The organism is Bacillus sp. JJ722, from assembly GCF_036963345.1.
GTDB lineage: Bacteria > Bacillota > Bacilli > Bacillales > DSM-1321 > Bacillus_AD.
The window spans coordinates 251-40,626 of record NZ_JBALMO010000106.1 but is presented as its reverse complement, the minus strand read 5'-3'; the positions used below and the strand labels follow the sequence as shown (position 1 = coordinate 40,626).

Genomic DNA, 40,376 nt, shown 5'->3' with positions numbered 1-40,376 from the left:
ACCACAGACAGCATGATAAATAGGGACAACACCTTTTTTAAAGCTGTACGTAATTTCTTCGCTGCACTCATACCAAATTATCCTTCCAAGCACTAAAACTATCAAAAAATTCTTTTTTTGTTAAAATAATCCTAATGATAAGGGTCTTTTCCCTGAATACATAAACCTTATTTACTGGATGGAGATGAATAGTTTTGGCGTTATTGATGATAGTACTACCGGCTTTTATGATTTTCTTTGCTGGATTTTTAGGACAAAAGCTAATCGGTTTTGATATCCGATCGGTTTCGAAAGTCGCATTATATATTATGTCTCCTTTTCTAGCATTTCGGACATTTTATGTAAATGAATTAACAATGGAATATTTTTATATCATTTTATTTTGCTTAGCTCTTTGTTTCGTTCTTATGATCGTTGTCTGGATAACGGCATATTTTACAAAAGCAAGCAAGCAGCAAATGTCCGCAATGATGCTTGGAGGAGCATTCATGAATAGCGGTAACTACGGGGCACCTATCGTACTGTTTGCTCTTGGTAAGGTAGGCTTTGACTATGCCGTCATTATGATGGTATTTCAATCTTTCTTAATGAATACAATCGGATTGTTTTTCGCTTCACTAGGTGGTGAAGAAGAAGCATCAGTGAAAGAATCCTTTCGCCGAGTGATCCGTATGCCCGTTATTCATGGTGCTCTTGCGGGGATTCTATTACAATTATTATCTATTCAGATTCCGAAACCATTTATGGAGGCCATCTCTTTAATTGCAGATGCCTCGATTCCAACTGTCATGCTCGTTCTTGGTATGCAATTAGCTGTGATCGCAAATAAAAGAGTAGCCTATCGTTACGTTTCATGGGTAACGCTTATTCGTATGATTGCGTCACCTATAATAGCTATTTTGATTGTATCTTTTATGCCAATCTCAACATTGTTAAAAAATGTGTTAATTATACAAGCAGCCATGCCTGCCGCCGCAAACACCACAATGTTTGCGATTCAGTATGGAACAGAGCCTGATTTAGTTTCCTTTACAACACTGATTACAACACTTTTAAGTATAGTCACAATCCCAATTGTGCTTTTTTACTTAGGTGTATAAGCACTACCAAACTAGCAGTTTTACGTCACATAAGGAAGAGATGAATGATTTATCTCTTTTTATTTGTTGCTGGAATTTCACAAGGAACCAATGCGGGTACTTGGGGCACGACTTTTAAAATCCCGCAAAAAGGAAAGAGGGCTGTGTTCAAAAGATTTATTCAATCTGTTGAACACAGCCCCGGTAATAGATTTACCCACTTTTCTATACATACTTTAATTTGTCTGGATTCACTATATAATAAATCACATCAATTTGGCCCTTTTCTACTCCAAAGCTAATCACTGCTTGTATTCCACTCGAATTTAGTAACGCCAATCCCCTTTATCCATTTACATTTATTATTTGAAATGAATACTTTTCTTTACTGCTGTCAAATTTACTAATGAGTGTAGCCAATAAACGATATACTTTTTCTCGTCTATGTATAGGGCGTAATGCTGCAACAACCTTGCCCCCACCTATAATTACAATACTCTTCATCAAAGTCCCTCCTTCTCCCTTATAACGAAATTGCTCATTTACTTGTGACACTTTGTGAGTACCTATCGTAGCGATATTCTGCAATTCACTTGATCTTATAATTTCCTAAACAACAAAAAAACGAAGTGACATTCTCTCTTCGTTTCACATGGAACCAATTCATACCTTAATAAAACTGTCTAATGTATCGATTTTTATTCCCTAATGAAATCATTGCTGATGCAAATATAATCGACAATATCGGAACAATACTCGAGTAGAAGAAAGAATTTATATCGAAAGCAATACCAATCGTCAACAAGAATAATCCATGTGCTACATATATGATGAAACTGATTGATCTTAACGAACTATAGATCGGTCGATTTCTTAGCTTTACATCAATCAAAGCCGGACTAAAATCAGTCCGACTTACTGTAATCAGCTTGTAAAAACGGAAGCAATACTTTAAAGCTTGTTCTTTGTTCATTGCTTGTCACTTGAATAGAACCACGATGTGATTCAACAATGCCTTTGGCAATAGCCAACCCTAAACCCGTACCTCCCGTTTCAGTGGATCTAGATGTTTCCACTCGATAAAGTCTGTCAAATAGTAAAGGAATTGCAGCCTGAGGAATAGGCTCTCCAATATTAAGTATATCAACGGATGCGAACTCACCTTCACGATCCATGATAATTAAAACATCCGTACTTTCCCTTCCATACTTCAGAGCATTGGAAATGATATTTTCAAAAACCCTTACAACTTTATCAGGGTCAGCTTTCAGCATTAATTTCGTTTCTCTCTCCTCCAAATCAATACCTATGCCTCGCTTACCTGATTCAGGTAAAAATTGAGCGACTAATTGTTTCATTAGCTCATTAAGATTAAGTGTTGTTGTATAAAGTACTAAATCATCATTTTGTAATTTCGTATATTCAAACAGGTCATTAACCATCCGGTTTAACCTAATAGATTTTTCATAAGCTATATCTACATAATACATAAGCTCAACTTCATCTTTATAATGGTTTTTTTCAATTAATTGCAAATAACCAATCATAGACGTTAACGGCGTCCGTAAATCATGAGATACATTTGTAATTAAATCATTCTTCAAACTACTTGCTCGTTTTTCTTCCTTAATGAAATAATCCAGTTGCTTTTTCATTAACTCGAGATTCTCGAAAATTTTCAAAGGTATTTCGGCAGAATCATTTGGAAAATCTACTTCAAAGCGGCCTTCAGACAATTCCTTCGTCACATGCTCCACTTGGTACACATACAAAACAAATTTACGAATCAGCACCATGAAATAAACGAATAAGAAGAATATGAGAAGGATAAGAATAGCAGGATATAAACCATATTCATAATAAAAATTCCGCATGACGAAACCCACAGCTCCCGTAGCTGATGAATTCCTGTATATAGCATATAAAATTAACAGTAAAACACTACTTGTAGCAGCAGACAATAACAAGCTATTTACGAAAACTAGGAACAATCTTCCGTAAAGAGAACCGAGTAAATTATTTCTCAATTTTATACCCAACTCCCCAAATGGTCTTAATCACTTTATAGCCTAGTTCTTTTTCCAATTTGTCACGAAGATTGCTGATATGCACCATGATGGTGTTGTTAGCATTGATATAAGCTTCCTTCCATACTAACCGATATAATTCTTCTGCACTGTATACCCGCCCAGGGTTGGATGCAAGAATAGACAGAATGCTAAACTCTTTTGCCGTCAGTATGATTTCTTTACCTGCCGCTTTCACAGTATGCGACTGTTGATCAATTTCCAAATTATCTATTAAAATATGGTCATTTTTTTGCCTTTCGCTATATTGGTAAACTCTTCGTAGCAATGTCTTGACCCTTGCTACTACCTCCAACGGATTAAATGGCTTAGTCAAATAATCATCTGCTCCACTCATTAAACCACTAATTTTATCCATATCCTCTGATTTAGCTGTGAGCATCAAAATAGGCACAAGGCTATTCCTATCACGCAACCGTCTACACACTTCCATACCATCCATAACAGGCATCATCAAATCAAGGATGAGTAAATCAATTGTTTCTCGTTCCATCAAATCCAACGCTTCTTGCCCATTTGATGCGCTATGAATAAGGTATCCTTCATTTTTTAAATATATTGAAATTAAATTAACAATTTCATGATCATCGTCCACTACCAGAATCTGTTTCAAGGCTGTCAGTCCCTTCTCAGTTATCTAATATAATTACTGAACCTTCCTAAAAATTATATCATACAGCATTTAGCCTCCATAGGTGATTCCTGCACTCAATAAGGCCGTAGCATCCTCGAAAATAGCCTCATCGGTTGAATCGAAAACAAGAGCAACCAAATGTCTACCATCTACTTTAATAGAAGATATTAAACATCTCCCAGCCTCATCTGTAAATCCAGTCTTGATGCCATTTACACCCTCAAAATAGTGAGCAGTTTCCGGATCCAATAATTGATTCGTATTTTTAAAGGTTGCATGCTTACTTTGATAAGACTGTTTCGAAACAATTTCCATAAATCCTTCTTGTTTCATAGCCGCTTTTGTAATAATAGCCATATCATAGGCAGTCGTGTAATGATTATTATTATGAAGGCCGTTCGGGTTTACGAAGTGAGAATGTTTTGCCCCGAGCTCTTCCGCATACTCATTCATTTTATCCACAAATGCTGCCGTTGCTCTTTTATTATTCAGTTCTTCGTTTCCCTCAATCTTTTTACCAATATGAATGGCAATGGTTCTTGCAGCATCATTCCCTGAAGGTAGCATCAAGCCTGCTAGCAAATCTCTCAATGTATACGTACGCCCTCCGACTAAATACGCGGTACTTTCCCCTTTCACGCTCGTATTGACTTCATCACCAACTGTGATTTCTTCGTCTAAATCTCCATGTTCCAAAGCTAGTAGAGCTGTTAAAATCTTTGTAGTGCTAGCAGGATAAATACGTTCATTGGCATTTTTCTCATACAATATCGTTCCATCTTTATCATCAATAAGTAAAGCCACTCTTCCTGTTAAATCTAAATTCGATATTGCTATGTCCTTAGTTTTTTCAGCATGTCTAGGTGAATTTAGCGTTACATTTTGAATACTAATTCTTTCACCGTATTTTTCATAGCCCCAATAACAGGCAATAATCGTTATCAATATAAATAGTGCAATAAGATTTTTCTTCATTATAACGACCCCTAAATGTCAGTTTGTATACTGTCATTGTACAAATCAACTTTAAAGAGAAACGAAAGAAAATCTTAAGAAATGCTTAAATATATAACAAAAAAAGTTAGAAAGGCAATATGTCTTTCTAACTTTTCGGAAATTTTATTTTGCTGTAAATGATACACTACTTGTTTTAGCCCAGTTGTTTACTGGTACTACATTATATTTCACACCAGATTTCAATGTACCGTTTGTTACATCAAACACACCTACAACACCTTTACGTGAAGAGAAGCGGTATTGTGCTTGTAAATTACTTCCGTCATTACCTCGAAGTTGTACGCTTCGTCCTGCAAACAACTCCATTTTTGGGTCTTTATCTAATTTGATTTGAATTGATTTATTATCAATTGCTTCAGCTGATTGAATAGTAAGTGGCGCAACGTATTTCGCTACAAACGTTTTATGATCAATGTCCGCCCATGTTGATGAGATTTTATATGTTACACCTGGCTTTAATGTTTGTCCTGCCGGTAGACGGAATTTCGGAGCCTGTCTTCCATCAGCAGCTTGCGTGAAAGGCACATAATTCGCTACAAATTTATCTCCATTGCTACCTGTAACAGTTACACTGCGATCGCGTAATGAAGAAATGATGTCGTAACGTTTTCCATCCTTGTCTCTATTATGTTTATCTAACGCGAACGCTAAATCTCCACGACCATTTCGATAAGCTTCAATGACATTTGCATAGTCAACTACACCGTCTTCTAAAAATGATTCAAGTTCAAATGTATCATTGGTAACTTGTTGTGTGTTTCGAATTTGAAGTTTTTCATCCGTTCCTTCAAAGTATTTCACACGCTGTCCCTTGTAGTTTAATGTATACATGAAGTCATCTTCTTGAATTGTTACAGGCACAATATATGTGCTTTTTGCACCTGTCATTAATCGAGGAACATTAACAATCTCTAAATCCCCATTGAAATTAAAATCTTTTTTAATATTTTCCAAGTTGTTTGGATCTACATCTTTTGCAGCTAATGGTTGATTGAACGTGATTTGTAATGTCATTGTGTTCAATGCTTTTATGTTTGTAATTTTTGCTTCCTGCTGCTCTTGTTCTTTTTTAACAACATGGTTGCTTGAAGCCTCTACATTTAATGGTTGGTTATATGCCATAAAACCAGTTGATATTACAGATACAGCTAGTGCTACAGGTACAATTCGTTTTGTCAATGTCATCACTCGAAATCTCCTTTTATCATATAAGTTATTTATAAACTTATAGTACAACCAACATCTAAACTGCCTATAAAAATATTCTTAAAAAAATATAAAATAAGCAGAAAATTTTTTTAATTAAAACGATAAAAAAGAATCCTATATAAATAGGACTCCTCTATTCTATATTTATGAAGCACCAGCTTCTATAAGAATTTCCTCAATCTCTTTAAACCCATGCTTTTTGGCGTGTTGTAAAGGATTAACTCCATCTTTATCTGGAACATTTACATCCGCTCCATGATCAATTAGCAATTGAACTACTTGCTGCTGTGTTTTGTCTCCATCATTTAAGATGATTGCTTCCATTAAAGCTGTCCAGCCAAGGTTATTTACATGATTGACATCTATTTCAGTACGAGTCAAAAGTTCTTGAATGACATCTACATAACCATGTTCCGATGCTGGAATTAAGGCAGTACCTCCATAACGGTTCGTAATGGTAGGATCAGCGCCGGCATCAATCGTAAGCTTTAGTATCTCCAAATATCCTTCCGCACCTGCATATAGAAAAGGGGTATTTTTCATATTATCTTGGATATTTACATCGGCACCTGCATCAATTAAAACTTTTGCAGTTGTCTGATCATTGTTATACGTTGCAATCATAAGAGCAGTTCGCCCCTGATTATCTTTTGCATTAATATCAACGCCTTCTTTTAGCAACTTGCTTACTGCTTCTGCATCCTTTTTTTCCGTTTTTAGAAATAGTTGTTCCTGCATTTTGTCCATACCTTCTTTCATCATATTATTATTTTCACCTTCATCAGTTTGAACACAAGCCTGTAGAAAGAACATGCATCCTAAAATGATTGGTAAAGCGAACTTCCTCATAATTTCCTTCTCTCCTATTCGTTGAAAAATATTTAGACAGGAAAGTCAGCTAGTCTATTAAATACGGATATGAGAATGATTATTTAGACGTTAAAGCGATAACCGGCTCCCCAAACTGTTTCTAAGTAAATGGGGTTCGATGTATCATTTTCTATCTTCTCACGTAATTTTCTTATATGAACAATTACAGTCGAGACATCACTAGCAGAATCATATCCCCATATCCTCTCAAATAGTTGCTCCTTACTTAAGACTTGATTAGGGTGTTGTACGAGGAAGCTTAACAAATCAAATTCTTTTGTCGTAAATGGAATTTCCTTTTCATTTACAAAAACTTTACGGGCTGATTTATCGATAAATATCCCATGAACTAAAATAGTATTCTTATCTGTTTGACCACCAGACAGGCGTTCATAACGTGATAAATGAGCTTTTACTCTCGCAACCAATTCACTTGGACTAAACGGCTTCGTTATATAGTCGTCTGCCCCTAATCCTAGACCTCGAATTTTATCAATATCTTCTTTCTTTGAAGAAACGAGAAGAATTGGAATATCGCTGACAGCACGTATTTGTTTGCAAACCTCAAACCCATTTAATCCTGGAAGCATGATATCTAGAATAATTAAATCATACTTCCCGCTAAGTGCCTGCTGAAGACCAGTATCTCCTGCATGTTCAATAGCTACGATAAAATTGTTGATCTCTAAGTAATCTCTTTGAAGCTCAGCAATACTAATTTCATCCTCTATCAACAGTATTTTTTTCACTTTCCTTCACCTTTTTTCTCTACTTTTTTCAATGAAAAGAATATGCTTGTGCCTTTCCCAAATTCACTTGCTGCCCAAATACTTCCTTCATGTTCTAAAACAATTTGTTTCGCAATCGCAAGCCCTAAGCCACTACCTCCTGATTGAGAGTTTCGTGACAGTTCCGCACGATAAAAACGCTCAAATATATAAGGCAAGGCTGAAGGTTCAATACCCGATCCATTATCAGCTACTTGTATAATCACCTTATTAGGTTTCTCAAGAAGTGATATCGTAATTTCTTTATATTCTTTATCCATATATTTAACACAATTGCTGATGAGATTAGTCAATACACGTCTTAACTTCTCTCGATCTGCCTTTACGTAAAGAGGATGTACTGGAGAATGATATTTAAAATAAATACCGCTTTCAACTAGATCAAGATTCGTTTCTTCTATATAGTCGTTCATATATTGGTGCAGAGCAATCGTTTCAAAGTTAAAGGGAATTTTCTTCAAATCCAATTTAGAGAATAAAAAAAGCTCATCTATTAATGAATCCATGTCTTTTGCTTTTGTATATATGGTAGTTAAGTATTTATCCATTTTTTCTTCCGTATTGGCTACACCGTCTTTTATCCCTTCCACATAGCCTATAATAGACGTTATAGGTGTCTTCAAATCATGTGAAATATTTGAGAGAAGTTCCTTTCTATTCTCTTCGTATTGTAGCTGCACTTGTATGGACTCCTTTAACTTTATTCTCATTTCTTCAAACGTTCGATTTAACTGCCCGATTTCATCTTTCGAAGCAGAGCTGATTTGAAAGTCAAGATCTCCGGACTTAATACGCTCCGCACCCTCTTTAATAGTTGAAATAGGTTTGATAATACTTCTGGAAACCAAGTAGTTCAATAATCCAATAATCATGACGAACAGTAGAAGTAACAAACTAAATAGTATCGGGAATAACTCTCTAGTTAGCTCAGCATATGAACTTACCTTTCTAAGTACAAACACACTTCCTTCCGATTGATTAGAGAAATAAAAATCAAATTTAACATACGTGTAAAAAGCCTCTTCAATCCTAATGGTATCCCGTGTATTAATATTCGTCGCTTCAAATTTAGGAAGAGACTTTAGCAATTTATTTTCATTAAGTTCGGAGGAAGCGTACTCTATATGGCTATCTTTTCTAACTACAATCTCAATATCCTTAGAATCAATCTGTCTAATCTGCTCCTTATTTAAAAGCTGTTCTGGATCGTTTTTTGCTAATAGCTTAAGGTCGAGAAAAGCATTCTCTTCTACAGTTGTCAAAGGTTTCTGTACATATGATTTTTTATAAAAATGCTCGATTGATTTTATATCTCCCGTTATCGCCAAAATAAATAAAAATCCCGCAACTAACAATAGTATTATAGAGATAAGTATCACACCAATGTAAGATAGCAAAAACCTTGTTTTAATCGACATCATCATATACCTCAGGATTCATTTTTTCACATTGTAAATATCTAACAAACTCTCCCAAAAAGAAATAGTAAATTGGAATTAACAGAAACATATCACATAAACATTAAAACATTCTAAACTTTATATAAATTCTTTTTTAGAAAAAACAAAAAGCCTGTTGTTTAAAACAACAGACTACTTATTTTAATAAAACAAGTTCATCATCCATCCCATATACAGTGATGCGATAAAACCGATACTGAATAACAATCCTAAAAAAGCAGGTGCCTTTCTATAAAAGCTAACAATAATCATACAAATAAATAGAAGTGACATAAAGAGTAGTAAAACACCTTGAATAGAAGGAACAAATGATACAAGCTCATTTGAATTGAGCACCTCATACGGAGGCGGCAATGTACCCATGACTCCTGTAAATGAAAATACGATTAACAACAAGATACTTTCTACCTTAATCCACGGTTTAGGATCGAATGTATGTGAACTTGACGCTTTTTTGGCTAGAAAGCCATTAATAAAAGCATACGCAAGTACCGGTATTATACTGATATGTTTAAGTAACAGCATTTGACCGTATGGAATGGACCATGCATTTACATATTGTGCAGGCTCCACAACTTTAAACATGAGAATGAACCCACTGCCAATCACTAAAACTAAGCTACCTATCGCCATAGGAGAAAACCAGCGTAAAAACGCGGACCAATTGCGATAATCTTTAGCAAACCATCCTACCAGTAGTAATACTCCTACCCAAAAGGTAGAGACTAAGAAATGAATAGAATGTGAGATAAAGCCTGTCCAATAAGACAATGAGGCAACATGACCTGCCGACCCCACAGCCATAATCATTGCTAAAAGGAAAATAGCCTGAAGATACTTAGAACCCTCTTTGTAAAAAGTAATCCATAATAAAGTAGCTACAAAAGCAATAAACATCCATGCCTTGCCTACTTTAAAGTCCGTAAGTACCGATATAGTAGCTACTTTAACACCAACATCCCCTGAAAAGTACATAATAATTTTCAGAACTGGGCCGAAAGTGCAAATAATAATTCCTAACGTAGCAAGTAATAAAGCTGTTTTTCGAACGACGATCGTTGGTTTTTTGGATTCAGGAATAAATTGTAGGGCTACATAACCTACTAAAAAAGAAAAAAGAATGTAACTAATTATTTCTGTAATGATAACGAGAATATTCATCTTATTTCTTCTTTTTCAAAAGCATCATGAATCCAGCTACTAATAGTACTCCTAATATAACGATAACTACAATTGTCATCGTTGAAGTACTCTTTGTTTCTTCATTGTCTACTTTCGTTTGATCTTGAACCTCTTTGCTCTCTGTAGTTGATTCCTTTTGATCATCTTTCACTGATTCGTTGTTATTTGAAACATCTGCCTGCTCTGTTTCGACAGAGAAAGGAATCTCTCCTTCAATGGAATGTCCATCTTCCCCAACAATTTTCCATTCAATCATATAAGCTCCATTTTCTAAAGGCGCAGAAAGAGTACCTTTCATTTCTTTCTCATTTACTTCCACCTTAGCCAATGGTACTTCCTTATTATCTATGATTAATTTCATTGTGCTTAACTTTTCAATTTCAGAATCAAATTTTAGAGTAAGCTCTGTTAAATCTTCTTTGATTACTTGTCCCTCACTCGGATTTGACGAAACCAAGCCAGTGTGGGCTGAAGCCATTGTAGGTATTACTAATAGTAATAACAAAAAGGTAAATATGCTTTTTTTCATGTGAATCTCCTTTTCCATTATTTTAGTATTGTGATATAGAAATCCCCGCCATAATTGAATTAGATAAGCCTAAATCTAAAACAGGTTTCCACTATCACCATGAGGTTAACAAAATTGTGGACAAAAGTCCCCCAAAAAGACTCTATTTTTCTAAAATATTTATCAAAATTGTTATAATTCCGCTATTGTCATTTGAATATATTTATGAATGGCAGTAGGAAAAATCGAATCGATGCTTGCACTGGTAAATGAATGAAAGCAAAACGAAAAGGCCTGAGTCCGGAGCAATACCGAGTTCAAGCCTATTACCCACTTCATAGTTGGGATTAAATTAACGAAGAAATCCTTTCACGAAGGAATAAGAAGCTTCGGCGAGCCTGCTTGAACAACCTGACCGTCCTTCATAATAATCACTCGATCAGCAATCGCTCTAGCATCAGCCTGGTCATGGGTGACAAAAATGGAAGTGATAGCAGCCTGCTTTAAAATATCTCGTAGTTCGTCACGGATTTTAATTTGCAAATCAGCATCTAGATTACTGAAAGGTTCATCAAACATGATCAACGATGGATTTGGTGCTATCGCGCGGGCGAGCGCCACTCGTTGCTGCTGACCACCGCTGAGTTCATATGGATAACGCTTTTCAAATCCGGTAAGCCCGACAAGTTCAAGCACTTCCTGCAAACGTGCTTCTTTTTCTCTGCGGTTCAACTTATTTAAACCAAATTTGACGTTTGCTGCCACAGTCATGTGAGGGAATAGGGCATAATCTTGAAACACCATGCCAACACCTCTTTTTTCTGGTTGCACAAATTGGAAATCATCAGTCATGACTTGTCCATTAATGGAAATTGAACCATCATTCGGTACTTCTAGACCTGCAATTAAACGAAGGATTGTGCTTTTCCCACTTCCACTTTTCCCTAGAATTGTAACAATTTCTCCTTTTTCAATTGTAATTGTTACATTATGAATCGTTTTTTCTTTTGCATTTTTATAAGTAAATGACAGGTTATTTAATTCTACATACATTATCTAGACTCCTTTTCCAATACTTTGTGAAATACAATTATGGAGACTCCGCTAATGAGAATTATTAAAATGGAAGCAAGTGCTGCCTCATGGATCGCTTCATCATTAGCATATTGAAATGCTTTCGTTGCAAGTGTATAAAAATTAAACGGTTGTAGAAGCATCGTAAGGGGAAGTTCCTTCATTACTTCAATAAACGTTAAAATAAAACCACCAATAACTGCACCTTTAATCATAGGAAAATCAACTGTAAAAAACGTTCTTGTTAAAGGCTTTCCGAGCAATCTGGATGCTTCTGTAAACTTGAGGCCAATTTTCTCAAAGCCAGAATCAATCGAATTATAGCCGATTGCAAGAAAACGAGTAATGTATGCGAAAATTAGCATTATAATACTTAGGCTGAGCACAATCGGTGTAGGAATACCAATAAATCCATATACAGATTGCAATAAGCGATCAAGTGCTAAAAACAGCGTTAAAACTCCAATAGCAATGACCGCTCCTGGAATAGAATAGCCAAGCACAGTAATTTTTGCGATTACTTTCGCAAATGGTCCTTCTGATAACCTAACAAAATTACCTATCACTAGAGCAATGACGATAATAATAAAGGATGAGATAAAAGAAACATAGATAGAGTTAAAAATTAGCTCTAAAAATTCGGGACTCGCTACCTTTTCGAACGTTAACAACATCCATTGAAAAAGTTGAATAAACGGAATTAAAAACCCTAAAGAAAAAATGAATATCATATAAGCGAATAATCCCCATGCTTTCACACCTGAAAGAGGCATTGGCTCGAGAGGACGTACTTTGGCAGTCGAATAGCTATACTTTTTCCTGCCGCGTAGCAGCTTTTCAATCAATAGTATAACCAATACAATCGTCATTAGAATTCCAGCTAACTTGATAGCCGTGGCAACATCACTCATTCCAAACCATGCTTGAAAAATGGCCGTACTAAACACTTGAATTCCAAAATAGGAAACAACCCCATAGTCGTTCAGCACTTCCAAAATGACAAGACTCGCTCCTCCAACGATGGCAATACGGGAAATAGGTAAAACCACTCGAAAAAACAGTTTAAACGGTCCGCTTCCAAGCAGTCTTGCATTTTCAACGATGGCGGATGATTGATTTTCAAGAAAAGCTTTCGTAATGATATAGACATAAGGGTACAAAAAAATAGTGAAAATAAAAATCGCACCCGGAATATTCATAATATCGAAAAATGCAGGGTTTGCCTTCACATTAAACTGATTACGGAGCGTTGTCTGTATTACTCCAGTATAATTTAGTATGCCATGATAAGTATACGCGCCAATATATGGAGGAATAGCTAAAGGTAGAATAAGTCCCCATTTAAAAAAACCTCTCATAGGAAAGCGATAAGCCGTTACAAACCAAGCAAGGCTAACTCCAATCAAGATGGAAAAAAATCCAGTGAATACGACGATGATTAATGTGTTTTGAATATAGTCTGCTAACAAAAATTCTTTTATATGTTCCCAGTTTTCATTAGGTTTAGTAAACATTTGAGCAAAGATTGATAATGCTGGAAGAAGAATTATTAAAGAGAATACCAGACTCATAATCATCCAACTATTCAAATGAATTTTCATTGCCCGAATCAGTTTTCGTATAACTTTCATTATGCCCTCCCCAATAACTATGAACTCTCTTTCTTGTTTTAAATAATCTTTATTGAAATACAAGAAGGCATCCATGTGAAAAGAGAGAACAAACGATAGGAATAGTTTGTTCTCTCCGAGTATTCTTTACAAGTGGATTATTTCCATCCAACCTCATTCATTAATTTTAATGCATCAGCATTATATTTGCCAAGCTCTGACATGTTAATATCCTGCTCTTTGAATTCACCCCAAGAAGCAAGCAATTCAGAAGGCTTAACTGCTGGGTTAACTGGGTATTCAAAATTTGCTTCTGAAAACTGACCTTGTGCTTCTTCACTAGATAAGAATTCGATAAATTTAATCGCATTTTCTTTGTTCTTTGCATGTTTTGTTACACCAATACCACTAACATTTACATGTGTTCCATCTGTTTCTTGATTCGGGAAGAAAACACCGAGTTGTTCAGCTACTTTTACTTCTTCTGGATCTTCAGAGTTTAAAAGTTGTCCATAATAATACGAATTCATCACGGCAACATCACCTTCACCAGCTACTACCGCTTTTGCTTGATCACGGTCGCCACCTTGTGGATCACGCGCCATGTTTGTAACCATTCCTTGCGCCCATTTTTTCGCTTCATCTTTCCCGTACATAGAAATGAATGATGCAACAAGTGACTGGTTATATACATTCTCAGAAGAACGAATTAAAACTTTGTCTTTCCATTGAGGTTCTGTTAAGGCTTGATATGTCGAAAGATCTTCTGGTTTCACACGATCTTTAGCATAAACAATAATTCGAGCACGTTTTGTGATTCCAAACCATTGATTGTCAACATCACGATAATTTTCCGGAATATTCGCCGTAAGTGTTTCACTTTCTACACTTTGTAATAGACCTTTCTCTTTTGCCCAGTGAAGACGTCCTGCATCCGCTGTGTAAAATAAGTCAGCCTCAGTTGCTTGACCTTCACGTGTAAGACGTTCCATCAATTCATCTTCTTCACCTTTAACAACATTTACTTTAATTCCTGTTTCTTCTGTAAATTTTTCAAAAAGAGCATCATCTGTTTCGTAGTGGCGGCTTGTATATAAATTAACAGTGCCAGCTTCTTTCGACTCTTTCTTGTCGCTTGCTTTCTTGTCATCTGCCTCGTTGTTTCCTCCACATGCTGTAAGAAGGGTTAGCATCAATACTAGCATAATAGAGAAAATACCATTTTTACGATTAACCATCCTATAATCTCCCTTGTTCTGTTAAAAACGTGAATTATTACTAATCTAAATTATAGTGATAATCATTCTCAAGTCAATATTTTTATATTGTTGTTTTGATAATAGAGGCGATTTTAATCTAACTATGAAATTAGACTACTCCATATTAAATAAAGTTATAATGAACTCTTACTCGGTTACGCAATACTAACAAAGAAATTATGAAAGGAGTGTAAAATCACAACCGACCAAAAAGAGCCTGTCTTTTTATAGACGATCCCAAAGATTAAGCCTACTAAGAAAACATAGATATGGCTCCATAAATCGAAAAATACACCTTCATAAATCCAAATAGCGTAGTGTACTATTAGAAATAACAAAGCCGTGATTATATTTGCTTTCCAAAATGCTAGTCGCTTATTAATTTCTTGTAAGATTAAACCTCGAAACACAATTTCTTCGGTAATTCCAACCAAAAGAATACCATTAAGATAACTACTTAAGGATAAATTAAAATTAAATGATTGGTCATTTACAATATATACTTGGAAGGCAAAATATAAACCTAGAAGTAGAGATAGAAAGATTCCCCAGAACAAACCTTTCTTTATATTACTATTCATTTTCAAATACTTGATTGGATTAGCGTGCAAGAAATACTTTATGTATAACCAAACGGGAACTACCCAAACGAGAATCTTAATTAATGCATTTAAAAAAGCAGATGTAACCTCATTCAATGGATCAATATACTGTATTAACCACAATTCTTTAAAAACCCACACAGAATTGAAGATTAATAGGTATATTAATAATGTTTTCACATCATTAACTTTGACCTTACTTTCTAGTTGTAATCTCACTTTGATTATTTCCCTCCTGATTTAGTTATAATTTGGTTATTAAGTTGTTTTTGTCTGAAATACCTTTATTCCTAATCCGACAAAAATAATGCCATTTTAAATCAAATAAGAATTCATGCTGCCACTTCGTTTTGATACCTTCTAATCTTATGGAATGATACAAATAGTACTGTCCTTATCCAAAAAATTCATTTGCTATTTTATTCATTTCATCAGGCTTTTCCACTACCGTCCAATGACCACACTTGTCAATTTCAATTAATCTTGCGTGTGGAATATAATCCAATACATAACTTTTTATTAAATCAGGTGTTAAAATGTCATGAGTACCTTGTGCAATTAAAATAGGGATATTTTTTATTTCATCTAACATATTGGTCAAATCATAATTTTCGATAATATCTTTACTAATTGCATCGTTTACAAATGTATTAATTGACGTTTCTCTTTTTTGTTTTAATGATGCTTCTGAATAAACATAATATTTATCCAAAACTTCAAAGATTTCTTCTATAGTTGAATTTCCTTTTTTGAAATTCTCCTCTAAATTAGAAAGTAGTATTTTATCTTTTTCTGATAATCTTTTTTCTAATTCCTTTTCAAATCTATTGTAACCTTCGTATGTAACACCAATGGCCGCTGTTAAAATTATCTTGTTTACTCTTTCCGGGTAACAAGTTGCATATAGCAATGCAAGCATAGAACCCCACGATTCACCAAATAAGTTGATTTTATCAAGATTTAATTCTTTACGTATGATTTCTAATGACTCTATCTCATCTTTCATAGATTATTTATTATTTAGTAATGGTTGTGATTTTCCACATCCCCTTTGATCATAAAATATTAACTTAAATCTTTGTGATAATGGTAAATTATGAGGAAGAAAAAAACGATGTTCACTTCCAGGTCCACCATGTAAAAAAATAATAGCCTCTCCCTCACCAATACTACTAATATGTAATCCATGAATAAATTCACTATGTAAATCAGTTATTTTCCCTTTAATGTTAATTCCCCCTAACTAGCAGTAAAAAAAACGTCAAAATAACAGCCTTGATCTTCTGCTATTGAGAACTAATAAAGTTATTTAATACAATAGGCGAAAAAAATAATAGCCCCATTTATTTATTCATTGGCATCTCAAAATAAATTTCAAATAAATCATCCATTGTCTCTTTCACAAAATTTTCATCACAATTTCCATTTATCGCTGTATCTAATCTGCCATAAATGATTAGTAATAGACTTTTAGCTTCGGCCTCACTTAATTGCTGAATTTTGTCCTTAATTTTTTCAATCTCTAACATTTAATTTCCTCCTAAGCCCGCCCTTTTAAATTAACAAATATCGAAATATTCCTACATTTCATTATACATGAAATGGAAAAAATGGTACAAATACCTTTATTGTTACTCTAAATCAATTGCAGTTTTGGAATAAAGTTTGATTAAAAAAGGTGTCAAAAAACCATACTCACTAGCAACTACAAAACTCCATTTTGAATAAAGATTAATCAAAATGGAGTTTACTTTTTTAAATGAAGTATGAAATTTTTATCAAAACAGTTTGATCATTTCAGTCAGCCTTATTCAACGAGAATTGATGCAAAGTTTACTTCTCTCCGTCAAGCAATGTTTATTAAAGAACCACAATTACGCTTTCATACGAATAGCTTCACATCCAAAAAGAAAATCTCTGCTTCTTACATCATACATCTAGTCGAAGTTGATTTTGAATTTTTCAGCTAGTACAAAGAACCCACTTAGAACGCTTTTCGTTGATAAATAACAGTGGTAGCCCCCCAAGAAATAACATAGACTGCCAAGACAACAAGTGTCGCTCCTGTATATAAAACCGGGACAGATAAATTAACAATAAAATCAGTTATTGTTGTTAAATGTTCGGCTAAAAACAACACAATCTTCGGTCCTATAAATGCTAAAGTGAGGAAGCTAATCATTACAATCGTTGAAATATGGCCTGGTTTAAGTATATAAAATAATGGAAAGGTAAACGCAGCAAATAGTAAGAATAAGGCACTGCCAATCGCAATATCAGTCATCGTAAACGGTTTATTGAAAGCAAATAATGCTAGACTTGTCACTCCAATTGCTAAAACCATATAAACAATAGCACCAAGATAGCGTGATGCGATAATTTCTGTACGTGTGTAAGGTAAGGAATTTAATAACATGTTTGTCTCTACTTTTTCATCGTAAGCATATGTGTTAAAGGGAATAAAAATACTTGCAATGAGAAAAGTCAAAGCTGGATGTACCCCCATAAATATAAAAAATAAGATAAAAGGAATAAAGATTAATAGTTGTCTTTTCTGTAGTATGACATCACGTCTGATTAAATTAAACATGGTGTACGCCGCCTTTCAAGTAATACATGATATCTTCCAGAGAGGCGCGTTCAATGACAACTGCATCTCCGAAAGTATTATTCACTGCATTAATATTATCCGTTAATGCTTCAAATCCTGTTGATGCACGATGAATATGAACAAAAGCCTTTTCCGTGTCTCGATCCAGAAGATCCATTCCGCCTTTAACGAGCGCATAGTTTTCAGCTACGTCGTGAATGGATTTATGAAATACTAATTCCCCTCTTTGTATTAAAGCTATATAATCTGCGATACGATCTAAATCAGTTGTAATATGCGTAGAGAAGAAAATGGTGCGATTACCATCAACCATTAATTCTTGTAAGAGAACCAACAGCTCCCGTCTAAAAATGGGATCTAAGCCTGCTGTTGGCTCATCCATAATGATCAGCTCTGCATGATGTGATAGTGCTACCGCCAATGAAGCCTTCATTTGCATGCCTTTTGAGAAAGTTTTAATCGCTTTATTAAGCGGTAATTCGAATTGTTCAACATATTGATAAAATAATGTATCATCCCAGCGCTTGTAAGCTGGTCCAACTATACGTTTTATATCTTTTAAATTCAGCCCTTCAAAAAATACATTGCCATCGTATACAAACCCCATGCGCTCCTTGATCGCCTTCTCATGCGTCTTGTAGTCCAACCCGAAAAGCTTAACTTCTCCGGCATCCGGTTTTAATAGATTCATCATCATTTTTAACGTTGTTGACTTACCAGCTCCATTTGCTCCAATGAATCCTGTTACAAAGCCTTGTTTCACTTGTAAATCAATATTTTTAACGGAAAAACCTTTGAAATTCTTCGTTACATTTTTTAATTCAACCACATTTTCCATTCATTTCACTCCTCATATAAAATCTTCAATAATTGCTGCAGTTCATCAAGTGACAGGCCAATTTCTCTGCTATTTGTTATAACCGCACTCAACTGCTCCTCAATGACCTTCAGCTTCTTCTCTCTTATAACCTCTAAATTTTGCTCTGCGACAAAAGACCCTTTTCCGACAATGGAATAGATAAAGCCCGCTTTCTCCAATTCCTCATAGGCACGTTTCGTCGTAATTACACTAACTTGTAAATCCTTTGCGAGATTACGCATGGAGGGTATTGCTGTCCCCTCTTGTAGTTCACCTGATAAAATAGACGATTTAATTTGATTCGTAATTTGTTCATAAATCGGCTCCTTTGAACTGTTGGAAATAATTATTTTCATGCCAAACCCTCTTCTTTATTTTTTTGAAGACATACTTGAAATAATGTCATGTACTGCTTGAATCAGTATAGCAATAACATGAACTGTCATGACCATATTAAAAAATGGAAAGGAATAAGGGGTAATCCATTCAGTAAAGAGCTTCGAGTCCAAAATCCATCTTACTATCCTGGGAATTAAGTTATTACTATCGTTTATGTTTGGCTCTAGGAAAGTTCCATCAACCGCGATAAAAATCATTTGAACAATTAAAAATATTCCAATGATGATCATCCAGCGTTTTGTTAGATTAATATTCTGTGTATTTTCTGTGCCTGTCATTTGAACACTTCTCCTCTCATGCTTCATCATTTAATTTACTAAATTCAAGCCCTCCATAGAGGATAAGTGTAATGGTTGTTACCCTTTCATTAATTGTAATTGAAGACCGATTTACAAATAGTTACTCACAACTTTACATAATGTATATATACTATATTCACATTATATACACACTTAGAATACTGCGCAACCATTTTTTTCAAACGAAAGAAAATTTTATAAATGCTAGTCTAAATACAGTAGAACTGAAGCTTGATACAATCGCATTTACAATAAATTTCCATAATATATTGAAATTGAAAGACCAATTATTAATCCTGCTAAGTAAGGGGTTTGACCCGATTTTCATACAGTGAAAATACCCAAAATAGCTATGTAAAAGATGTTGTATTATTCACCTCTAACTATTTGATCAAATTATCACCATCAGCTTTGATAAATAAAAAACAGAAAGAGCATGTTTTGAAAAAAAGATGTATCAAAACATGCTCTTATTAGATCTGAAAAATTATCAAATATTTAAAATTCTAGTTGTACTAACTTGAGACTGTGTGAAAAGTGATTAATAATCACTTTAAATCCTTAATTTCACGACATAACAAAATCCATTGTTTTGAACAAAGATTGATCAAAACGATGGCTCTCTTTTAATACTACTATTAAACTATCTCACCTGTTACTTTAAGTACAATTCTTCACAATCTTTCTTTCAAAAAAAGGGCTACTGCAGCAATCCTTTGTTCTACAAAAGTACCGTTTGCATAACTACAAAATCCTACATCAGAAAACGCCATTTTCATTGGGGGAATTTTCCGGTATCGGCTGACCTACATCCCAGAATTCGACGATTTCTTATGAAAGTGGAAGATATGGACCACCGCTCCCCCAAGGTCATCTTGCTTTTGCTTTACATGAGAGTGAACCGCAACAATATCACCATCTCCGATAACACGTTTTACTTCAAGGACTTTGTGAGGATTCTTGGTGGTGTTCTCTTCCATTGCGAGCATAAGAGAGTCAGCATCTCCACGGAAATAGGGATTATGATGGCGAAAATCTGGTCCAGTGTACTTATGGTATGCTTCGCGTACTTCCCCTGATGCCACCAGTTGCAAAAACATCACAGACTTCTCTTTTTAGAGAATTCTTCATTGCAAATCATCCTTTCTTTAAAGTGTTACCCTTCTTATGTAATTTATCTATCTATCTTTTAGTTTAAATACATGTTTTCAATAACATGTTTCACTTTTTTTATGTCATGATACGGTTCACCGAAACAAATGTTAAATTGTATTTCTTATTTTCCCTCGTATGTCTATCTCTATTGTTAAATGATCAAACAAACAACTTCTTCAACTCACTCGTAAAATAAGAAATACCTCTTAAATACTCATGTATTCGCAGGATTTCATCCTTTTGCATAGGCCATCGTAGACCAGAATAAAAGATTAGTAGAGCTAAAGGTGAAAGAGGGCATACGTAAATCAAGGAAGCTATAAATCTCCTAATAAACACCATATGATGCACTTATACTCCACATCATCCTTGGTGGCTAAACCTCCCATGTCTCTACGGGTCAAGTGCCCTTTCATTCCTTCGTCATGCCTATCCAAAGGGTGGAGGCCAATTGTGCACCCCTTTAGTGCACTAATAAATCCTATTAATTTTTAAAGCTAATAGGAGTTATTATTGTAGCTTTAAAATAAAGTTTGATTTAAAAATCACGATTAAAGCTTAATTTTTTCACATATGAAAAGCTATCATTTTGAAAAAAGATTGATCAAAACGATAGCTCTCTTTTGTTTTTTAGCACTGATTTTTATAAAAAAGTTTGATTATTTTAATGCTCCTTATTCTACTAACGCACCCGTTAGTTCAACAAGGAGACATCCTTTATTTGAATATCTCGTCTATTTCATTTCTGTCGTAATCTAATATCCAATCGTTGTATTTGTCATAAACATCTCTTATTGTTTCGGGCTAAGTCGCCAATAAATCACAACCCCTGTCATCATAAACGTGAAATATAGTTTTCCTGTTGATGTTGATAAAATTAACCATCTGCATAATCGTTTACGTCAACTACGATATAAATATCATCGTTATGAGAATGCAAGATAGCCCTTTTATATACTCCTTGTAGGCTTAATGACAGGGTTCTTGCTCTAGACCGCAAAGTAAATGTGGAGAAATAAATCCTTATTAGTTTATTTCTCCTCGTTTTCTTCGATTTATTGCCCTATATAGAGAACCTTGAGATATTCAGGTTGCTGAGACTATGTCTTTCACAAAGGCACCAGTTTATTTAACCATTTGTGGTGCTTTCTCTCTTCTGTAAGTGCTTTAATTAATCGAAGATGATATTACCCAGCTTAATTTATTGCCATTACATCCTTGTTTTTAATTGGCGGATTATCGTTAACGAAATTTATCAATAACTGAAAGAGCTTTAGCTGCTCTTGGTAGACATCGGCCATCATTTCCGGATGCCATTGGACAGCAACGATAAAAGGATATTCTGTATGGACAATCCCCTCAATAATTCCGTCTTCCGACATTGCCGCAACTTCAATACCGGACCCAAGAGTATCTATAATTTGGTGGTGAAAGCTGTTGACTTCTATTTCCTCTTTCCCGAAACATTTATATAACACTTTATTTTTATCTAGCTTCACGTTATGAGCAATGCCCCACTTAGGGCCCATATAGCCGTCATGTTTTAGGTCTGTCTTAAAATTTTCATCGATATCCTGAATCAAAGTACCGCCAAAAAATACATTTAATAATTGAAGGCCTCGGCATACGCCTATTATTGGCATCTGCTTTTTGATGGCTTTTTCAACTAACTTCATTTCAAAGCTGTCCCTAATTGGGTTAATGCTCCCTAGCCCCTTTTTATATGGTTGTCCATAAAATTGTGGGCTTAAATCACTTCCCCCTGTAAGCACAAGGCCATCTATTCGATCTAGAATGGAATCCATGTATCCTTCATCATCTATAACAGAAATAGGTATTGGAATCCCGCCGGCATTGACGATACAACTCGGGTAATCCAAGTCAGAAATAACATGATCCTGTGAAGGTTTAAATCTAATTTCTCTTTCTTCAAAAGCGCTAACATAGTTCATAGTAAATCCAATCAAAGGCTTCATGTATTTTGATTCTCCTTTTGCTTTATTCTTTTATATTTCATTTTAGAAAAGAATATAGAAGAAAAATCAAATAAATATGTGAATTTTTACATAATTCATACATGATGTTACGCCTTTTTTTCTTTATCTTCATAAAATAAATGCATATCTGCATCTACCTTCCCAATTTTTAAATATCTCGCTTTATAATCCAAAACGAGTTTCCTAAACTGATTACTTAGGATGAGTATGGAAATAATGTTAATAAACGTTGGAAATGCAACTGTAATGTTCGTCAGTGACCAAACATATTTTTCGGATAAATGAAAAACAGTTATATATACAACAAACAGGAATTCAGGGAATGGGTAAAGAAATTTTAAACAATTTATTAATCTACCTTTTAGCAAGGAGCGATTTCTAAACAGATGTCTGAAGATAATTTCATTGTAAGTGAACCAGCCAATGGATGTTGTTAATGCAAAAAAGAAGATAATGATTGTAATAATATATCTCCCAAAAACCCCAAAAAACGATTCGAATGAATTCAGAGACAGCACTAGACCAGACTGGCCTGATGTCCATTCTCCAGACAGAATAATTACAAATGCAGTTATACTGCAGATAATGGTTGTAAAGAAAACTTCAAAACCACCCCATAGTCCCTGTTTAACGGGGTGGTTAATCTTTGCAACCGAATGAACAATTGGAGAGGTTCCCCAACCGAATTCACTGCTGTAAACGGCCTGTGTAACCCCCATTGTAATAACTTGGGACAGTGTTGCCCCTGTAAACCCACCTAAGGCGGATGTGCCATGAAACGCATCATTTATAATCAATCCAAAGGCAGAAGGAATATTACGGAAATCAGCTACCATGATGATCAAACCGATAATGATATAAGCACTCGTTATAACGGGAATAATAAAAATAAAAAGTCTCCCTATATTTTCTGCTTTACGCCTTATAAATAAAAACACAACAGCTGAATAGAGTATAGAAACAATAAATATATTAATTCCAAATGTTGAACTTATAGCTTTAGATGCAATATAATTTTGGCTTGAAATAAAGATTGTTGAAGTTATACCAATACTAAATATAGCAACCGGGACAAGCCAACTCCTGAAGTTCATTTCTATTCCGATTCCTTTTTCGATATAAGCTGTAGGTCCCCCATATATATTACCTTCTTTATCTTTACTTCGATAATACACCGCAAGTGTCACTTCCGCCGTTTTAATGATCATTCCAAAAAATGCAGCAATCCACATCCAAAATATAGCCCCGGGGCCGCCAATTGCTATAGCGGTAGCAACTCCACCAATACTCCCTATACCGACTGTACTACCGATTGATAAACTTGTGGCGCCAATGGAGGACTTGTTTTCCCTCAAATATTTTGCTGCCTTTATATAAAAATTAACGGTAAAAAGATTACGAAAGGCGTATATTAAATAGTTGATTTGGAAGAACCTATTTTCAATAGTAAAGTAAACCCCTGTAAGGATTATGGCGAAAGTTAAAGGGGTGTCCCACAAGATATTTACTAAGTAATCTATTATTCTTTCGCTCATGAAAAATTCGCCCTTTCATTTTAACAACTATCTAAAAGTTTGATTGAATGCACAATTAATATAATTAGTGAATTTTCACATAATATTTTGATATTTATTCTACATTATTTTTATAATATTTCCATAAATAAAAAAACATTTCTCTAAGGAGGGTAAATAATGAAAAGGCTTTCATTCGTTGTTGCATTGGCATTATTGGTATTTAGTTTGGTAGGTTGCGGAAATAGTAACACCACCTCATCTGGATCAGGGGATAGCAACTCCGACAAAAATGAAAATAAGAAAGATGTAGTAATATTTGCTACAACCCCCGACGGCGGCGCCTTCTCCGCAAAAGATAAGGATGGAAAGCTAGTGGGGTTTGATATTGAAATCGTGGAAACACTCGCAAAAAAAGAAAATTTACAAGTGGAATGGAAGGAAATGAAATTTAACGGTATTATTCCGGCACTTCAAGCAAAGCAAATAGATGGAGCTGCAGCAGCTATCACCATTCGGGATGATCGAAGAAAAGTAACAAACTTTACAGATTCCTATTTTGAATCCGGCCTTGTTCTTGTTACAAAGAAGGATAGTTCTATCAAATCATTTGAAGATTTAAAGGGAAAAACAATTGTTGCTAAACAAGGATCATCAGGCCTTCAAAAAGCACAGGAGCTTGCTAAGAAGTACGATTCCAATGTGAAAGTTTTAGAAGATGAACCTACCCTATATATGGATGTTGAAGCTGGTGGTTCTGACGCACTTGTTAATGATCTTCCATTTGTTTTGGACAAAATGAATTCCGGAACAGGGAATAAGTTAAAAATGATTGGCGATAAATTGACCGGTGAGGAATATGGAATTGCTATTTCAAAGGATAACGAGGATTTACTTAATAAATTTAATAAACATTTGGCGGAAATGAAAAGTAACGGCGAATACGACAAAATGTATAAAAAATACTTTGGTTCTAACTAAAAAAACACAATGTTTTATTTCTTTTAAAGGAGGAAGTAGCTATTGGAAACATTAAAATTGATTGGAGAATCGATGCCACTTCTGTTGCGAGGAGCAGTGATGACTATAGAATTGGCTTTGTTATCTCTCTTAATTGCAACCGTTTTGGGACTTGTATTCGGTATGTTAAGGGTTTCACCTAATAAATACTTACAATTTATTGCCAAAGCTTACGTTAGTATTATTCGTGGAACCCCTCTGTACGTGCAAATTATTTTCTTCTATTTTGGATTGTTCCCAATATTATTCGGCCGTGCCACTAGCCCCATTCAAGCCGGTATTTTTGTACTTAGCTTACATGCAGGTGCATATTTAGTCGAGATATTCCGTACAGGGATTGAGTCCATAGATAAGGGGCAAATGGAAGCGGGAAGGGCCCTTGGCTTCAATCTTGGACAAACAATGCGGCATATCATCTTACCACAAGCCGTAAGGCGGATGATACCCGCTTTCGTGAATCAATTCATTATTAGCATAAAAGATACCTCTCTTCTTGCAACAATCGGAATTATGGAGCTTACATATTCAGCCCAGAATATATATGCCGTGAATTTTAGAGCGTTCGAATTCTTGGCTGCTGTTGGTGTATTATATTGGCTTCTTATTAATGTACTTACCCAGATCTCTAACTGGATTGAGAGGAGGTTGGTGGAAATTTGATTCAAGTCAAAGGGTTAGTTAAATCATTTGGTAATTTAGAAGTATTGAAAAGTATTGATGCGGACATTCATCGGAAAGAAGTTGTCTGTGTTATAGGACCTTCCGGGTCGGGGAAATCTACCTTTTTACGCTGTTTAAATTTATTAGAGGAGCCGACTTCAGGTGAGATATGGATTAAAGGCACAAACATAGTGGACAAGAAAGTGGATATCGATAAGGTACGCCAAGAAGTAGGAATGGTGTTTCAGCAATTTAACTTATTTCCACATAAAACGGCACTTGAGAATATCACGTTATCCCTGCAAAAAATAAAGAAGTACTCGAAAACGGAAGCAGCGCAAAAGGGGATGGAACTTCTTACTAAGGTTGGTTTATACGAAAAAGCGAATGTATACCCACGCAATCTCTCTGGGGGACAGCAACAAAGGGTGGCCATTGCGAGAGCACTAGCGATGGAACCAGAAATTATGTTGTTTGATGAACCAACATCTGCCCTTGATCCCGAAATGGTTGGCGAAGTATTACAGGTAATGAAAGACCTAGCGAATGAAGGGATGACGATGGTTATCGTTACCCATGAAATGGGCTTTGCTAGGGAAGTTGCAGATCGAATTTTATTTATGGATGGTGGATATATTTTAGAAGAAGGAAAACCAATGGAATTGTTCTCAAATTCGAAACAAGAAAGAACAAAGGAATTCCTAAGAAAAGTACTTTAGAACTAACAAACCTCTAAATTCGACACGAATTTAGAGGTTTGTTTTATAATTAGGGAGCAAACAGAGATGTAAAGGGGAGGAGAAATATGTGTCTAACACAGTGTATTTAGTTGAGGATAACAAGGATCTGAACTTCATTTTAAAAAAATATTTGGAAAACGAGGGATACAAAGTAGAAGGGTTTCTGGACGGGCAATCCACTGAAGGCAAAATCCATATACCTCCTGATTTATGGATTTTGGATATTATGCTTCCTGATACGAATGGCTATACATTGTTTAATAAAATTAAAGGTATCCATCCGGAAGTTCCAATCATATTTATTTCGGCCAAAAATCAAGACATTGATAGGGTTGTAGGCTTGGAACTGGGTTGCGATGATTATATTTCTAAACCCTTCCTTCCAAGGGAATTAGTTATAAAGGTTAAAAAATTACTCGATTACACCTATGGTCATAAACAAAAACGTGGAAAACATATTAAAATCAACGATTACATTATTAATCGCGAAAGCCATACGATTTACCATAACAATACAGAATTGCCAATGTCGAGCAAGGAATTTCAATTAATGCTGTTTTTTATTGATAATGCGAATCACGTATTTTCGAGGGAGCAAATTCTTGACCGACTTTGGGGCAAAAATTACTACGGAACTGACCGTGTCGTCGATGATACGATTCGCCGTATCCGAAAGAAAACTCCAGGCATGCCAATAGAAACCGTTTATGGAGCCGGATACCGTTTGGTAGAAAGATGAAAAGTAAACCGTTTGCGTTCCAAATTTGGGTTACCATCACAGCATTCCTTGTTTTTATTATTTGTATTTTTACTTTAGTGCTTGTTCAATATTTTTCGGTAGACTTGTTTAAAGACTTAGCACGCATTTTCGCTGTTCTGTCTATCGTTAACATCTGTATTGCTAAGATTATTTCTATTAAAATTACAGAACCACTACGCTATTTGGAATATAGAGTGCGGAAAATTGCAAACAAACAATGGGGAGAGCCCATCCACTTAGACAGGGGAGACGAGTTCGGTCAATTGGCCTCTTCCGTCAATATGATGAGGGGATCTCTTAAAAAGATGGAAACGGAGGAAGAACTGTTTTTACAAAACGTTTCACACGACCTTAAAACACCTATCATGGTCATTAAAAGCTATGCCCAAGCATTATCTGACCGAATCTACCTAAACGATTCATTTGAAGAAACAGTAGCCGTTATTATAAAAGAATCTTTCAATTTGGAAAAAAAGGTAGAAAAGCTATTGTATCTCAAAGGACTGGATTATATTTTAGAAAGGGAAAATGAGTTTGAGTTAATCAACATAAAGACAATTCTGATGAATTTGATTGATAGATTTTCATTAAGTCGAAAAGATGTAATTATCGATGCTCGCTTGATAGATATATTGATTTATGGGGATCAGGAGGAATTAACAGTCGCTTTCGAAAATATTCTCGAAAACAATTTAAGATATGCCCATTCATCAATAGTTATAACGGTAAACAACCAAAAATATGAGGAAAATGGGTATGTAGAAATCACATTTGCAAATGATGGCCCCCCAATTGAAAATGAAGTATTGGATCAATTATTTAAGCACTTTCACAAGGGTACTGACGGTAAATTCGGACTTGGTCTATTTATTACAAAGAAAATAATCAAATTTCACGGGGGAAAAATCGAAGCGAAAAATTCCAATTCCGAAGTCCTGTTTAACATTATTCTACCAAATGACTACAAAAAATAATTTAAACGGGAATACAATCCCATACCCGCGAATTTCCCAAAAAATGAAGAAAACGTTATTCTTTTGGTAAAACACTCAAAAAGATGACATTTCTTCATAGACCACTCGCTTTCTGAAGAGTTATATCTATTCCCACAGGGATTACAGCGTTTTCCATCCCTAATAGGCTTGGTGACAGGGTTTCTGCTATGCACCGCAAAGTAATCATCCATTTAGGAATCATTTTTGTTAATCTTGAATGACTAGTTACCCAAAAAACACTATTTTTGTAATGAACCTTGTAACTTGCAGTCTCGTTGATAGTAAAGTTTTTAGGATTTACCATAAATCATTACCAAATACCTTTACTATAATGCTATGTTCATTTTTCTACTGATTTACTTTGCGGTCTAGAATAAGAACCCTGTTATCAGGCCTTGTAGATATGGGCTATCTTCATAATCATAATCTCTATCATAGTGTAATGGGCTCTATATTAGGACTAATATTTGTTGGTTTGATTATTGTAGCTGTATATAAAATGGTTATTAAAAAGAAAAGAAAAAAATAGGTCACCTATGCACACCATTTGATGATGTAATACATAGTAAAAAAAGCAGCACTGAAATTAATAATAATGATGAGCATAAAAAATATAATACCTATCAAAAAGAAAAATGAATAAGATGCTTCCAAAAAAGATATTCAAAAATAGTCCTTCTTTCCCTATCCTGCCTCGTTTGTTTCATAAGAAAAAGTTGCCTCCTAAAATAATTGCCAATAACTCACTAAACTTTACTAAATCACCACACAATAAGAATAATACTCGCTAGCCCCCAAACTGTGGTTCCCACTATCCACCAAACGGTTTGGGTAGTTGAATTTTTCTTCCTCTCCATATTTCTTTTTATATAAGTGAGAACATGGGACGAGAGATTTTGGGGAGGTTTATTTATGTTTTCAGTCGATAATTATGTTGCTTCAATTAAATCCAATCTTGAGAAACAATCGGATTTGTTAGTAGCGAATCTCAAAAAAATTCTTTCTTACAATTTCTCTTCCGATATTGATTTGCTGGATTTTTCCGCATTTATCGAACCTACAAGGTTTGAATTATCAATAATATGTTCTCGATGGATAAAGAAGGTAACGAAGTCTTCTATGAAGGAAATGATACAATGGTATTTGCAGGCAGTATAGAGGTACTTCCAGAAGTTGAGTATCATCAACTAAACAAAAGTCAATTATGTTTTTCACGATGAGTGTAAATCATTTGATTTAAAGAGTAATCAGTTTATTGATGATGATGAAAAATGGTCATAAGTATTAAAAATACTATTGATTTTCAATCTATACAAAACCAACTAATAGTTAGTTTGTGATGCGTTGCACTTTAACAATCGGGTGCTTTAATTACACAAAGAGATGGTCAAAGCGGTCTCATTTTTTATGGAACTAACGGGCAGATTTGTTGAAGAAGGATATTTTCCCGTTTTAAGCGAATTAGAATTTCAAACAAACCTTACACGAATACAGGTATTGAAAATAACAGGAACATAGGAGGTATGAGATATGAAGATCAATAGAATAGATCATGTGAGTATAAACGTAAATGATCTTTCAGAGGCTAAAGCGTTTTTTCTTGATTTAGGACTTGAAGTGCAAGCGGAATGGGAATTGGATGGAGAACAGTTGGACAGAATAGTTGGGCTTAATGATGTTAAAACGGCATGTGTAGGATTGGGGATGCCAGATGGTCAGGCATGGATAGAGCTAGTCAAATTTTATACGCCGTCAGATGAAAAAGATATTCAGCAACCTTTTGCAAATACGCTGGGTATCCGACATATTTGCTTTGCTGTTGAAGATATTGAAGCTATTGTTGCAAAATTGAAAAAGAAGGGAACAGAAATCTTTAGTGAGATACAGCAATATGAAGAAAGTTATAAGTTATGCTACGTTCGTGGTCCAGAGGGAATTATTTTAGAGTTGGCGGAGAAAATCAGATAAATATTGAATGGGACTTTAAATGATTTAGATCTCCAACGTTAAAGATTTCTTCTTAAACTATCGGGTGCGTTAGTGAAATAAGGAGCAATAAAATAATCAATCTTTTCACAAAAAAACTTCTTTAAAATATAAGAAAGCTATCGTTTTGATCAATCTTTATTCAAAACGATAGCTTTTTTATATTTGTGGATTAGTACACTTATGATTGGGTGCTTTTGTTTAGAAGGAAATTAAATATTTTTGGTTAGAAAAAAGGGATGTCTCAAAATTGAGACATCCCTTTAAATTTTCTAGAGTATAACTTACTTTCAAGGAATACAACTTACTTTTAATAAAGCAATTTATTTCAAATCTACAACACCTTACTCCACAGTCACACTCTTAGCCAAATTACGTGGTTTATCAACATCGCAATCACGGTGTAGAGCTGCATAGTAAGCAATTAGTTGTAATGGAATAACAGAGACAAGAGGTGTTAGTAATTCATGCACGGCTGGTAGAACGAAGCTATCGTCTTCTTCTTCTAAGCCTTTCATAGAAATAATGCATGGATTCGCACCGCGGGCAACTACTTCTTTAACGTTACCGCGAATGCTTAGGTTAACAGCTTCTTGAGTAGCTAGAGCGATTACTGGTGTGCCTTCTTCGATTAAGGCAATCGTACCGTGTTTCAGCTCGCCGCCAGCAAAACCTTCTGCTTGAATATAGGAAATTTCTTTCAGTTTTAAGGCACCTTCTAATCCTACGAAGAAGTCCATTGTGCGTCCAATGAAGAAACAGTTACGTGTTATTGATAAGAATTCACGTGCAAGGCTCTCCAGTTGTTCTTTCGACTCACATAGTACTTCCATCGCATTAGCTACAATACCTAATTCGTGCACTAAATCGATTTGAGATTCTAATCCTTTTGCCGTTGCTGTTACGTTAGCAAGAATAGAAAGAACCGCGATTTGTGCAGTGTATGCTTTTGTAGATGCTACTGCGATTTCTGGACCAGCATGTAGAAGAAGAGTGTAGTCTGCTTCACGAGAAAGTGTTGATCCTGGAACGTTAGTAATCGTAAGAGCTTTGTGGCCAAGTTCTTTAACTGATACAAGTACAGCACGACTATCCGCTGTTTCTCCACTTTGTGAAATGAAGATGAACAATGGCTTAGCAGATAGAATTGGCATATTGTAGTTGAACTCAGAAGCTACGTGTACTTCTACTGGAATCTTTGCCATACTTTCAATGAACTGCTTACCAACTAGACCTGCATGATAACTTGTTCCACAAGCTACGATATAGATACGATCTGTATCTTTCATTGCTTGTAAAATGTCAGCAGCAATTGTTAGTTCACCTTGGTCATTTTGGTACGCTTGAATGATTTTACGAGTTACAAGTGGTTGCTCATCGATTTCCTTCAACATATAGTGAGGATATGTGCCTTTTTCAATATCACTTGCATCTAATTCAGCTGTATACGCATCTCGTTTTACCACTGTGCCATCAAGCTTCTTAATCGTAATCATTTCTTGTGTTACAATTACGATTTCTTTGTCCATTAGCTCTACGAATTGATCCGTTACTTGCAGCATTGCCATTGCATCTGAAGCAACAACATTGAAGTTATCACCCACACCAACTAGAAGTGGACTTTTGTTCTTTCCTACGAAGATGGTTCCATTATTTTGCTCATCTAGAAGAGCTAGAGCGTAAGATCCTTTTAGTAGTGTCAGCGTTTTACGGAACGCTTCTTCAACAGAAGAGTTGTCTTCTTTTACGAATTTCTCAATAAGAGCAACGATTACTTCTGTATCTGTTTCACTTTTAAAAGTAACATCTTGTAAATACTCACGCTTTAAGATTTGATAATTCTCGATTACCCCGTTATGAACAAGTGTAAAACGTTCTGAAGTGCTTTGATGTGGATGAGCATTAACAGTGCTTGGTACACCGTGAGTTGCCCAACGTGTATGACCAATACCTGTTTGTGCAAATACTGTTTCATCAACTACTTCACGTAAATCTGCAATACGACCTTTCTCTTTGAACACTTGTACTCCAGAATTGTTCATAACAGCGATTCCCGCAGAATCATAACCTCTATACTCAAGCTTTTCTAAGCCTTTAAGCAAAATTTCTTTCGCATCTTGATTTCCTATATATCCAACGATACCACACATAATTGTTCCTCCTAATATAGAAAGAAGGGAACAAGTATGTCCGTGGGGACAAACTTGTCCCCTTATCTCTGATCTATTTATAGTTTTAGTTTCGTGCATTTTCCACTCGTTGTCGAAAAGGTTACCCTTTTGTTTTGGAGAAGAAATCTACAGCTGTGCACTTCAACTGGGAGGTACCCGCCGAAAAATCGATAAACCTCCACCTCGTCAACTAAACAGCTCCACCGGTTTAGTTCAGGCGCTTTGTAATACATCTTTACTTTAAAAAATCTTTCGCTATCCTTTCTTTAGATTTGGAGTATCATTTTAGAATTTGTATTCCAAAAACAAAATAATCATACCTTAAGTTAAACAATCCGTCAACATTCTTGTAAAATCACACCAGATTCTAACTTAAAGCAGTTTTTACCCTTACAATAAAAATATGCATAAGAAGCTAATGTGTGCCTCTTATGCATATTCATGTACCTTTTATATCTACTTCTTAAACCTAAATGTAGGAAGTATCTACAAAATGTATAGATAAAGGGTTGTTTTTTTGAAGATCTTATAGACCCATTTCTTTCTCTACAACCGTGCAAATGCGTTCTACATAATCATTACATTGCTCTTGCGTTGGTGCTTCTGCCATTACACGTACAAGAGGCTCTGTACCTGATGGACGTACTAAAATACGGCCATTTCCGTTCATTTCCGCTTCAACTTCAGAAATGATTGCAGCTACTTTTTCATTATCCGTAACATGGTGTTTATCCGTTACTTTTACATTCACAAGCTTTTGAGGATATTTCTTCATTTCACTTGCAAGCTCAGATAATGGTTTTTTCGTAGCTTTCATAATATTAACTAATTGAAGACCTGTTAATAAGCCGTCTCCTGTTGTGTTGTAATCAAGGAAAATAATATGACCTGATTGCTCACCACCAAGATTATAGCCATTCTTCTTCATTTCTTCTACTACGTAGCGATCACCAACAGCTGTTTGCTTACTATTGATTCCTTGCTCTTCTAGTGCTTTATAGTAGCCTAAGTTACTCATGACAGTAGAAACCACTGTACCATGCTTTAATCGGCCATTCTCTTTCAAGTACTTACCGCAAATATAAAGAATTTGGTCACCGTCTACAATTTCACCATTTTCATCAACAGCAATAATACGATCGCCATCGCCATCGAACGCTAAACCAACATCTGCTCCTTTTTCCTTAACGAATGCAGCTAAGCTTTCTGGGTGTGTAGAACCAACACCATCATTAATGTTAAGACCATTTGGAGCTGATCCCATCGTAGAGATGTCTGCTTCTAAATCAGCAAATAAATGCGTAGCTAATGCCGACGTTGCACCATGAGCGCAATCTAGTGCTACGTGTACACCAGTGAAATCTTCGTCTACTGTTTGTTTTAAATATGATAAATACTTTTGGCCACCTTCGAAGTAATCGTTCACTTGACCTAAGTCCTTACCTACTGGTCTTGGCAATGTGTCTTCAGGAAGATCCATTAAAGCTTCAATCTCTGCTTCTTGGTCATCAGATAACTTAAAACCATCACTTCCAAAGAATTTAATCCCATTATCCGCAACAGGATTATGAGAAGCTGAAATCATAACGCCTGCTTCAGCACTTAATACTTTTGTTAAGTATGAAACACCAGGTGTTGAAATAACACCAAGGCGCATTACTTCTGCTCCAATGGATAGTAAGCCTGCCACTAATGCTCCTTCAAGCATATGTCCAGATATACGAGTATCACGACCAATTAATACCTTTGGACGACGATCTGTATGTTTTGTTAGTACGTATCCTCCGAAGCGCCCTAATTTAAAAGCTAACTCAGGCGTTAATTCACTATTTGCGACGCCTCTTACTCCGTCAGTACCAAAATATTTACCCATTATAAAATTCTCTCCTTCATGTGTTTTATTGTGAAATTAGCACAATAAAGTCATCCTAGCATCAGTGATTTAAATAGCACTGATATTTATGTGAACCAATCGTTTTTCTTTACTATCTAAATTTTTGTAAATGACTACAGAATGATACGAATAGTTACTTCGTAGATTGGTATCTCAAAAAGGTTCTGTATTATTCTTTGTAATTGAAATTCGAGCTGTTGAAACTGATATTTTTGCTTCAATATTCGCAGGTGTTTCAACTTTTAATGATACTGTATGCTCTCCTTCTTGCAAACCTTGAACTTGAACTGAGACTTGAATATCAGATGCCTTTAAACTGTCAAGATCACTTTGCTTTCCCGTGACTGAAACACTTGTGTTGCCACCACTTGGTGATATAAAGGCTAGCTCATATTCATCTCCTAAATCTCCATATTGAATGGGAATATTAGAAAATGTTTTCGATGCATTTGCTTCTTCTCCAGTTGGCGGCTGTTCTTCTTCTGTTTTTTGCTCTTCATTGTTTTCTTCAGAGGTATCTTCGCCCTCTTTTGTGGTAACTGATACTCTTACCTTTATCTCTTGTATAGAGGAACCTTTAATACCATCTGGAAGATCAATTGGAACGGTGTACACCGTATTTTTCTCAACTTTACTTACATCAACTGGAATCTGTAAAGTATCAATCGCATCTAAGACTGATTTTTTCCCAAACAATGTAATTTCTTTCGGATCTGCCGAGATGCTATCAATTTCGATTCCCTTTTTCGGCTCACCAGTTGCTACTGGTTTAATCTTTATCGTTTTCGTAGGGCTCTTAATCGGAACTTCTACTTCTACAACATTAGGATTAATAGAAACATCTAATTTATTCAGTTCCCGATCTAATGCTTGTACTTGTACTTCTCGATAGATTGTATCGTTAGCACCAGCTCTGATGTTAATAATAGCTTTTACATAAGCGATTTGTTCAATAACATCTTTTGCACCAGTTATTTTAACTTTCCCTGGGTTAACCTTTGGCTCCTCAGCAATATAGCCTTCTTCTAATAGAGAACGATTATACTCTGGTTCAACTGTAAATTCTTTTGTTATTTTTTCCTGAATGGAAACTTCAACAGAACCAGGTTCAATCGTATAATCAATATTTTCATTTAAGTCCTTAATTTTAAAGGAAACTTTTTTATTTCCTAATGCAATTTCAGGATCTGATAAATCAACATATACTTTGAAATCACGCTTTTTTGCAGCTGGAATCATAATATTTTTTGGTCCATTTAATTTAACATCAACGGTTTTTGGAACACCTGTTACGACTAAATTATCGCGATCGTAATACACTTCAACAGGTACATTCTCCACAACTTGTGTATCTTTCTCTGATGGTGTATTCAATATGGATTCCCGGCTATCAATATTAACAGATATATATAATAAAGCGGCTAAAGATAAAGCTACTACTCTCATAAACCAAGGGGTTTCAACCAATTTATCCATTCTTCTTCACCCTCCAATTCCATCGAGTCTGAGAAGTTGGCTTATACACATCCACCAACTCTTTCATTAACATCTCTTTGAATTCTTCTGGGTTTAAGTTTCGGTGAAGCTCACCATTTCTCGCTAATGAGATGCCTCCGGTTTCCTCAGATACAATAACAGTTAAACTATCTGTTACTTCACTGACACCAAGGGCTGCTCTATGCCTAGTACCTAACTCTTTAGATATGAATGGACTTTCAGAAAGAGGTAAGTAACATGCCGCCGCTGCTACCTGATTTTTTTGAATAATAACAGCACCGTCATGCAACGGAGTATTTGGAATAAAGATATTGATTAATAACTCTGATGAAATCTTCGAATCTAAAGCAATACCTGTTTCAATATATTCCGTTAAACCAGTTTCTCTTTCAATTGATATAAGAGCTCCGATACGTCGTTTTGCCATGTAAGCAGTAGCCTTGGCAATAGCTTCAACTGCCATCACTCTTTCATTTTCTTCTTGGAAAGCACTTCTTGAGAATATTTTTCCTCTACCTAATTGTTCAAGCGCTCTTCTTAATTCTGGTTGGAACAATACAATGATAGCAATAAATCCCCAATCCATCGCTTGATCCATTAACCATTCAAGTGTATTTAAACCAAATAAACCACTTAAACTCCTTACAACAACAATAACAAATATACCTTTTAATAATTGAACGGCTTTAGTGCCTTTAATAACCATTAATAATTTATATATAACAAACCATACTATGAGAATATCCGCAACATTCGTAATGATATCAAAGAAAGTAAAGTTAGCTAATGACATGTTACTTCCTCCATTTTATAAGTATGCAATTACCTTTTAGTTTTCAATAACTTCACTATTATATCATATATTAGCCATACGCTCATAAAAAGCATACCCTCATTAATCAAATATCGCTTCCAATTTTGTTTATGATTATACAAAAAAAGTCATCCAAACTAGTTGGATGACTGAACATCTTCAGGGTTTTTTATCAAATTGACGAGTTGTTTTGTACCATCTTTAATTTGATACCAAAGCCATTCAAACATTTCATCTATTTCTTTAATTTCACCTGAAACAGAACCTGCAGAAGCAAGATATTTTTCCCCATTAATTACTGTCACATTGCCATCAACTTCACCTTCGATTTTGATGTTACCGTTTCTTACCACAACATCACCTGAAACAGTTTTACCTTCTGGAACAATCACAGTATCGTTCTCCACGACTAATTCAGGTTGCTTAGAGAAAGAGAATTGATAATCCTCTTTCCAGTAAGACATGATCGAACCACCCATTAATACAACAAAGAGTGAAGCTGCTGTTAGAAAGGGATGATTTTTAAACCACCTTTTCATTCCTACTTTTCTTTTTTCCTTGGGTAAATTCGCCATAACTTTTTGTGTGAAGTCAGAAGGAGCTACCATATTAGACGTACTTTGGACAAAAAGGATTGCTTTCTTCAATTCGTGAAAATGTGCTTGGCAATCTACACACTCTTGCAGATGATGTCGCAGAATACTTTCATGTTCCACACTAATTTCATTATCTAAATATTCATGCATATATTCTATTATTTCATTTGAACATTTCAATATAATCACCTGCTTTATTATAAATTGCTCAATTGCTTTCTTAAAGCTTCTCTTCCTCGGTGGATTCGAGTTTTAATTGTGCCAATTGGCATATCCAGTATTTTACCAATTTCTTTCAGAGATAGTTCTTCAATATACTTTAAAACAATTACAGTTCGATACTTTTCAGGAAGCTTCATGATTTCTTTTTGAATCGTATCATGTAATTCTAAGCTTTCAACTTCATCTGAAGGATCCTCTGCATCCGAAGCTATTTGGGAATACATATTTAATCCATCTGTTCCAGCTACTTCTGCATCTAAATAATAATCGGGTTTCTTCTTTCTTATACGATCAATACATAAATTAGTTGCAATACGATATAGCCATGTAGAGAATTTAAGCTTTATGTTAAACGTGTGTATATTAACATATGCTTTGACAAAAGCTTCTTGTGCCATATCTTCTGCTTCATGCCGATTACCAAGCATACGAAAACAAAGTTGAAATACTTTATCTTTGTAAATTTCAACTAATTCCCCGTAAGCGTTTTGATCTCCCTTCAAAACTTGTTTAATTCTTTGTTTGACCAGTAATTCCATTTCCTTTTTGACCTCCGCTCTATGCGGCTATACGATATTTACGTATCGTAAGCATAAAGGTTTCAAATAAATTTCTTTTTTATATTAACAAATTTTTAATTTCTTCGTTTACTAGACCTTGAATATGGGTAAAAAATGGCATCTTACTATTATGAAAGGTGGAATATATCATGATAAATGATGTTTGTCAACTAAACCTTAGAATTGAACAAACACGAAAAAAAATGGTTGTACTCGCCTCTCATACTTCCATAAACAATCAAGATGTTATTTCCATTAGTAAAGAACTTGATAAGCTCATCAATTACCATATTCTTCTCACAATGAAGCAGTAGCTAAAATCAGCTACTGCTTCATTAGTCTTATAAAAGTACCTCACCAAATAAAGAACCCATTAAAGCGACGGCAACAGTCGCAGTTTTATTTCTTTCATCTAGTATTGGATTTACTTCAACGAACTCAGCGGACGTAATAAGACCAGACTCTGCTAGAATTTCCATCGCTAAGTGACTTTCACGATAACTGATTCCACCAAGTACAGGTGTACCAACCCCAGGTGCATCAATAGGGTCTAATGCATCTAAATCTAATGATAAATGTACACCATCTGTCTTATCTTTTAAATATGCAATAGATTCTTCCATCACTTTCGCCATGCCTAAGCGATCTATCTCATGCATTGTGTATACTTTAATATGCAATTTCTTTATCAATTCTTTTTCACCTTGATCAAGCTGCCTTGCCCCAATTATCACGATATTTTCGGCTTTCACTTTCGGTGAATACTGTAAAATATTAGTGAATATTTTTTCTCCCAATCCCAAACTAGCTGCCAAGGACATGCCGTGTGCATTACCCGAAGGACTTGTTTCCATTGTATTCAAATCTCCATGTGCATCATACCAAATTACACCTAAGTTTCTATAGTGCTTTGCAATCCCTGCAATACTACCCATTGCAATGCTATGATCCCCACCGAGTATTAGAGGGAAACTACCTGTTTCTACAATATCATCTACTTTGGAAGCCAACACTTCATTGACTTGAGCAACTATTTCAATATTGTTTATATCATTTTTATAAAAATGATTATTTATTTTATGTTTGACGACAATATCGCCAAGATCGTGTACGACATAGTCTAACCTTACTAACCTTTCAACGACCCCAGCATACCTAATAGCACTTGGTCCCATATCAACCCCTCGACGCTTCTGTCCCATGTCCATAGGTACTCCAATAATGGAAATATGCTTGTTCATTTGCATCCCCCTTTTCCATTGACTACCACTATTTTATCGTAGATAGTGGTAGTCAATCAATAAGAGCATAAAAAAAGCTATAAACCTAAAAGGTTTATAGCGAAATAATAGTATGTAGTGTAATGGTGGAGCCTAGCGGGATCGAACCGCTGACCTCCTGCGTGCAAGGCAGGCGCTCTCCCAGCTGAGCTAAGGCCCCTATGAAAATATGTAAAATGAGCCATGAAGGATTCGAACCTTCGACCCTCTGATTAAAAGTCAGATGCTCTACCAACTGAGCTAATGGCTCGATTAATGGCTGGGCTAGAAGGATTCGAACCTTCGCATGACGGAATCAAAATCCGTTGCCTTACCGCTTGGCTATAGCCCATTAATTTAGATCACAAAAATAGGTGGTACGTATATAATATCCTGTTTTTAAGATTTATATAACTTGTCCACTATTATAAAAAATAAATGGTGGAGGGGGGCAGATTCGAACTGCCGAACCCTAAGGAGCGGATTTACAGTCCGCCGCGTTTAGCCACTTCGCTACCCCTCCACGCGCAATATATAAAATAAATGGTGCCGGCGAAAGGAGTCGAACCCTCGACCTACTGATTACAAGTCAGTTGCTCTACCAACTGAGCTACACCGGCATTTATGGTGGAGGATGACGGGATCGAACCGCCGACCCCCTGCTTGTAAGGCAGGTGCTCTCCCAGCTGAGCTAATCCTCCATAAGATTATTGGTGACCCGTACGGGATTCGAACCCGTGTTACCGCCGTGAAAGGGCGGTGTCTTAACCGCTTGACCAACGGGCCAATTCATTTATTCTCATTAATAAAGCTTCCAACCGGGCTCGAACCGGTGACCTCTTCCTTACCATGGAAGTGCTCTACCTGCTGAGCTATGGAAGCAATATATGGCTCCGCAGGTAGGATTCGAACCTACGACCGCTCGGTTAACAGCCGAGTGCTCTACCACTGAGCTACTGCGGAACAATAAAAGCCTGGCAACGTCCTAC

38 protein-coding genes, 9 tRNA genes and 3 pseudogenes are annotated in these 40,376 nt (G+C 35.5%); 10 read left to right on the top strand and 40 right to left on the bottom strand.

From position 1 onward, the window contains the following. Positions 1–194 precede the first annotated feature (194 nt). Positions 195–1,100, top strand: coding sequence for an AEC family transporter (locus tag V7014_RS14365; protein WP_335508124.1), 906 nt, complete (start codon positions 195–197; stop codon positions 1,098–1,100). Positions 1,101–1,424: 324 nt separating this feature from the next. On the opposite strand, the gene V7014_RS14360 is transcribed toward V7014_RS14365, so the two are convergent. The 16 genes and pseudogenes from V7014_RS14360 to V7014_RS14285 all read right to left on the bottom strand — a co-directional run bounded on the left by V7014_RS14360 (position 1,425) and on the right by V7014_RS14285 (position 16,908). Beyond that, the gene (locus V7014_RS14360) at positions 1,425–1,583 is read right to left on the bottom strand and encodes a hypothetical protein (RefSeq protein ID WP_335508123.1); all 159 of its coding nucleotides are present in this window, start codon (positions 1,581–1,583) and stop codon (positions 1,425–1,427) included. A gap of 401 nt (positions 1,584–1,984) precedes the next feature. Continuing rightward, positions 1,985–2,953 (bottom strand): sensor histidine kinase, encoded by a 969-nt coding sequence (locus V7014_RS14355; RefSeq protein ID WP_335508122.1) that lies wholly within the window; start codon positions 2,951–2,953, stop codon positions 1,985–1,987. A gap of 142 nt (positions 2,954–3,095) precedes the next feature. Then, positions 3,096–3,779 (bottom strand): response regulator transcription factor, encoded by a 684-nt coding sequence (locus V7014_RS14350; protein WP_335508121.1) that lies wholly within the window; start codon positions 3,777–3,779, stop codon positions 3,096–3,098. Positions 3,780–3,848: 69 nt separating this feature from the next. Further along, positions 3,849–4,775, bottom strand: coding sequence for a D-alanyl-D-alanine carboxypeptidase family protein (locus V7014_RS14345; RefSeq protein WP_335508120.1), 927 nt, complete (start codon positions 4,773–4,775; stop codon positions 3,849–3,851). A gap of 144 nt (positions 4,776–4,919) precedes the next feature. Beyond that, entirely contained in the window at positions 4,920–6,002 is a 1,083-nt protein-coding gene (locus tag V7014_RS14340) for a hypothetical protein (RefSeq protein ID WP_335508119.1), read from the bottom strand. A 168-nt stretch (positions 6,003–6,170) separates the two neighbouring features. Continuing rightward, a complete protein-coding gene (locus V7014_RS14335; RefSeq protein WP_335508118.1) occupies positions 6,171–6,875 on the bottom strand; it encodes an ankyrin repeat domain-containing protein in 705 nt (234 codons plus the stop codon). An 83-nt stretch (positions 6,876–6,958) separates the two neighbouring features. Continuing rightward, entirely contained in the window at positions 6,959–7,645 is a 687-nt protein-coding gene (locus V7014_RS14330) for a response regulator transcription factor (RefSeq protein WP_335508117.1), read from the bottom strand. Next, positions 7,642–9,102: a sensor histidine kinase gene (locus V7014_RS14325; protein ID WP_335508116.1), complete on the bottom strand. Its 1,461-nt coding sequence runs from the start codon at positions 9,100–9,102 to the stop codon at positions 7,642–7,644. The genes V7014_RS14330 and V7014_RS14325 overlap by 4 nt, the downstream gene beginning before the upstream one ends. A gap of 183 nt (positions 9,103–9,285) precedes the next feature. Continuing rightward, on the bottom strand, positions 9,286–10,305 hold the full coding sequence (locus V7014_RS14320; RefSeq protein ID WP_335508115.1) for a copper resistance D family protein: 1,020 nt from the start codon (positions 10,303–10,305) through the stop codon (positions 9,286–9,288). A gap of 1 nt (position 10,306) precedes the next feature. After that, on the bottom strand, positions 10,307–10,855 hold the full coding sequence (locus tag V7014_RS14315) for a copper resistance CopC family protein (RefSeq protein ID WP_335508114.1): 549 nt from the start codon (positions 10,853–10,855) through the stop codon (positions 10,307–10,309). A 348-nt stretch (positions 10,856–11,203) separates the two neighbouring features. After that, positions 11,204–11,887 (bottom strand): ABC transporter ATP-binding protein, encoded by a 684-nt coding sequence (locus tag V7014_RS14310; RefSeq protein WP_335508113.1) that lies wholly within the window; start codon positions 11,885–11,887, stop codon positions 11,204–11,206. Then, positions 11,887–13,539, bottom strand: coding sequence for an ABC transporter permease (locus tag V7014_RS14305; protein WP_335508112.1), 1,653 nt, complete (start codon positions 13,537–13,539; stop codon positions 11,887–11,889). The genes V7014_RS14310 and V7014_RS14305 overlap by 1 nt, the downstream gene beginning before the upstream one ends. 137 nt (positions 13,540–13,676) lie before the next feature. Further along, complete coding sequence (locus V7014_RS14300) at positions 13,677–14,756, bottom strand: Fe(3+) ABC transporter substrate-binding protein (protein WP_335508111.1); 1,080 nt, start codon at positions 14,754–14,756, stop codon at positions 13,677–13,679. Positions 14,757–14,932: 176 nt separating this feature from the next. Further along, positions 14,933–15,598, bottom strand: coding sequence for a CPBP family intramembrane glutamic endopeptidase (locus tag V7014_RS14295; protein WP_335508110.1), 666 nt, complete (start codon positions 15,596–15,598; stop codon positions 14,933–14,935). A 175-nt stretch (positions 15,599–15,773) separates the two neighbouring features. Beyond that, positions 15,774–16,526 (bottom strand): annotated as a pseudogene (locus tag V7014_RS14290) (alpha/beta fold hydrolase). Between the two features lie 196 nt (positions 16,527–16,722). Beyond that, positions 16,723–16,908, bottom strand: coding sequence for a hypothetical protein (locus tag V7014_RS14285; protein ID WP_335508109.1), 186 nt, complete (start codon positions 16,906–16,908; stop codon positions 16,723–16,725). Between the two features lie 237 nt (positions 16,909–17,145). Between V7014_RS14285 and V7014_RS14280 the strand changes: the two genes are divergently transcribed. Then, the gene (locus V7014_RS14280; protein WP_335508108.1) at positions 17,146–17,349 is read left to right on the top strand and encodes a hypothetical protein; all 204 of its coding nucleotides are present in this window, start codon (positions 17,146–17,148) and stop codon (positions 17,347–17,349) included. Between the two features lie 14 nt (positions 17,350–17,363). On the opposite strand, the gene V7014_RS14275 is transcribed toward V7014_RS14280, so the two are convergent. The 8 genes and pseudogenes from V7014_RS14275 to V7014_RS14240 all read right to left on the bottom strand — a co-directional run bounded on the left by V7014_RS14275 (position 17,364) and on the right by V7014_RS14240 (position 24,234). Then, positions 17,364–17,969 carry an ABC-2 transporter permease gene (locus V7014_RS14275; RefSeq protein WP_335508107.1) on the bottom strand — a complete coding sequence of 202 codons (606 nt, stop codon included), beginning with the start codon at positions 17,967–17,969 and terminating at the stop codon, positions 17,364–17,366. After that, positions 17,962–18,828, bottom strand: coding sequence for an ABC transporter ATP-binding protein (locus V7014_RS14270; RefSeq protein ID WP_335508106.1), 867 nt, complete (start codon positions 18,826–18,828; stop codon positions 17,962–17,964). Before V7014_RS14270 ends, V7014_RS14275 begins: the two co-directional genes overlap by 8 nt. 5 nt (positions 18,829–18,833) lie before the next feature. Beyond that, positions 18,834–19,205, bottom strand: a complete 372-nt coding sequence (locus V7014_RS14265; protein WP_335508105.1) for a GntR family transcriptional regulator — start codon at positions 19,203–19,205, stop codon at positions 18,834–18,836. 15 nt (positions 19,206–19,220) lie between these two features. Next, positions 19,221–19,556, bottom strand: a complete 336-nt coding sequence (locus tag V7014_RS14260; protein ID WP_335508104.1) for a YfzA family protein — start codon at positions 19,554–19,556, stop codon at positions 19,221–19,223. A gap of 750 nt (positions 19,557–20,306) precedes the next feature. Further along, positions 20,307–20,647 (bottom strand): annotated as a pseudogene (locus V7014_RS14255) (nuclear transport factor 2 family protein). Positions 20,648–21,419: 772 nt separating this feature from the next. Then, a pseudogene (locus V7014_RS14250) lies at positions 21,420–21,587 on the bottom strand (DUF3885 domain-containing protein); the annotation flags it as partial. Positions 21,588–21,898: 311 nt separating this feature from the next. After that, on the bottom strand, positions 21,899–22,678 hold the full coding sequence (locus V7014_RS14245; protein ID WP_335508103.1) for a gamma-glutamyl-gamma-aminobutyrate hydrolase family protein: 780 nt from the start codon (positions 22,676–22,678) through the stop codon (positions 21,899–21,901). Between the two features lie 107 nt (positions 22,679–22,785). Continuing rightward, positions 22,786–24,234, bottom strand: a complete 1,449-nt coding sequence (locus V7014_RS14240; RefSeq protein WP_335508102.1) for an alanine/glycine:cation symporter family protein — start codon at positions 24,232–24,234, stop codon at positions 22,786–22,788. Positions 24,235–24,393: 159 nt separating this feature from the next. Here V7014_RS14240 and V7014_RS14235 point away from each other — a divergent pair, with 159 nt between their 5' ends. From V7014_RS14235 to V7014_RS14205, 7 genes are all read left to right on the top strand, one after another. Next, entirely contained in the window at positions 24,394–25,194 is an 801-nt protein-coding gene (locus V7014_RS14235; protein ID WP_335508101.1) for a transporter substrate-binding domain-containing protein, read from the top strand. 72 nt (positions 25,195–25,266) lie between these two features. Continuing rightward, entirely contained in the window at positions 25,267–25,893 is a 627-nt protein-coding gene (locus tag V7014_RS14230; protein ID WP_335508125.1) for an amino acid ABC transporter permease, read from the top strand. Next, positions 25,890–26,612 (top strand): amino acid ABC transporter ATP-binding protein, encoded by a 723-nt coding sequence (locus V7014_RS14225; RefSeq protein WP_252433547.1) that lies wholly within the window; start codon positions 25,890–25,892, stop codon positions 26,610–26,612. Before V7014_RS14230 ends, V7014_RS14225 begins: the two co-directional genes overlap by 4 nt. Before the next feature lie 88 nt (positions 26,613–26,700). Beyond that, the gene (locus tag V7014_RS14220) at positions 26,701–27,372 is read left to right on the top strand and encodes a response regulator transcription factor (protein ID WP_335508100.1); all 672 of its coding nucleotides are present in this window, start codon (positions 26,701–26,703) and stop codon (positions 27,370–27,372) included. Beyond that, positions 27,369–28,367 carry a sensor histidine kinase gene (locus V7014_RS14215; RefSeq protein ID WP_335508099.1) on the top strand — a complete coding sequence of 333 codons (999 nt, stop codon included), beginning with the start codon at positions 27,369–27,371 and terminating at the stop codon, positions 28,365–28,367. Before V7014_RS14220 ends, V7014_RS14215 begins: the two co-directional genes overlap by 4 nt. Before the next feature lie 933 nt (positions 28,368–29,300). Beyond that, on the top strand, positions 29,301–29,546 hold the full coding sequence (locus V7014_RS14210) for a hypothetical protein (RefSeq protein WP_335508098.1): 246 nt from the start codon (positions 29,301–29,303) through the stop codon (positions 29,544–29,546). A gap of 372 nt (positions 29,547–29,918) precedes the next feature. Then, a complete protein-coding gene (locus tag V7014_RS14205) occupies positions 29,919–30,356 on the top strand; it encodes a VOC family protein (RefSeq protein ID WP_093274033.1) in 438 nt (145 codons plus the stop codon). A gap of 362 nt (positions 30,357–30,718) precedes the next feature. On the opposite strand, the gene glmS is transcribed toward V7014_RS14205, so the two are convergent. From glmS to sigW, 6 genes are all read right to left on the bottom strand, one after another. Further along, the gene (gene glmS / locus V7014_RS14200) at positions 30,719–32,524 is read right to left on the bottom strand and encodes a glutamine--fructose-6-phosphate transaminase (isomerizing) (RefSeq protein WP_335508097.1); all 1,806 of its coding nucleotides are present in this window, start codon (positions 32,522–32,524) and stop codon (positions 30,719–30,721) included. Positions 32,525–33,071: 547 nt separating this feature from the next. Then, on the bottom strand, positions 33,072–34,418 hold the full coding sequence (glmM, locus tag V7014_RS14195; RefSeq protein ID WP_335508096.1) for a phosphoglucosamine mutase: 1,347 nt from the start codon (positions 34,416–34,418) through the stop codon (positions 33,072–33,074). A gap of 174 nt (positions 34,419–34,592) precedes the next feature. Further along, positions 34,593–35,915: a CdaR family protein gene (locus V7014_RS14190; protein WP_335508095.1), complete on the bottom strand. Its 1,323-nt coding sequence runs from the start codon at positions 35,913–35,915 to the stop codon at positions 34,593–34,595. Further along, positions 35,908–36,729 (bottom strand): diadenylate cyclase CdaA, encoded by an 822-nt coding sequence (gene cdaA, locus V7014_RS14185; protein ID WP_335508094.1) that lies wholly within the window; start codon positions 36,727–36,729, stop codon positions 35,908–35,910. The genes V7014_RS14190 and cdaA overlap by 8 nt, the downstream gene beginning before the upstream one ends. Before the next feature lie 158 nt (positions 36,730–36,887). Further along, a complete protein-coding gene (locus tag V7014_RS14180; protein WP_335508093.1) occupies positions 36,888–37,526 on the bottom strand; it encodes a zf-HC2 domain-containing protein in 639 nt (212 codons plus the stop codon). A 17-nt stretch (positions 37,527–37,543) separates the two neighbouring features. Next, complete coding sequence (sigW, locus tag V7014_RS14175) at positions 37,544–38,107, bottom strand: RNA polymerase sigma factor SigW (RefSeq protein WP_335508092.1); 564 nt, start codon at positions 38,105–38,107, stop codon at positions 37,544–37,546. 170 nt (positions 38,108–38,277) lie between these two features. Here sigW and V7014_RS14170 point away from each other — a divergent pair, with 170 nt between their 5' ends. Further along, positions 38,278–38,442, top strand: coding sequence for an aspartyl-phosphate phosphatase Spo0E family protein (locus tag V7014_RS14170; protein ID WP_335508091.1), 165 nt, complete (start codon positions 38,278–38,280; stop codon positions 38,440–38,442). Between the two features lie 27 nt (positions 38,443–38,469). Here the strand turns inward: V7014_RS14170 and rocF are convergent, their stop codons facing one another. The 10 genes from rocF to V7014_RS14120 form a co-directional block, all read right to left on the bottom strand. Further along, a complete protein-coding gene (gene rocF, locus V7014_RS14165) occupies positions 38,470–39,369 on the bottom strand; it encodes an arginase (RefSeq protein WP_335508090.1) in 900 nt (299 codons plus the stop codon). Positions 39,370–39,492: 123 nt separating this feature from the next. Beyond that, positions 39,493–39,568: transfer RNA gene (locus tag V7014_RS14160), tRNA-Ala, on the bottom strand. Positions 39,569–39,585: 17 nt separating this feature from the next. After that, a tRNA-Lys gene (locus V7014_RS14155) sits at positions 39,586–39,658 on the bottom strand. Between the two features lie 6 nt (positions 39,659–39,664). Beyond that, positions 39,665–39,739: transfer RNA gene (locus V7014_RS14150), tRNA-Gln, on the bottom strand. An 87-nt stretch (positions 39,740–39,826) separates the two neighbouring features. Next, a tRNA-Tyr gene (locus V7014_RS14145) sits at positions 39,827–39,910 on the bottom strand. Between the two features lie 21 nt (positions 39,911–39,931). Further along, a tRNA-Thr gene (locus V7014_RS14140) sits at positions 39,932–40,007 on the bottom strand. A gap of 5 nt (positions 40,008–40,012) precedes the next feature. Continuing rightward, positions 40,013–40,088 (bottom strand) — tRNA-Val (locus tag V7014_RS14135). Positions 40,089–40,098: 10 nt separating this feature from the next. Further along, positions 40,099–40,173 (bottom strand) — tRNA-Glu (locus V7014_RS14130). Between the two features lie 23 nt (positions 40,174–40,196). Then, positions 40,197–40,269, bottom strand: a tRNA-Thr gene (locus tag V7014_RS14125). Positions 40,270–40,275: 6 nt separating this feature from the next. Continuing rightward, positions 40,276–40,350, bottom strand: a tRNA-Asn gene (locus V7014_RS14120). Positions 40,351–40,376: the final 26 nt, after the last annotated feature.

Bases quoted from the DNA above. Each gene is read 5' to 3' on its own strand.
- V7014_RS14360 (WP_335508123.1), bottom strand. From the start codon at position 1,583: ATGAAGAGTATTGTAATTATAGGTGGGGGCAAGGTTGTTGCAGCATTA.
- V7014_RS14355 (WP_335508122.1), bottom strand. From the start codon at position 2,953: ATGCGGAATTTTTATTATGAATATGGTTTATATCCTGCTATTCTTATC.
- V7014_RS14345 (WP_335508120.1), bottom strand. From the start codon at position 4,775: ATGAAGAAAAATCTTATTGCACTATTTATATTGATAACGATTATTGCC.
- V7014_RS14340 (WP_335508119.1), bottom strand. From the start codon at position 6,002: ATGACATTGACAAAACGAATTGTACCTGTAGCACTAGCTGTATCTGTA.
- V7014_RS14335 (WP_335508118.1), bottom strand. From the start codon at position 6,875: ATGAGGAAGTTCGCTTTACCAATCATTTTAGGATGCATGTTCTTTCTA.
- V7014_RS14325 (WP_335508116.1), bottom strand. From the start codon at position 9,102: ATGTCGATTAAAACAAGGTTTTTGCTATCTTACATTGGTGTGATACTT.
- V7014_RS14320 (WP_335508115.1), bottom strand. From the start codon at position 10,305: ATGAATATTCTCGTTATCATTACAGAAATAATTAGTTACATTCTTTTT.
- V7014_RS14315 (WP_335508114.1), bottom strand. From the start codon at position 10,855: ATGAAAAAAAGCATATTTACCTTTTTGTTATTACTATTAGTAATACCT.
- V7014_RS14310 (WP_335508113.1), bottom strand. From the start codon at position 11,887: ATGTATGTAGAATTAAATAACCTGTCATTTACTTATAAAAATGCAAAA.
- V7014_RS14305 (WP_335508112.1), bottom strand. From the start codon at position 13,539: ATGAAAGTTATACGAAAACTGATTCGGGCAATGAAAATTCATTTGAAT.
- V7014_RS14300 (WP_335508111.1), bottom strand. From the start codon at position 14,756: ATGGTTAATCGTAAAAATGGTATTTTCTCTATTATGCTAGTATTGATG.
- V7014_RS14285 (WP_335508109.1), bottom strand. From the start codon at position 16,908: ATGTTAGAGATTGAAAAAATTAAGGACAAAATTCAGCAATTAAGTGAG.
- V7014_RS14280 (WP_335508108.1), top strand. From the start codon at position 17,146: ATGAAATTTTTATCAAAACAGTTTGATCATTTCAGTCAGCCTTATTCA.
- V7014_RS14275 (WP_335508107.1), bottom strand. From the start codon at position 17,969: ATGTTTAATTTAATCAGACGTGATGTCATACTACAGAAAAGACAACTA.
- V7014_RS14270 (WP_335508106.1), bottom strand. From the start codon at position 18,828: ATGGAAAATGTGGTTGAATTAAAAAATGTAACGAAGAATTTCAAAGGT.
- V7014_RS14265 (WP_335508105.1), bottom strand. From the start codon at position 19,205: ATGAAAATAATTATTTCCAACAGTTCAAAGGAGCCGATTTATGAACAA.
- V7014_RS14260 (WP_335508104.1), bottom strand. From the start codon at position 19,556: ATGATGAAGCATGAGAGGAGAAGTGTTCAAATGACAGGCACAGAAAAT.
- V7014_RS14245 (WP_335508103.1), bottom strand. From the start codon at position 22,678: ATGAAGCCTTTGATTGGATTTACTATGAACTATGTTAGCGCTTTTGAA.
- V7014_RS14240 (WP_335508102.1), bottom strand. From the start codon at position 24,234: ATGAGCGAAAGAATAATAGATTACTTAGTAAATATCTTGTGGGACACC.
- V7014_RS14235 (WP_335508101.1), top strand. From the start codon at position 24,394: ATGAAAAGGCTTTCATTCGTTGTTGCATTGGCATTATTGGTATTTAGT.
- V7014_RS14230 (WP_335508125.1), top strand. From the start codon at position 25,267: ATGCCACTTCTGTTGCGAGGAGCAGTGATGACTATAGAATTGGCTTTG.
- V7014_RS14215 (WP_335508099.1), top strand. From the start codon at position 27,369: ATGAAAAGTAAACCGTTTGCGTTCCAAATTTGGGTTACCATCACAGCA.
- V7014_RS14210 (WP_335508098.1), top strand. From the start codon at position 29,301: ATGTTTTCAGTCGATAATTATGTTGCTTCAATTAAATCCAATCTTGAG.
- V7014_RS14205 (WP_093274033.1), top strand. From the start codon at position 29,919: ATGAAGATCAATAGAATAGATCATGTGAGTATAAACGTAAATGATCTT.
- glmS (WP_335508097.1), bottom strand. From the start codon at position 32,524: ATGTGTGGTATCGTTGGATATATAGGAAATCAAGATGCGAAAGAAATT.
- glmM (WP_335508096.1), bottom strand. From the start codon at position 34,418: ATGGGTAAATATTTTGGTACTGACGGAGTAAGAGGCGTCGCAAATAGT.
- V7014_RS14190 (WP_335508095.1), bottom strand. From the start codon at position 35,915: ATGGATAAATTGGTTGAAACCCCTTGGTTTATGAGAGTAGTAGCTTTA.
- cdaA (WP_335508094.1), bottom strand. From the start codon at position 36,729: ATGTCATTAGCTAACTTTACTTTCTTTGATATCATTACGAATGTTGCG.
- sigW (WP_335508092.1), bottom strand. From the start codon at position 38,107: ATGGAATTACTGGTCAAACAAAGAATTAAACAAGTTTTGAAGGGAGAT.
- V7014_RS14170 (WP_335508091.1), top strand. From the start codon at position 38,278: ATGATAAATGATGTTTGTCAACTAAACCTTAGAATTGAACAAACACGA.
- rocF (WP_335508090.1), bottom strand. From the start codon at position 39,369: ATGAACAAGCATATTTCCATTATTGGAGTACCTATGGACATGGGACAG.